Below are 56245 nucleotides of genomic sequence, written 5' to 3'. Positions count from 1 at the left end.
TCAGTGCTCGGTACTGGTGCGCCCGCCGTCGTCACCGACCAGGGCGCGTAACCCCCGGTCCCACTGGGCGTGCCTGCGCCGCTCGAGGCGGAAGCGCACCAGCCCGGTCACCGAGGCGACCACGGTCAGCACCGACAGCCACAGCACGACACCGGCTACGATGCCATCGCTGGCTGCCCGCCGCGGGGGCATCGGCGGACCGGTATAGGCGCCCGCCTCGTCGACCCAGATCGTGAGCTTCTCACCGACACCGGCGGGTCGATCCCAGCCGAACACATCTTCGTGCGCAACGCCGTGGTCGTACCAGCGGGCGTGGACGTCGAAGGACACCTCATAGGGCCGAACCGTCGAGGTGCTGTCGTCGAGTACCGTCGCCGCCACGGTGTGGCGGGTCCGCACCTGCTCCTGGTAGGCCGCGCTGCGACTGGCGTGCACCTCGGTACCGATCGCTCCCGCGAGCGGCAGGGCCAGCAGCACCAGGGCGACGGCCAGGATCGACACCAACGATTCGACTCGGTCGCTGGTGCGCACCAGGGCATTTCGCGTGAACAGCCGCCAGAGCCACCCGTGCGGACCGGTCACGATGGTGTCCATACCGGCGGCACTACCCCGCTTTGCTCACTGCGTCGGCACCGACGATGAAGGCGCCGTCGTTGAGCCAGTCCGCGATGTCGGGAAGCGGGCGCCGCGGGGTGGCCGGCAGCGGGTCGGCGTTGATAGCCGCCCAGCCGAGCCGCAGCAGCATCTGCGGGTGCCCGCTGGTGCCGAATACGTCGGCCCGCACGGCTTCACGGGTCTCGGGGATCTCGAGCGGTTCGGTCACCGGGCAGGTGGCCAGGCCCATCGCGGTTGCCGACAGCAGCACCAGACTGGTGGCCTCCCCGGCCCGGACCCGGGCCAGGTCGTCGTCGGTCTCGGTGCCCAGCGCCAGCATCACGCCGTTGTCCTCGACCGGAGACGCCAGCGCGGGTTGTTTAAGCGCGGGTCCGGCGAAGGCCCGCGCGGGGATGGGGGCGCGAGAATCGACCGGCGGGGCGTTTCGGGCGGGTACCCCGGCCACCGATCCGTGCCGCCCGCTCCACGCGTTGAGCTCGGTGAGGTAGTCGGTGTCGGTGTTGTGCCTGGCGACCGACTCGGCCACGATCGCGTTGAGCTGCGGCAGCAGCTCGATCTGGCGCAGCATCACCCCGGCGCGGGCAGCGCGTGCACCCATCAGGGCGATATCGCCGACGGGCACCGGCCAGGAACCGTAGGTGCGTCGGTCGGTGCGCCGACGGGTGATGGCCGCGGCCAGGGTGACGTCGAGCTCGCCCGGTGCTTGCGGGTGGAGCTCGAGCGAGGCGACGTGGTCGCGATCGGCTGGGTTCGGGAACCGGTGGACCTTGGCCTGCCAGCCCATCGCCGCCAGGGCCACCGTGCAGTGATGCAAGGTGGCACCGCAGCTGATCAGCATGTCGCGGCGGTCCGGGTCGGTTCTGGGCAGATGCCGGCTGGGGTCGGCGTCGAGCTGGATGCTGTGTGGCCCCACTCGCCAGTGCCAGGGCTGGGAGTTGTGCACCGAGGGTGCGCGCGCCGCCAGGCTGAGTGCGGCGCGCACCGTTTGCGGGTCAGGAAAATGCGCGCTCATGGTTCTCGCCGCCTTCTCTGGTCGATCTCTCCTCCCAGAGTCGCCCAGACCGCGCCGACGAGACCAGAGACGTTAGTCCCTTGCTGCGGGGACTTGTGCAGCCGTTCTTCGGCCGAGCGGGCCCATCGTCATCCCCTGTGCAGGAAGCCCCTGCGGCGCTTGGGCTCCGGCGGCCCGGCGGCCTCGATGATGGCGCGAATGGTGTGTTTGCAGCGCCCGCATTCGGTTCCGGCGCCGCACGCTTTGGCCACCTGTTTGGTGGTGGTCGCCCCCGCAGCGACGATGTCAGCGACTGTCTGGCTGGTGACACCTTTGCACAGACAAACGAACATGGCTGCCGCTCAGGCGTTCTCGTCGATACGCAGCATGTGCTTGAGGCGACCGACGAAGATCGGCGGGTAGGCGCCGACACCGGCACCGGCCATCCATTCCGCGACCGAATCCGGGTGGTCGATCCAGCGGCTCGCGTCCTGCTCGGAGTCGATCTCCTGCAGGATCATCACCTCGTGCTCGTCGTCGAACGCCCCGAACACCCGCAGATTGCGGATACCCGCGTCGGCGAATCGGGGAAGCGCACGTCGAATGCGTGAGATCAGCTGCGATACATCCTCGACGCGGGCGATCGTCGACATGATGACCCCGGGGGTGGTGTCCGGGTCGGTCGCGCTGACGGCGATCTTCTCGACGGTGTCACCGGCGAAGATGGCCGGGATGTCCTGCAGACCGACGGAGTCGAACCAGCTCAGGAACAGTCCGGACCGCAGGACCTCGAGGATGGGTTCCCTGCTGCGCAGCGAGATGGTGACCATGACACGGCCGGGGTCACGGGTGGAGGTGTAGACGAGTACGTAGTGCGCACCGAGGTCGGCGAGCGCGGCCTGGCTGCGCTGCAGCACCGGCCACACCTTGTCCGGGTCGGGCACCCGGTAGTCCATGGCGAGTACCAGCGTGTGCTGCTGGTCATCCGCCGCGGCAGTCATGGCGCCCTGGGCTAGTCGCTGGCCGGCAGGGGTTTGGCGGTCTTCTGCTCCAGCGGCGTGGTGCCCACCGACAGGGTGCCCGCGCCGGCCTTGGTGACCAGCACTTCGGCGCCGCTGTCGTCGACGTAGCGCTTTCCCATCACCGCGCCGCCGGCGAAGTCCGGGTCCAGGCTGGCGTCGGCGGCCTTCTCGGCGTCGAGCGGGATCATCGCCACCCCGCCGGCCCGCAGGTCGTCGAGGCTCTCCGACGAGCGCACGACGATCACCTGGGTGTCACAGACCTGGCTTTGCAGCCGGGTACCGGTCTTGATCATGGTTGTCCTCCCTGAGATCTAGGTGGTGGGCGTCTTGAGTTCGTCGGCCAGCTGCCGGCGCAGCACCTTGCCGGTCGGCGTGGTGGGCAGTTCGTGGCGGAACACCACCCGGTCCGGCGTGCGCGAGCCCCGCAGATGCGCACGCACGTGGGCGCGCAATTCCTCGGGATCCGGCGCGATGTCGGTGACGGGCACCACGACGGCGACCATGATCTGGCCCCATTCGGCGTCCTCGACGCCGACGACGGCGACGTCGTGGACATGGGGATGCTCGACGAGGACGTCCTCGATCTCGGCGGGGGCGATGTTCTCCCCGCCGCGGATGATGGTGTCATCGGAGCGCCCACCGATGAAGAGGTATCCCTCGGCGTCGAGGTAGGCGACGTCCTTGGTGGGAAACCAGCCGTGTTCGTCGAGGACGGACCCGATTTCGGCGTACTTGCCCGACACCTGCTCACCGCGCACGAACAGCTCCCCGACTTCCTCGGGGCCCAGCACGGTGCCGTCCTCGGCGCGAATCTGCACTTCGATGCCCGGCACCGGTTGTCCGACCGAGCCCAGCCGCTTCCGGGCGGATTCGTCGGCGGCCGTGTGCGCCGCGCGGTGGTCATCGGGTGTGAGAACCGCGATGGTGGAACTGGTTTCGGTCAGGCCGTAGGCATTGACGAAGCCGACTTCGGGCAGCAGTTCGAGGGCTTTGCGCACCAGCGGAAGGCCCACCTTGGATCCACCGTAGGCCAGCGTCCGCAACGCGGGCAGCGGGGTGGGATCTGATTCCAGCTGACTGATGATCCGGTCCAGCATGGTGGGGACGACGGTCGCGCTGGTGACCGCTTCGGACGAGGCCAGCCGGATCCACTCCGTGGCGTCGAACTTGCGCAGATACACCATCTTTCGGCCGGCGTAGAGATTGGACAGCGCGGCTCCGACCCCGGCGATGTGGTAGGGCGGCACGCAGATCAGGGCGGCGTCGCCGGGCTCCGCCGAGGCGAACTCGACGGTACCCGTCACGTAGCTGGTGAGGTTGTTGTGGGACAGCTCAACGGCTTTGGGCCGCGATGTGGTGCCCGACGTGAAGAGCACGACGGCGACATCGTCGGGGTCAGGGAACTCGGCGACCGGCTCGGCTTGCGCAGCGGCGGCGACGAACTCCTGGGACTCGATCCGGCTGGCCCCCAAACCGGCTACCACGTCGGCGTATTCGGCGTCGAACACCACCAGCGGCTGCGGGAGCCGGTCGATCAGCTCGGCCAGCGCCTCACCGGAGAGGCGATAGTTGAGCGGGGTGAACGGACGTGCGGCGCGCGCCGAGGCGAAAATGAGCAACGGCAGCATCACCCCGCCGGTGCCCACGTAGACGATGCTGTCCGCACCGGATGCCGCGATGACCCCGGCACCGCCGTCGGCTAGCGCGTTCAGCTCGCCGACGGTCAGCCGCTGGTCGTCGGAGACCACACCGATGCGGTCGGCGTCCGAGGCCGCCATCTCCAACAGCAGTGCAACGCTCATCGATTCACTCCTCGTGGCGCCAGATGCCTAGACAGGGTTGAACTCCGAGATCTTCCAGCGGTCCTGGTCCTTGACCAGGGTCACCAGCACGCTGCTGGTGGCCAGCGCGGGGTCGGGCCGGTCCTTGCTGGTGGTCACCTGGTTGACGAACACCAGCACCACCGCCCGGCTCGGCTCCATCTGCGAGACAGCGGCACGCGCGACGGTCGCCTCGGTCTTGACGCCCTTCTGTTTGGCGGCCGGCGCCACGATCTGGTCGGTGAACTGGCTGTAGTACTTCAGGAACTCACCGGTCAGGTGCGACTTGGCGTTGGACAGGTCCTTGTCCAACGTGTCCGGCGCGTAGGACAGCAGGGCGACCGTGCCCTCGCGGGCGGCGTCGGTGACCTGCTGCTGGGCCTTGGCACCGGTCTGCTGATCCGGGCGGTACATCCACCAATAGACCCCTCCGGCCGCACCGGCCGAGGCGACCAGCAGCACGGCGAGCAACGCTGCTACCCACCGCCGCCGAAGCCCACCGGCCGCGCGGCCCAACGCACCGGGAGTGGGCTCCTCGGCGGTGTCGGCTTGGGTGGCTTCAGCCTCGGTGCCCGTGGTATCAGTCTCCTCGACAGACTCTGTCTTGTCGGAGTCCTCCACTGACTCGGTCTTGGTCTCTTCGTCGGCACTGCTCATGGCACGAACTCCACATTCGACATCTTCAGTTTGTCCCCGTCACGTGTCACCGTCACACTCATCCGCCACGCCCGCGGATCCTGTTTAGCCCCATTGGCATTGGTCACCTGCGACGACGCCGCAAGCAGGACCACCCACGAATCACCGGTGTCGCCCTCCAGCGCGGCGGCGTTGATCGAGCCGACCGTCACCGCCTTGGACTGCTCGGCGGTCTTGACGAAATCGTCTGCGCCCTTGGTGAAGTCGTCCTTGAACGAGCCCGTCGACAAGTCGATCACCCGCTGCACGTCGGCCTTGGCGTGGGTGTAGTCGATCGACAGCAACGCGGTCACACCGTCTTTGGCCGCGGTGACGATCGCGGCGCGGTGGGCTCGCTGGGCCTCGACCCGCTGGTGTTGCCAGATCATCAGCCCGGTCAGCGCCAGCAGGGCACAGATACCCAGCACGACCAGGCCCGCCACGATCTTGGACCACGGCAGCCGCGACCACCAGGGCCGGCCAGGCTCGGCATCGTCAGGCTCGACGTCGTGGGTCTCGGCCCCGTCGGTATCGGCCTCGGCGGTGTCGGATGCGCCACGCAGCCGCGCGGCCGTCGCCTTCGCCCGGGCCGCCTCGGCGCGCGCCTGCGCCTCGGCCGCTTCAGCCTCAGCCAGCTGCGCCATGACCTCGGAGACGGCATCGTCTCCGTCTACCGCAGCACCTTTGCTGTTCACGTCAGACGCCATACCACCTACACATGTCCGAACTCCTCCCTGGACCAAGCATCCAGCCAGCGTACGGGCGCTCGCTGAGCGCTGGCCGCCGACCGCCGCTCATTGTCGGCGATCCGCCGCGAGAGCGACGAGGCGGCCGAGACCGGCGCTGGCGCGAGTACCGCACCAAGTGCGAGAATGACATTATCACTGGGCGGAAATCATGCTATACCAGGGTGGTCAGCCACAAGCACCGCGACGTGGGAGAACAGGGCTTTCATGGCCTCAGCGCAGGTGGTCTTTCATAACCTTGCCGGTCGCATTGAGCGGAAGAGCCTCCAGAAACTCAACCGTCCTGGGCACCTTGAACCCGGCCATCCGGTCGCGGCTCCAGGAGATGAGGCCGTCCGCCGACACGTCCGCACCGCGTTTGGGCACGACGAACGCCTTGCCGACCTGCCCCAGACGCTCGTCGGGCACACCGATGACCGCCGCCTGCGCGACCGCCGGGTGTTCCATCAGGAAGCCCTCGATCTCGGCGGGGTAAGCGTTGAAGCCGCCGACGATGAACATGTCCTTCTTGCGGCCGACGATGCGCAGCCGCCCGCTGTCGGTGAAGCACCCCAGATCGCCGGTGTGCAGCCAGCCCTCGCTGTCGATAGCCTCGGCGGTGGCCGCCGGGTCGTCGAAGTAGCCCTGCATCACGCTGTATCCGCGCACCAGCACCTCGGCGTCGTGCGCCAGCCGCACCTCGACGTCGGCGACGGGCAGGCCCGCGGTGGTGGCGATGTCGTCGAACGAGTCACCGGGCCGCGACATCGTCGCCGTTCCGGCCTCGGTCAGACCGTAGCCGGTGGCCAGCGTCTGGAACGGAAGCTCCTCGTGGACTCGGCGGATGAGTTCGACTGGGATGTCGGCCGCACCGGTGACGCCGGCGCGCAGGGTGGCCAGCTTGCTCTTGTCCTCGACCGCGAGCAGGGAGTGGTACAGCGTCGGCGGGCCGGGCAGCATCGTGATGCGTTCGGCGGCAATGAGTTCGACCACCCGGTCGATGTCGAAGACCGCAACCGGGAGCATGGTCGCGCCCCGGATGAACGACGCCAGGCAGCCCGCCTTGTAGCCGAAGGTGTGGAAGAACGGGTTGACGATCAGGTAGCGGTCGCCGCGGCGCAGGTCGGCCAGGTCGCACCATTCGGAGTACATCCGCAGGTTCTGCTGGTGGTTCATCATCACGCCCTTGGGCCGCCCCGTGGTCCCGGAGGTGTAGATGATGTCGGCGATGTCAGTGCCGCGGACGGCCCGCTGCACCGGCGCGCCGTCCTCGAGGAATCCCGAGGTCAGATCAAAGGTGGGTACACCCGGCGGCGCGGTGAATTCCTGCTCCAGGAAACCCTTCTCGACGAGGACGACCTTGGCGCCGCTGCGGGTGATGATGTCGGCGGCCTCGGCGGTCTTGTACCGGGTGCTCACCGGAACCACGACGGCCCCCGCGGTGAGGGCGCCGAACGCGGCGATCATCCAGTGCGCCGAGTTGGGTGCCCAGATCGCGACGCGGTCGCCCTTGTCGACACCGGCGTTGGCGAATGCGCCTGCCGCGCACCGGACCCGGTGGGCGACCTCGGCGAACGTAAGACGCAGCGGACCGTCGACGACAGCTTCACTGTCGCCGAACCGGTCCGCTGCGCTGGCGACCATCTCGGGGATGGTCCGCGGATGCTGATCCGAGAAGGTCACACCGTGATGAGGCGGCTCAGGTTGCCGCCCATGATCTTGGCCTGGTCCTCGGCCTTGAGGTGCGAGAGCGCCTCGACGTAGTAGGTGGGCTCGGCCAGGCCTTCGGGGTGCGGCCAGTCCGAACCGTAGAGCACCTGCTCGACACCGACCAGGTTCACCAGATCGTCGATGCCGTCCTCGAAGAACGGGCTGACGTGGATGCGGCTCTTGACCATCTCGACCGGGTCGCTCGGGAAGGCTTCGGGGGCCTTGCGGAAGACCTCGGCCAGGCCGTCGAGCAGCGGGGTCATCCACTTCGAGCCGGCCTCGACAATCGCGACCTTCAGCTTCGGGTGGCGGTACAGCGCACCGTGGATTACCCAGGAGCCCACCGAGTCCTGGATCGGGCGCCACTCGTTGAGGATGCCCATCGCGTTGGTCTGGAACGGCAGCATCTCGGCGCTGGCACCGTCCCATTCGGAGGTGTAGCGCGAGTAGCCGCTGTCACTGGAGTGCATGCCGACCAGCAGGTCGTACTCCACGACCCGCTCCCAGAACGGATCAAACTCCGGCAGCGCGAAGGACCGCGGGCCGCGGAAGCCGGGCACCGGCGCCGGGCGCACCAGGATGCAGCGGGCGCCACGTTTGACCGCCCACTCCAGCTCCTCGATCGCCTTCTCCACGATGGGCAGGGTGATCACCGGAGTGGTGAAGATGCGGTTCTGGTAGTTGAAGCCCCACACCTCGTCGAGCCACTGGTTGAGCGAGTGGACCAGGACGTGGATGGCGACCGGATCGTCGCGCAGCCGCTCCTCGATCAGGCTGGCCAGGGTCGGGAACATCAGCGTGCGGTCCAGCCCCAGCTCGTTCATCACCTCCAGGCGCGGGCCGGGCTCGAAGAACGCCGGGATCGCACGCATCGGCTCACCGAAGAGCTCCCGCTTGGTCTTGCCGTCGGGGTTGCCGTACTTGAAGTACTCCTCCCAGGCGCCCGGGCGGGCGACGACCTCGAAGGTCGGGTTGGGGATGTAGTTGCTGATCTGGCCGCGCAGCGCGATCTTGGTGCGGCCGTTCACCTGTACGTACTGGACGAAGTCCTTGTACTCCTTGGGCAGGTACTTCGTCAGCGCCTCCGGCGGCTCGTACAGGTGATTGTCCGCGTCGAAAATCGGAAACGGGACGTCGACCCGGTGCGACAGCTGACCCATGAAATCCTCCTTATGCAGTTAGCGAGAATCATATTCTCACAACCGCGCCAAGGCAATACGTTCCCTCTTCCGCTCTCGCACCGTTGCGCATTTTCTTACAAACCAGTAAGTTGGCCGCCATGACAGTCATCAGCCCCGCCGCGATCACAGACCCCAAAGCCGTCGAGGAGTTCTGCCTGCACTGGGCAACCGCATGGAACAACCACGACGGTGACGCGGTCGCCGCGCTGTGCGCCGAAGACCTCGTCTACGACGAACCCGCGCTGGGTGAGACCGTGCACGGCCGGGAGCCGATCAGGGCCTTCGTCAACGAGATGGCACGGTCGTTCCCGGACAACACATTTCGCCTCGAGGGCCTGTTCGCCGACGTCCGCCGCCGGGCAGTGCTGGTGGCGTGGAAGTTCACCGGCACCTTCGCCCGAACGGGGCGGGTGGTCGAATTCCACGGCGACGACCGCCTCGAGTTCGGCGAGGACGGACTGATCACCGCCTACCGGTGCCTCTACGACAACGACCTCGTCAACCGCCAGATCCGCAACACCGATCGGTGACCCAGCGACCGCCGACACCCCGGGTGCACAAACCCGCGGCCATCCGCCGCCAGGAAATCATCGGCGCCGCTGCCGCGGAGTTCGCCGAAAATGGCTTGGCAGGAACACGATTAGAAGCGATCGCTGCCCGGGCAGAGGTCTCCCATCCCCGCGTCGTGCAGATGTTCGGCTCCAAACGCTCGCTGTTTCTCGACGTCGTGGCGTGGGTCTTCGACAGCGTGACCGAGGCCTTCGTCGCCACCCCCGAACCCACGCTGGTGGCGCTCGGCGATGCCTACCGTCGCCTGCTGCAGCGCGACAGAACCGTTGCACTGGTGATGCTGCACGCGTATGCTGCGGCCGGTGACCCGATTGTGCGCGACGATGTGGCCGCACGGTATATGGCGTTGCAGCACAAGGTCACCGAGCTCACCGGCACTGATGCAATGGGCGTACGGACGTTCTTCGCGACCGGGCTGCTGGTGACGGTCTCGACCGCGCTGGCGCTGCCGGGCAAACGCACCGACGCACAGTGGGGCGGCTGGCTGCTGGAGCTCGTCACCCCGGCCGTCAGCGGGCGGCCGTAGAGTCCCCGCGCGCCGGCGCGGTGCCGATCACCCCGTCGGCTTCCAGCGCGGCGATCTCACCGTCGGACAATCCGAGCTCACCAAAGACCTCGTGATTGTGCTGTCCCAGCAGCGGCGCGGGGGCAACGTGGAAGCGTTGGGGGCCGGCCGAGAGCCGGAACGGCAGCGTGGTGTAGTGGGCGGGTCCGTTGACGGGGTGGTCCAGTTCTTCGAAGAACCCGCGGGCGGTGAGCTGGGCGAGTTCGGTCTGGCGGTGTGGCTGCATCACCGGGGCGACCGGAACACCGTTGTCCCATAGGGCGGCGACGATCTCGTCGCCGCTGCGCTGGCGGCACCAGGCGCCCAGGTGTTCGTCGATGGCGTCCTGCTGTGCGCGCCGCCCGGCCACCGTCGAGAGCACCGGGTCGGCCGCCCAGGCGGGGTCACCGAGTGCGGCTCGCAGAGCCCGCCACTGCTCGTCGGTGGCAATGGCGATCGCCACCCAGGAGTCGTCGCGGCCGAACTCGTCGATGTCGTTGGTGCGGTACAGGTTCTGGGGTGCGGCCGCTGGCCCGCGGTTTCCGGCACGTTGCAGCACCGCCCCGTAGGCGGTGTATTCGACGACCTGTTCGGCGGCAATGTTGAGGGCCGCGTCGATCATCGCCGCCTCGACCAGTGAGCCCTCCCCCGTGCGACGCCGGTGCTCGAGTGCCAGCAGCACAGCGTTGAGGGCGTGCAACCCCGCGTTGGGATCGCCCAGCGAGTACGGCTCGTACGGGTTGCGATCGGGGTAGCCGGTGAGCCAGCTGATCCCCGCTGCCGCTTCGATGACATAGGCGAACGCCGGGCTGTCCCGCCAGGGCCCGTCGAGGCCGAACCCGGGCATCCGCAGCATGACGATGTCAGGCTTGATCCGTCGGACGGCGGCGTAATCCAGGCCCAGCTGGTCGAGCACCCGCGGGGTGTAGTTCTCGGCGATGACGTCGGCGGTCGCGATCAGCCGGTTCAGCAGCTCGCGGCCGCGTTCGGTGGCCAGGTCGACGGTGATGTCCTTCTTGTTGGTGTTCAGCGCGGCGAAGATCGGCTGCTTTTCCCACCAGTGGTCCTCGGTCACCGGCACACCGGCGATCATCCGGGTGCCGTCCGGGCGGCGCGCGGACTCGACGTGGATCACGTCGGCACCCAGCAGCGCCATCGGGTGGGTGCACGACGGCCCCGCCCAGAAGGTGGTCAGATCGAGGACGCGAATGCCGTGCAGCGGCAGCGTCTTCGCCTGCGCGCCGGCGGTGCGTGGCGGTCGGGCCGCGGCGCGGTGCGCCTCGGTGTGTTCACCGAGGCGTGGCGCGGGCGCCGGCGGGCGCAGGTCGACGCCGGAGATCCGGTAGGGGTATGCCGGTTGACGGAAACCGGCCGGGTTGTCGACGAACGAGCCGCGCTCGCGGAAGTGGTCGAGGGACTCGATGCTGGCGCCGTTGGCAACCGGGGCATTCGGGATTCGAAACGCCGTCGCCAGCTCACGCACCTCCTCACCGGTGTGCTCGGCCACCCAGGCGTACAGTTCGCCGGCCTTCTCGTTGGCCTGTTCGGTGATCGACAGCGGCGAGTCCTCGTCGATCCAGTCCTCGTGCCCGGTCATCGCGCACAGGTCGAACCACTGCTGAGCGGTGCCGCAGCCGATGTCCACCAAACCATCGCTGGCGCGAGCGATTCCGGGCACGGTGAGCTTTCTGGAATCCCGCCACGGTCGGCCCAGCATCTCGTAGTAGGTCACCGGGTAGTAGGTCAGCCCCATCACGTGGCTCTCCAGCATCGACAGGTCGATCAGTTCACCGGCGACACCACCGTGAACAGCGGTCAGAATGGCGGCGCTGGCGTAGGCCCCGGACAGGTAGTCGCCGACCTGTCCCCCGACGTAGACCGGTGCGCGATCCGGTGCGCCGCGGCCCAGCCCGACGATGCCGCCGGACCACGCCTGCAGCGTGAATTCCGTTGCCGCACGACCACTCCAGGGCCCGTGCAGGCCGAACGGGGTGATCGACGCGACAATCAGGTGCGGGTGGCGCGCCAAAATCGACTCCGGCGCCAACCGGGACAGCTCGACCACCGGCGACCCCGGCGACCACACCACGGCGTCAGCGGAGGCGAGTAGTCGCTCGACGAGGTCCAGGTCGGCCGCAGCCGCGGGGTCGGCGACCACGCTGTGCTTTCCGCCGGCCAGGAAGCTGAACAGGGCACCGTCGCGCCCCGGTGGAATCGAGGCGCCGGAGGCCGACCACCGTCGTAGTGGATCACCCTCGGGCGCTTCGACTTTGACCACGTCGGCGCCGCCGTCGGCGAGCAGCTTGGTGCAGTAGCCGCCGGCGATCCCGGTCGAGAGGTCGACGACCACGAATCCGCTCAGGGGCGGGCCTGCCACAGCGCTACTTCTTCTTCTTCGGCTTGCCGTTCTTGCGGCCCGCCTTCGACAGTCGCCATTCCGGCGGGAACTTGCTGTCGTTGTCCTTGACCGCACCCGAGAGGCCTTCGTCGAGGGCCTCGTGCATGTCCAGATCGCCTTCGTCGTGGGCGATGCTCGCCCCCATCGACTCGAAGTAGCCGCCCAGCAGGCTGCCCATGTACTCGCCCTGGAACTGCTTCATCACTTCGAAGAAGATCTTCTGCTGGAACACCGTGTCGGTCGGGCGGTTGCGAGCGCAGGCCTGCGCGTACTTGTCGACCTCGGCCTCGAGGTCCTCGCGAGGCACCACGCTGTTGAGGAAGTTGCATTCCGCCATCTCGGCGGCGGTGAACGGCCGGCCCGTGTAAACCATCTCCTGGAACTTGCGGATGCCCATCATCTGCGCCCACCACCACATGCGGGGTCCCCACCCGTAGTAGCGGAACGACGGATGGCCGAACAAGGCGTCGTCGGAGGAGATCACCAGGTCGGCGTCGGCCGCCTGGTAGAAGTGCCAGCCGTAGCAGTACCCCTTGACCTCGAGGATCGAGATCTTCTTGAAGTCCTGCAACGTCCTGATTCCCGAATGCGGGCTGGCATACCAGGAACTGATCGTGGCGCCCCGCCGGAAGGAACCCTTGGGCGGGTACTTGACCTCACCGGCGGCGATCCGGAACTCCGACAGCCGCGGACCTTCGTCCTCGGCCTCCTGCATCTCCATGAACTCGGGCAGATCAGCGCCGCTGCCCAGGTCGTCGCCGACGCCGCGGATCACCAGAACCTTCACCTCGTCGTCGACGCCGGCCTGGTACAGCAGATCCGAATACCGCAGCCGCGCGGCGGCGGTCGGCGCGTTGAGATACTCCGGCCGGTCGAAGGTGATCGTGGCGATCCTGGTCTTCGGGTTCTTCTCGTAGCGGATGATCTCCTCGGCCGGCGGCCGTGTGGCCTCAGCCATTCGGGTCGCCCCAGGCCGGGCTCGACGTCAGAACCTCGGCCCCGTCGTCGGTGATCAGTATCGAATCGCGACGGAACACCGCACCGACACCCGGCTCGAACACGTATCCGGTGACGGCCAGGACCATGCCGGGCTCGAGGTGTTCGGCAGCCGCGGTCGCGGCCAGCTGCGGTGAGACCACCGGCGAGTCGAAGCCGACCCCGAGCCCGTGGGCCACCGGAACCACCGGAAGTGGTTCGCCCACAGCCTCGTACGCGGCCAGTAGACCGGCGTTGGGCGCTCCCGGGCGACACGCTCGGAGCAACGCGGTGTTCAGTCGCTGCGATCGTTCGAACAGGTCGCGGGTGGCCGCGGTGGGCTCTCCGATCGGAACCGTGCGGCCGACTTCCCCGATGTAGCCGCGATCGAGCACTCCGGAGGCGAAGGCGACCAGGTCACCGTCGTGCACCAGGCCCTCGCCGGTCACTCTGCGCCACGGATGGTCGGTGGCGGTCACCCACACCGCGTCCTGGTGAGCCGGGCTGCTGACACCTCCGGCGGTCATCGCCTCCAATAGCACCGCGGTCAGGTCCTGCACCGAGGCGCCGTCGCGAACGCTGGTCAGTGCCGCAGCCAGTCCGACCTCGGCGACCCGGACGGCTTCGCGCAGCGCCTCGATCTCCTCGGCGGTCTTGACCTTCCTGGCCGCCTGCATGGCCGCCTCGCCGTCGACCAGCTCGGCGTTGGGAAACGCCAGCGGCAACAGCTGGGCGAAGCCCGGCGACAGCGCGTCCGAGCCCACCCGCCGGGCACTGGCCGCGCCCGGGATCTTCTTCAGGTTCTCGATGGTGTTCACCGGGTTCCACGCGATGCCGTAGAGGTTCTCGTGCGGAATGTCCTCCGGCACACCCTCGTCCCACGTGCTCAGCAGGTGCACCGCACCGTTGCGCAGCAACACACACGACGGCGCGAACGGCCGGGTGCCGGCCACCCAGAGTTGTTGGGCGCCACTGACATAGCGAATGTTGGACTGCCGGCCCAGGACAAGGACGTCCAGGTCGTGGGCTTCCATCTGGGCCAGTGCGCGAGCCCGCCGCCCGGTGCGGAGAACGCGCTCGTCGCCCAGGACTTCAGTCGCCATAGGGCGAGTACGGGTAGTCGGTCAACTTGATCCAGCCTTCCTCGGTGATGACGATGATCTCCTCGCTGCGGTAACCGCCGGTGCCGTCCTCCCACACCACGGGCTCCAGCACCAGCACCATGCCTGCCTGCAGGACGTAGTTCTCGTCGAACTCGTCACCGAGATCGGTTCCGATCATCGGCATTTCAGCGGCATTGACACCGATACCGTGGCCCAGATAGAAGTGCGGCAGCCAAGGTTTGGTTCCGTCGTTGGCCGCGATCGCGGCCCGGCCCAGATCAGCGGCCGTCGCACCGGCGCGGGTGACATCCAGGACCGCCGTCATGATGTCCTTCCACCGGCGGTACTGAGCCTGCTGGCGCGCGGTCGGGTCCACCCCGACGGTCCAGGTCCGGCCGAAGTCCGAGCAGTACCCGCCGTAGGTGATCGACACGTCGGTCCACAACACCTCGCCGGCCTGCAGTGCGCGTTCGGTGGACAGCAGCGGCAGCGCCAGGTCGCCGTGGGTGGTCCACACCCCGTCGGCCTTGGTGTTGGGCATGACCTGCCAGATCGGCTCGAGCATGCTGGCCACCGCGCCGAGTTCGAAGGCGCGGCGCAGGAATTCAGCCGACAGGTCGATCTGCCGGACTCCCGGAGCGAGCGCTCGCTGCACGTCGACCATCGCCGTGTCGGTGATGCGGACCGCCTTGTGGATGCAGCCGATCTCGTCGGCTGTCTTGACGGTCTTGGCGGCACCGACGACCACGGCGGCATCACCGGGGTTGCCGTCGGGGAACAACCGGCTCTGTGCGCGGCGCATCGCACCGGTGAGCTCGTCGACGGCGATGCTGGTCCCCCGCGGCACCAGATCGCCGAGCGTCTTGGCGAAATGCTCAACGCCCTCGTCGAATTCGAGATAGACCGGCCCGTGCAGATGGTCGGCGGGCAGCTCGGTCTCCTCGGCCGCGCCCTCACGGAACGGCAGGAACAGGTGCGGTGCCGGATCGTCGGCGAGCACCAGCGCCACCGGGCGCTCGACATGGGACAGGCCGGCGTCACCGAGCGGCCAGCTGGTGCCGGTGGCATAGGTGACGGCGTTGTTGCCCAACAGAATCAGCGCTCCGACATCGCGCTCGGCCATCGCCGCACGCAGCCGCGCTCCGGTCTCGGCACGCATCCGGGTGCGATCGGGGTGTGTCGGGATATCGGCGAGGGACCGCACCGGTCCCGTCAGTGACGTGGTCATGAGACGCCCAGGAACTTCTTGATGTTGGTGCTGCAAATCTTGACTGCCGCGTCCTGGCCGACGGCGTCGACCACCGATTTGATCGACTTCTGCGAATACCCGAACGTGCTCTCGTTGTGCGGGTAGTCCGACGACCACATGACGTTGTCCACACCGATCTCGTCGAGCAGTCGCAGGCCCAGCGGATCCACCATGAACGAGGCACTCATGTGCTTGTTCCAGTAGTACCGGATGTCGTGCTCGACTCGGCGATTGAACATGTGCTGATAAGAGGCCAGCAGATGCTCGGCGTCCTGCAGCGCGGTGGCGACCCAGGCGATGCCGCCCTCGAACCAGCCGACCCGCAGCGACGGGTGCCGGTCGAGGATGCCCGAGAACAAGTACTTGGAGAAGGTCTCGCGGAAGCCGTCGACGTTGATCATCATGCCGACGACGACGCTGTTGACCTCGCACGGCGTCTTGGGCGGTGTCTCGCCGATGTGGTGGGAGACCGGCAGTCCGGCCGACTCGATCTCGTCCCACACCGGGCTGAACGCGGTGCTGCCGTAGTCGATGATCTCGCCGTCGACGCCCTTGCCCGGGTTCAGCGGCAGCAGGAACGTCTTGAGCCCCAACGACTTCACCTCGGCCAGGGTCCGGCGGGCACCATCGGGATCCCACCAGTTGATCAATCCGACACCGTGGAAATGGCCGTTGCTGCGCTCCTGGACGTCGGCGATGTGCTCGTTGTAGATGCGGAACACCCGCTCGCGCAACTCCATGTTCGGGTAGTGGAACAGCGCCAGAACGGCGTTGGGGAACGCGAGCTCCTTGTCGACGCCGTCGTCGTGCAACTCGGCGATGCGGGCGTCGATGTTGACCGTCGCGGCGCCGGCCAGGTCGTCGTACTGCATCAGGACGCGGCTGAAGTCCAGCGGCAGGAAGGTCTGGCCCTTGGCCTTGCCGACCATGTAGGCGCCGTCCTCGTACCAGATGCGGGGCGCCTTCTCCTTGAGTTCCGGCGGGAACTTCTCGTAGAAGATGTCCTCGGACAACGAGATGTGGTTGTCCGCGGAGAACACCTCGGTGCCTGCGGGCAGCCCGTTGTCGTCGTCGGCGTGGGTGTGTCGGTCCTTGGGTGCGCCGAGACCACCGCTGGGATAGAGCGTGCTAGTGGGTGCTGACATCGGTGATGCTCCAATCGGGCTGTGGATAGCGGTTTTTCACCACGTAACGGGGACTTCGTAGACGCCGTACGCGAGGTGATCCTCCGCGAACGGCACCTCGTCGAAGGGGATCGCCAACGTCATGTTGGGCATGCGGCGCAGCACAGTGGGGAACACGATCTGCATCTCGGCACGGGCCAGTTGCTGGCCGACGCATTGGTGCCGGCCGTAGCCGAATCCCAGCTGCTGGCTGGCGTCCCGGGTCAGATCCAGTTGCTCAGGGTTGGCGTACATGGCGGGATCCCAGTTGGCCGGGGCGAGATCCAGGATCACGCCCTCGCCGGCCTTGATGGTCTCGCCGGCGATCTCGATGTCTTCGAGGGCCACTCGGCGCTGACCGGTCTGGATGATCGACAGGTAACGCATCAACTCCTCGACCGCATTCGCGATGAACTTGGGGTCATCGGAATCACGCAGCAGCGCAGCCTGTTCAGGGTTCTGCAACAACGCCAGCAGACCGAGTCCGATCATGTTGGCGGTGGTCTCGTGCCCCGCGATCAGCAGGCCGGTGCCCAGCTGCGCGGCTTCCTTGACGTCGATCTCGCCGGCGTTGACGCGTTCGGCGAGATCGGAGATCGCGTCCTCGGCGGGCTCTTTGCGCTTCTTCTCGACCAGGTCGATCAGGTACTGGTGCAACGACATCGCGCCCTTTTGCATGGCGTCGGCCGCGGCGTAGCGGGCCAGCCCGGCGTTGGCGTGTTCTTGGAAGAACTCGTGATCCTCGTACGGCACGCCGAGCATGTCACTGATGACGCGCGTGGGCACCGGCAGGGCGATCTTCGCGACCATATCGGCGGGCTGCGGTCCGGCCAGGATCTCGTCGATGCACTCGTCGGTGACCTGTTGGATGACGCCGCGCAGTGTTTCCACCCGGCGGAAGGTGAACGGCTTGGACAGCATCCGCCGGAAGCGGGTGTGCTCCTCGGCGTCGGAGGTGAACACTGAGCGCGGCCGCTTGTTGACGGTGACGAGCATGTGCTCGTTCCAGTGCGGGAATCCCGACTTTCGGTCATCGACGCTGATCCGCGGATCGGCGAAAAGCGAACGGGCCGCTTCATAGCCGGTCACCAGCCACGGAGTGCTGCCGTCCCAGATCCGCACCCGCGACAGCGGTCTGGTCTCGGTCATCTCGAGGAGCTTCGGCGGCGGGGCGAACGGGCAGCTCGCGGCGCGGGCCATCGGATAGTCCGGTACGGCGCCGGCCGCCTCGGTCGGGTCAGTCGTCAATGTGTCGGACATGGCTCACTCCTCGACGTCGATGGCCTGCGCCGGACATGCCACGGCGGCGCGCCGCACGCTGTCGGCCAGGTCTTCAGCGGGGTTGTCGGTCAGCAGGATCACGACGCCGTCCTCGTCGCGCTGGTCGAACACCTCGGCGGCGTTGAGCACGCACTGACCCGAGGACACACACTTGTTCTGGTCTACGGTGACCTTCATCGCTGCTAAACCTGTCGTGTCACGGGGGCCAGCCACAGCCCGACGATGGCGTCGATGAGACCGGAAGCCGCTGCGCGCCAACTGTTTATCGGCAGCGGTGAGCCTTCGGCGAGGGCCCGCTCGTATTCGGCGCAGGTATGCATCAACAGGTTGCGCGCCATCATGTTGCGCTCGATGCGCACCGGGGCGGGCACCTCGGGCAGGCAGCGGTTGATGCCCTCCAGGACGGTGACGAGGGCCGGCAGCGCCAACGCATCGCGGGTGACCGTCTTGTGGTAGGCCGGGTCCGCCATCACCTGTGCGGCGAAGCGGGCGTACCAGGTGGGGTTGCCCAGTGCGGTCAGGTGATCGGTCAGCGGCAACACCAGGCACTCGACCCAGTCGCGCAACTCGGCGGACTCCCCCACCTGGGCGACCCGCTGTTCGCGCAGTCGTTCCACCGGGACGGCGTGCTTGTGCTCGATCGCCCGGACCAGGTCGGTCTTGGTGCCGAAGTGGTATCCGACGGCGGCGTTGTTGCCCTGCCCGGCGGCCTCGCTGACCTGGCGGTTGGAGACCGCGAAGACACCATGCTCGGCGAACAGCCGCTCGGCGGCAGTCAGGATCGCTTCCCGGGTGAGGCTGGCCCGATCGGTGCGGGAGCTCCGGGACGAGGTAGAGGAGGTGGTCACGGTGGTCATCGTCGGCAAGTCAACTCCGCTCTACGGATTAAGTCAAGCGATTGATTTAAGAGCTCGGGTTGGTTTTCCGCTTCGGGTTCGGCTTGCCGGCTGCCGTCCCCCCGTCGACCGGAAGCACCGTTCCGGTGATGTAGGGCGAGCGGTCACCGGCCAGGAACAGCGCCGCCTCGGCGACGTCGGCGGCGGTGCCCTCACGCTCCAATGGGCGGTCGGCGCGCATCTGCGCCCGGATACCGGCCTCGAACTTCGCGACCTTCTCCGGATCCATCCCGGCCGCCGAGGACGCGACGATCGCCGTGCGGATGTGGCCCGGTGCCAGGCAGTTCACCCGGATCTCGTGGTCGGCCAGTTCGATCGCCGCGCACTTGGTGAAGTGGATGACCGCGGCCTTGGAGGCCCGGTAGGTCATCACCCCGCCGCCGGCCTGCATACCGCCGATCGAGGTGACGTTGATGATCGAGCCGCCACCGGTTTCGGCCATGTGCCGGGCGGCATCTCGCGTTCCGGCCATCACCGCCCGGAGGTTGATCGCCATCACGCGATCGAAGTCGGCGAGGTCGTCGACGAGGAAGCTGCGGTGCATCGTGCCCGAGATGCCGGCATTGTTGACCATCACGTCCAGACCGCCGAAGCGGTCGACGGCGGTGTCGACCAGGCGGGTGATCTGCTCGGGTTGCGCGACGTCGGTCGCGACGAACGCCGCCCGCTCACCGAGCCGGCCGGCCAGTGCGGCGCCGCGCTCGGCGTCGACGTCACCGAAGACCACGGCCGCACCCTCGGCCACGAAGCGTTCGACGACCGCCGCGCCGAGCCCTGACGCACCGCCGGTGACGACCGCGACCCTGCCTGCCAATTCGTTTCCCATCCCGGCAGTCAACTCGGTGGCCGCGAATCAAGTCAAGCGGCTGACTTAAATGATGGGATGACGGATCGCTCACCGCCGCGCACCATGCGGCTCACACTCGACGCACACTGGAGCCCGTCACCACCCCGTCGACCCGGGAGGCATCACGAACCCCGATGTCACACTGCGCCAGTTGCGGTACTTCGCCGCGCTGGGCACCGAGCTGAATTATCGGCGGGCCGCCGAGAGCCTCTTCATCACCCAGCCCGCGCTGTCGACCGCCATCAAGCAACTCGAGCATCGATTCGGTGTCGTCCTGTTCACCCGCAACACCCGCGAGGTCGCCCTGACCGACCTCGGCGCAGCCTGGTTGCCGCAGGTTCAGCAGGCGTTGGCCGGTATCGACGCCGTAGTGGCCAACCTGGTGACGCTGTCGGGTACCCAGCAGGGAGTCCTGCGACTGGGCTACCTGATCGGCACCGGAGCGGACCTGCTGTTCCGGATAGTGCGGCACTTCGAAGCCGCGCACCCCGGCGTCATCGTGGAGCCGACCGAATACGACTTCGCCGACCCAACCGCCGGCCTGCGCGACGGAATCACCGAGGTGGCGCTGATCCGGCCCCCGGTCGACCTGCCCGACCACCGCATGCTGATCCTTGACGCCGAGTCCTGGGTCGCCTGCCTGCCGCGCGATCACCCGCTGGCCCAGCGAGCCGACGTCGACATCACCGAATTGCTCGACGAGCCGATCGTCTGCGCTCCCCTGACCGCGGGCAGCTGGCGCGACTACTGGCTGGCGATGGACGTCCGCGGCAACCGTCCACCCTCGATCGCCGGGGTCGCCGCGACCTACGAAGCCGAGACGACCATGATCGCCCGCGGCCTCGGCATCAGTTTCACCACATCCTCGGTGGCGCACTTCTACGACCGCCCTGGCATCGCCTATGTCCCGATCACCGGCAGGCCGCCCAGCTATACCGCGCTGGCGTGGCATCCCGAACGGCTGTCACCGCAGGCCGAGGCCCTGGTGGCGCATGTCGGAGCGCACTGGAATTTCGGCGACGAACCGCACTGATAACCATTGATTATCAGTCCATTGAAAGCTGGAACTTCCGAAAGGGTTCACGGCGGGTTTTCCTAGCTGCAGTTGATCTCTCGATCCGGCCTGACCTGGAGTGACCATGACCGATGCGCTGACACCCTCGACTCATTCACCATCTCCCCTGCCTCCCGCTTCGATACCGGGAGAGAGCGAGGACGCCCGGCTGGCCGAGTTCGGCTACCAGCAGCGGCTCGACCGGTCGGTGGGGAGCGTGGGGTCGTTCGCCATCGGCTTCGCCACGATCAGCGCGACCACGGCGGTATTCACCGGGTTCGGCGCCGGCTACTTCACCGCGGGCGGGCCGTTCGTGTGGACGTTGCTGCTCGCCGCCGTGGTGTTCTCGCTGTGGGCGTTCATCGCCGCCGACCTGACGGCGAAGATCCCGCTGGCCGGCTACGCCTACCAATGGACCAGCCGCATCAACGGCCCCAGCCTTGGCTGGTTCACCGGATTCGTCGCGTTGCTCGGCTGGATCAGCGGCATGACGGGTGTCGGGTTCATCCTGTCGGGCTATCTGGGCGGGCTCTTCGGCTGGAACATGACTCAGAGCGAACAGATCCTCGTCGCGATCGCCGTGGTGTTTCTGTGCGTGCTGATCAATATCTACGGCGTCCGGTTCGCGACCCTGGTCAACAACATCGGGGTCAGCCTGGAACTGGTGGTCACCGTCGGTGCGACGCTGCTGGTGGCCGTCATCGCGTTCTCCGCCCCGGACCACCATCAGCCGATCTCGGCGCTGTTCACCGGCGGGACGGCAGGCGACAAGGATTCCTACGTGCTTGCCTGGCTGGCCGCGGCGCTGGGGCCGTTCTTCGGCCTGATCGGGGTGGAATCCGGTGCCGACGTCGCCGAGGAGACCAAGAACGCCCGCTACGTGGTGCCCCGCACGATGTTCTACGCCCTGGTGACGTCGGTGGTGATCGAGCTATTGATGTACATCGTCTACGTTCTCGCCATCCGGGACGAAGCCGCCGTCGCGGCCAACTCGGCAGCGCCGATCGAGGAGATCATCAACCAGCAGGCCGGCCCCGTGGTCACGAAAATCGTTGTCGCCGTGGCCCTGACGAATATCCTGGCCTGCCTGCTGTCGAACATCCTGGTCGCCACCCGGCTGACCTACTCGATGGCACGGGACAATATGCTGCCTGGCTCGCGGCTCTGGCGCCACGTATCACCCAAGACCAAGGCGCCCACCTACGCGGTGATCGGGCTCGGCTGCCTGTCGACGGTCCTGCTGCTGTCGGCTCTGGTCAACGAGAAGGCGTTCAACTACATCCTCGGCATCGCCTCGCTGCTGTTCTTCTCCGTCTACATCCTGCAGACCGTCGGCCTGCTGATCGGCGTGCGCAAGGGCACCATCCCCCAGGGTGAGCCCCGCACGTTCGACCTGGGCCGCTTCCGGCTCCCGGTCTACATCACCGCGCTGGTGGTCTTCCTCGCGGTCGCCGTCGCCCTGGTCTTCCTGCCCCAGTTCGCCGGCAACGGCTGGGTGTTCCTCGGCATCGTCGCGGTCGCGGCGCTGTGGTGGGGCACCGGCCTGCGCAACCGACTGAATCGCGGCGAAGCCGGATCGGACTTCGCCCGCACCCACCTGAACAACAACTAGTCACCTCGAAAGGGACACTCCCCCATGGCAATCAACACCGATTTCTCCGCCAGCAATCTGGTCAGCGTCGAGCCCGGCGCCATCCGCGAGGCCACCCCGGAAGGCTCGGTGATCCAGTACAGCGACTACGAACTGGACAACTCCAGCCAGTTCGCCGGCGGCGCGGCGTGGATCGAGGGCGAATACCTGCCCGCGTCCGAAGCGCGAATCTCCATCTTCGACACCGGCTTCGGCCACTCGGACCTGACCTACACCGTCGCCCACGTCTGGCATGGCAACATTTTCCGGCTCGGCGATCACCTTGACCGCCTGCTCGACGGAGCCGCGAAGCTGCGCTTGGACGCCGGAATGACCAAGGACCAGCTGGCCGAGATCACCAAACGCTGCGTAGCGCTGTCACAGCTGCGGGAATCGTTCGTCAACCTGACGGTCACCCGCGGCTACGGAAAACGCAAGGGCGAGAAGGACCTGTCCAAGCTCAACCACCAGGTGTACATCTACGCCATCCCCTACCTGTGGGCCTTCCCGCCGGAGGAGCAGATCTTCGGTACCACCGCCGTCGTGCCGCGCCACGTTCGCCGAGCGGGGCGCAACACCGTCGATCCCACCATCAAGAACTACCAGTGGGGAGACCTCACCGCAGCCAGCTTCGAAGCCAAGGACCGCGGCGCGCGCACCGCGATCCTGCTCGACGCCGACAACTGCGTGGCCGAGGGGCCCGGTTTCAACGTGGTGATCGTCAAAGGCGGAAAGTTGTTCTCGCCCTCGCGCAATGCGCTGCCCGGCATCACCCGCAAGACGGTCTTCGAGATCGCTGGCGCAATGGGTATCGAAGCCACCCTGGGTGACGTGACCAGCCGCGATCTCTACGACGCCGACGAGTTGATGGCGGTGACGACGGCGGGCGGCGTGACCCCGATCGTGGCCCTCGACGGCGAGGAACTCGGCGGCGGACGCCCCGGGCCGGTGACGGTGGCGATCCGGGATCGCTTCTGGGCGTTGATGGACGAGCCGTCGCCGCTCATCGAGGCCATCGACTACTGAGGTGGCCGCCGCGGTCGAGGCCGTGGTGGACCTGGGCGCGATCGAGCACAACGTAGCCGCCGTGCGCCGCTGCGCCGGGGCCGGGGTCCTGGCCGTAGTCAAGGCCGACGGCTACGGGCACGGCGCGAACCAGGTCGCCCGGGCCGCGTTACGCGCCGGTGCCGTCGAATTGGGCGTGGCCACGGTCGAGGAGGCGCTGTCCTTACGCCGCGCGGGTATCGGCGCTCCCGTGATCGCCTGGTTGCATACGGCGACAACCGATTTCACCGGAGCCATCGCGGCAGATGTCGAGGTGGTGGTCTCCTCGGTGCGGCAGCTCAGCGACTTGGTCGCTGCCGCAGAGCGGCTCGGCACTACCGCAACGGTCGGGGTCAAGGTCGACACCGGTCTGGGGCGCAGCGGCGCGCCGCCTGCAGCCTGGCCGGAGCTTCGCGATGCGGTGGCCAAGTACGCGGCGCGCGGCGTGATCATCCTGCGGACGGCGATGACCCATCTGGCCCGCGGCGACGAGCCACACCACCGGCTCAACGATCACCAGGCGGCCGGACTTGACGCGTGTGTGTCCGACCTGCGCCGAGTCGGAGTACCGCCGCAGGTCGTGCACATGTCGAACTCTGCGGCCGCACTGACCCGTCCCGATCTGTCGCGCGATCTGGTGCGCGCCGGTATCGCCATTTACGGAGGGGCGCCGACACCGGGGAACTTCGGCTTGATCCCGGCCATGACCCTGACCGCCGAGATCGCGATGGTCAAGAAAATCACTGCCGGGCAGGGCGTTTCGTACAACCACACCTGGGTCGCCCCACACGACACCACGATCGCCGTGATCGCGTGCGGGTACGCCGACGGGGTGCCGCGGGCACTGTCTAACACCGTGAGCGTTGCGATCGGCAGGCGCCGGTTCCGCAATGTCGGACGAATCTGCATGGACCAGTTCGTCATCGACCTAGGCCCGGACGGTGCCGGGGTCACCGAGGGCGACCGAGCGGTGCTGTTCGGCACCGGTGCGGCCGGTGAGCCGACCGCGCAGGACTGGGCGCGTCACGCCGAGACCATCGACTACGAGATCCTCTCGGGCGTCCGTGGACGGACCGTGCGCCGCTACGTGTCCTGACCCAATGTGCGGAGCCGGGCGGCACCGTAGCGCTCGAGCACCGACGGTGTGGGCTCGGCCTCATAGGTGATCGCGGCACCGGTCGACCACACGGGTGGCGCCTCGGCCCCGGACAACACCCAGGCGGCCTGACGGGCGGCGCCTAGGGCGACGTACTCGCCCGGCTCGGGCACCACCACCGGACGGCCGAGCACCGCCGGGGCGATCCGGCGCACCGCCTCCGAGCGCACCCCGCCGCCGACCATCACCACCCGGTCGGCCTCGACGCCTTGGTCGGCGATCTTGCCCAGACAGAATTGCATCGACGCGAGCAAGCCTTCCACAGCTGCGCGGGCCACGTTGGCCGGCAGCAGGTTACGACCGCTGACCCCGTGCAGCGCCCCGGCGGCATCGGGCAGGTTCGGCGAGCGCTCACCGTCGAAGTAGGGCACCCAGACCAGACCCTGCGCTCCGGCCGGGGCACTCAATGCCAGACGGGAGAACTCCTCGAGGTCCACTCCCAGCATGGCGGCCACGGCGGCCAGCACGGGCGCGCCGTTGAGCGTGCACACCAGCGGAAGATACCGGCCCGTGGCGTCGGCGAATCCGGCCACCAGGCCGTCGGCGTCCTGCGGGGCCAACTCACCGACGGCGCTCACCACCCCGGACGTCCCCAGCGAGATCACACAGTCTCCGACGCCCGCACCCAAACCCAGTGCGGCAGCGGCATTGTCACCGGCACCGGGCCCGAAGACCATCCCGCCCGCGGTACCGGCCGTCTCATGCGGCCCGAGCACACAGGGCAGAATGGGACGACGGCCCCTCATCGCCGCGGTCAGCACGTCGTCGCGGTAGTCGCCGGTTGCCGCCGAGAAATACCCGGTGCCGCTCGCGTCGCTCCGGTCGGTGGTCAACTGCGTGATGTCGGAGCTGCCGCGCAGCCGCCACGTCAACCAGTCATGGGGCAGGCACACCGCGGCTGTCGCGTCGGCATGGCCCGGTTCTTGGTCGGACAGCCAGCGAAGCTTGGACACCGTGATCGACGCGACGGGCACGACCCCGATCTCGGCCGCCCAACGGGCCGCGCCGAGTTCGTCGACCAGGTCTGCGGCGGCCGAGCCGGATCGGGTGTCGTTCCACAGCAGCGCCGGGCGCACCACCGCTCCGCCGGAGTCCAGACACACCATCCCGTGCTGTTGGCCCCCGACCGACACCGCCTCGACGTCACCGAGGCCGCCAGCCTGGTCGATGCTGCGCTGCAGAGCCCGCCACCAGTGCTCGGGATCGATCTCGGTGCCGGGCGGGTGCGGGGTGGCCGCCGAGCGCACCACCGCGCCGGTCGCCGCGTCGCAGATCACCACTTTGCACGACTGGGTGGACGAGTCCACGCCTGCAACGAGTGTCATATCCCGGTTACCGCCACTGGACCATTCAACCCTCCCGCCGTCGGCGGGATCAATCGACATACGGTGCTAACCGAGCAGGAAGAGAACCTAATTCTCTCACTTTGCGCACGTCATTGACACCGTTGAGAACCAACTGTCAGAGTTGCCCGCGTGACCGTCAGCGCGGAGAGCGATCTCCACTACGACCCCTACGACGTCGAGCTCAACATCGATCCCTATCCGATGTTCGCCCGGCTGCGCGAGGAAGCGCCGCTGTACTACAACCCGGAGCACGACTTCTACGCCGTCAGCCGCCACGACGACGTCAACAAGGCACTCATCGACCACGAGACGTTCATCTCCGGGCGCGGCGCGCTGCTGGAGATCATCAAATCGGGTATGGAAATCCCGCCCGGCACCTTGATTTTCGAGGATCCGCCGATCCACAACATCCACCGCAACCTGCTCTCCCGGGTGTTCACCCCCCGCAAGGTCGCGGCCCTGGAACCACAGATCCGCGGGTTCACCCGCAGGTGCCTGGACCCGCTGGTGGGCACCGGGCGGTTCGACTTCGTCAACGATCTCGGCGAGCAGATGCCGATGCGGGTGATCGGCATGCTGCTGGGCATTCCGGAGGACCGGCAGCGCCAGATCACCGACCACGGCGAGGCGACCCTGCAGTCGGAGAAGATCGACCTGCTGGCCACCGGCGAGGTGTTCGCAGAATTCGTCGACTACCGGGTCGAGCATCCGTCGGACGACATCATGACCGATCTGCTCAACGCCGAGTTCGAAGACGAGACGGGCACGGTGCGCCGGCTGCACCGCGAAGAGCTGCTGCTGTACCTGACGGTGATCGCCACCGCCGGCGCCGAGACCACCACCCGGCTGATCGGCTGGGCCGGAAAGACGCTGGCCGAGCATCCCGAGCAGCGTCGCGAACTCGCGCAGAACCCGGCGCTGATCCCGCAGGCGATCGAGGAGATCCTGCGCTGGGAGCCACCCGCGCTGCAGATCGCCCGCTACGTCACCCGCGACGTCGAGTACTACGGACAGACGGTGCCTGCCGGCTCGGCGATGCTGATGCTCGTCGGTGCCGCCAACCGCGATCACCGCCGCTTCGCCCCCGACGGCGATGTCTTCGACATTCACCGGGAACAGAAGTCGCACATGACCTTTGGCGCCGGAACTCACTTCTGCATGGGTAACGCGCTGGCGCGGATGGAAGGGCGCATCGCCCTGGAGGAAATCCTCAAGCGCTTCCCCTCCTGGGAGGTCGACTGGCCGAACGCGGTCAAGTCGCCGACCACCGCCGTACGCGGCTGGGAAGCCATGCCGACATTCACTTCCTGATTTCCACTACGACACGAGGATCGACAACATGGCAGGACGGGTAGAGGGCAAGGTCGCATTCGTCACCGGTGCGGCACGTGGGCAGGGCCGCGCTCACGCGGTGCGGCTGGCCCAGGAGGGTGCCGACATCATCGCCGTCGACATCTGCAAGAAGATCGACACCGTCGACCTGATCGCCCCGTCCACACCGGAGGATCTGGCCGAGACCGCCGACCTCGTCAAGGGCCACAACCGCCGCATCGTCACCGCCGAGGTCGACGTCCGCGACTACGACGCGCTGAAGGCGGCCGTGGACAGCGGTGTCGAGCAGCTGGGCCGCCTCGACATCATCGTCGCCAACGCCGGCATCGGCAACGGCGGCCAGACGCTGGACCAGACCAGCGAGACCGACTGGACGGCGATGATCGACATCAACCTCGCCGGCGTGTGGAAGACGGTCAAAGCCGGTGTGCCACACATCCTCGCCGGTGAGCGCGGCGGATCGATCATCCTGACCAGCTCGGTCGGCGGCATCAAGGCCTACCCGCACTGCGGCCACTACGTCGCCGCCAAGCACGGGGTCGTCGGACTGATGAAGACGTTCGCGGTCGAGCTGGGCGCGAAGAACATCCGGGTCAACTCGGTACACCCGACGAACGTGAACACGCCCCTGTTCATGAACGACGGCACCATGAAGCTGTTCCGGCCCGATCTGGAGAACCCGGGCCCGGACGACATCAAGGTCGTCGGCGAGTTCATGCACACGCTGCCGATCGGGTGGGTCGAACCCGAGGACGTCGCCAACGCGGTGCTGTTCCTGGCCTCCGACGAGGCCCGCTACATCACCGGTGTCCAGCTGCCCGTCGACGGTGGCAGCTGCTTGAAGTGAGCCGGCTGCCGCCGTGCGGCAGGGGACCTACGTCCGCCACCACAAGGCCCTAATGCCCTCGCGGTCGTGCGCGCTGGGGAGAAGCATCCCGGCATGACGCAATGCCGCGTGGGAGGGCACCTATGAACGAACCGATCGCGCCGCTCGACCTGTCGTGGCTGCTCTTCGAGACACCAGCCGGGACCACCCACGTCGGTGCCATGCTGCTGTTCAAGAAGCCACGCGGGCACCCGGGCGTGGTGCGCGAGATCGTCGACGCCTACCGGCAGTTCCGGCCGACACCGCCGTTCACCTTCGTGCCTGAGCTGATGGGCCGTGGCACACCGCACTTCCGCGAGGCAGACACCTGGGACCCCTACTACCACGTCGGGCACCTGACCCTGCCGGTCGGCAGTTCGTATCAAGATCTGCTGCGGCTGGTGGCCGACCTGCACGAGCCGATGCTCGACCGCGACCGATTGCTGTTCCGCTGTTGGCTCATCGACGGGATTCCCGGCGGCCGGTTCGCGATCTACACCAAGACCCACCACAGCATCGTCGACGGGGTCTCCGGGCTCAAGATGCTCTATCAGGGCTTGTCCACCGTGGGCGAGCATTCCGTGCCCGAACCCGCCTTCGCCCTGCCCTCGACGCCCCGGACACCTGCGGAGCCAACGCCGTTGCTGCACAGGATCACCGACTCGATCCGCGGTCTGGTGGCTCAGGTGGAGACAGCCAACCAGATCTCCCTCGGGATGGTGCGCAAAGCTCTCACGGCGGCGATCGGGGCCGATCCGAAAGGCAGTCTTCCGTTCCTGGCCCACCATGCGCCCACGAACCGGCCGCTCAAGCAGGGCCGCAGTTTCGCGACCCTGTCGCTGCCGCTGGACGAAATGCACGAGATCGGGCACCGGTTCGGGGGCACGCTCAACGACGTGGCGGCCACGATCGTCGACGCCGGTGTGCACGCCTACCTCGCCGAGCGGGGAGATTCCTTCGCCCATCGGCTCATCGCGATGGTCCCGGTCTCACTGCGCACGGAGGGTGACACGGCGGCGGGGACGCGGGTGTCGGCGTTGTTCGTGCGCCTCGGCGATCCTGAAGCGACTCCGGCGCAACGCATTCAGCAGATCGTCGAATCGGCGGCCAACGCCAAGCAGGAACTGGCGGGCTGGTCCTCGGATGCCGCCATGACCTACGGGGCCGGGCTGCTCGGGCTGGCCATCCTGGGGGCCTCGACCCACGTCGACCAGGTCACGCCGCCGGCGTGCAACCTGGTCATCTCCAATGTGCCCGGCGTCAGCGAAACCCGTTACCTCAACGGTGCACAGCTGCTCGGCATCTATCCGATCTCCGCGCTGGCCGCCTCGATCGGGCTCAATGTCACGCTCAGCTCCTATCACGACCACATGGACTTCGGGTTCGTCGCCAACACCGCTGGGATCGAGGACGTTTCTGCGCTGGCCGATCACACCCTGCTCGCCTACCGCGAGCTCGAAGCCGCCGCTAAGGCGGCCTAGCCGTCAGGCCAGGAACTCCAGCAGCAGCTCGGCGACGGCCTGCGGCTGTTCGATCTGCGGGCAATGCCCGGCGGCCTCGACAACCGCCGAGCGGGCCTCGGCGATCCGACCGGCGATCTGCGCCGCCCACCCGGGTGCGAGCAGCTTGTCCCCCGCGCCCTCGACCAACAGCACCGGCACGGTGATGCGATCGTAGGCGCGGCTGCTCGACGGGGTTGACGGTGGCTCGAGCCCGGGCCGGCGAAAGCGGGCCGCCGCCAACGACTCCCAGGCGCCCGGGGCGATGCTGGATTCGTAGCGCCGCCGCACGTACTCGTCGTCGGCCGGGTAGGCGGGATCGAGGAACAACGCCGCCACGATGGCGCGCATGGCCTCGAGGGTGGCGTCGTAGTCGTAGAGCGCAGTGGTGTGCGCGTTCTTCTGGATGTCTCCCCCGCCGCAGATCGTCACGGCGCTGCGGATCGGCAGCACGGGCGCGGTCGAGGTGAGGTCGACGAGCATGTTGATCGCCCCCATCGAGTTGCCAACGAAGTGGGCCGAGTCGATCCCGAGCAGCGCGCAGAGCCGGGCGATGTGGCGGATCCGCATGCCGCGGCCGTCGGTGAAGTCCACCACCTTGGCCGAGCCGCCGAAGCCCAGCATGTCCGGGGCGATCACCCGGTAGCGTTCGGCCAGTGCCGGAATGACTCTTTCCCAGCCGATCTCAGCGCTGGCGCCGAACTCGCCGCCGTGCAGCAGCACCACGGGATCACCCTCACCCGCCTCGAGGAAGTGCGTGGCCAGTCCGTCGACGACGATGGTCCGGTGTGCACTACTCACTTGATCGCGATGGGGTTGACCGGCGACCCGACGGCCCCGGTGACCGACAGCGGCGGTGCCACGAGCTGGAACTCGTAGCGCCCGTCGGCGGCACAGTCGGCGGCCAGCGCGGTGAGGTTCCAGTACTCGCCGAGCATCAGTCCCATATCCCGCAGGCACAGCATGTGCATCGGCAGGATGGCACCGTCGACACCCGACACCGGGTTCTCCACCATGAGATTGTCGGCGGCGACCGCGGCCACCTGGTGATCGGCCAGCCACGACGCGCAGGTCCAATCCAGCCCGGCTCCCGGCTCCCCGCCGTCACCGGTCTCCAAAAATCTTGCCCACCAACCAGTTCGGACCAGAACGACGTCACCGGGCTCCACCGTCAAACCTTGTGTTCGGGCCGCCGCGTCGAGTTCGGCCGGGGTGATCGGCTCGCCGAGTTCGCAGAAGGTCTGCACACCGCGCAGCTTGACGATGTCTAGCAGCACCCCGCGCGAGGTGATGCCTTTGCTCACCACCTTGTCGATACCGAGGTAGTAGGCGCCCAGGCTGGTCACCGAGTCGGCGGGAAAGTCGTTGTACAGCTTGTCCTCGTAGTAGACGTGCGACAGCGCGTCCCACTGCGTGGCGGCCTGCAGCGGCATGATGATCAGGTCGTCGTTGAACCGCATCGGCCCGGCCTGCGAGTAGCTGCTCAGCTGCACCGCCGACGGGTTCTGCAGCCAGGCGGGACCGTACCGCAGCAGGGTCTCGGCGTCGCCGCCGTCGATCGTCATCACGTGAGTGGGGTTCTGGCGGTATTGGAACGCACCCTGGGGTCCCGACGAGCCGAAGTCGACCCCAAGCGGGAACACCTTTCCGTGCTGAACCGATGCGGCGGCCTGCGCGACCTTGTCGGCGGTAATGAAGTTGAGAGTGCCGAGTTCGTCGGCGTCACCCCATCGGCCCCAGTTGCGCACATCGTCGGCGACCCGCCGGAAATCGCTCATGTCGGCCACAGCGCTCACCCCTTCTCGTAATCGACTGCATGACGCGCCGCGAGAATGCCACCGTCGGCCCAGAGGACCTGCCCGGTGATGTATCCCGCGGCGGGACTGCCCAGGAATGCCAGGACCGCGGCTTGCTCGGCCGGATTCGACACTCGCCCCAGCGGATTGGGGAACGTGTCGAGGTAGTCCTGGCCGTAGGCGGACCGCAGCTGGTCGAGGATGGGCGTTTCGGTGACGCCCGGCGCGCTGCAGTTGATCCGAATTCCTCTGGCTCCCAGCGGTACTGCGCTGCGAATTGCGTAACCGATGATCGCCTCCTTCGACAGCCGGTAGCCGCCGTCGGCCAGCGCCTCGGGATGATCCGCACACCACGCGATGCCGTCGGCCATCGAGGCCGTCGCCAGGAGGCCTGCCGCCTGCGGCAGATGCTCACGGTAGCCGGACGCGGCCAGCGAGGACACGCAAACGACCGAGCCGCCGGAACCCAGTCGGGGCAGTACCGCCTCGGTGAACATCCGGGTGCCGAGGAAGTTGACGGTGACCACCCGCAGCGGGTCGCCGATCCCCGACGACACCCCCGCGACGTTGAACACCGAATCGATCTGCCCGCCGACCGCATCGGCGGCCCGCTCGATCGAGTCCGGCTCGGCGAGGTTCAGCTCGACGAAATCCCGCACCCCGCCGGTATCCCCGGGACTCCGCAGGTCCAGGCCGACGACGTGGGCGCCGAGTTCAGCGAGCTGGTCGCACAGCGCCGCCCCGATGCCGGAGGCACACCCGGTCACGGCGACCCTGCGGCCGTCGTAGCGCTGCAGCTGCGCCAGGCCGGTCAACGACCGGACCGCTCAGCTGGAAGCCTGATGCTCACGCGCGTCCTTCTCGGCCTGGGCCGCCTGCACCCGGCCCTCGTTGATCTCGGCCCACGCCTCAGGAATCTCGCTGGCGGTGAACTTGCCGCCCTGCCCGGTGGGCAGACCACCGAAGGCATAGGTGTCGTCGAACGCCGGCGCCTCCGACGGGCGGCGGCGGGCCTCCACCTTCTCGATGACCGGTTCCAGGCGCTTGGCCTTGGCGGCCACGGCCTTCTCGTCACGTTCGATGAACTCGGGCAGAATCTCTTTGCCCATGATCTCGATCGACTCCATGATGCCCTCGTGGGCCCGCGGATTGAGCAGCAGGATGATTTCGTCGACGCCGCTGGCCTCGTAGTCGCGCAGGAACTGCCGCACGGTCTCCGGTGAGCCGATCGCGCCGCGACCGGGACCGTAGGCCAGGGTCGGATCCTCCTTGACGGCCTCCTGGTAGAGCTCCCACACCTTGGTCCGGCCGGGGGTGTGCATACCGGTCAGGTAGTAGTGCATGATGCCGAACGAGAAGAAGCCGCCGCCCACGCCGAGCCGCTTGACGGCCTCGTCGTCGGTGCGGGCCACCATCATCGACAGGTCGCCACCGATGGCCAGGATGTTGGGGTTGATCGCCGGGGTGACCGGCGAGCCCTTCTCCTCGAAGTCCTTGTAGTAGGTGTCCACCCGGTCCTTGAGCGGGCCGGGGCCGGTGTAGGCGAAACTCAGTGCACCGATGGCTTTTTCGGCCGCCATGTTCACCGAGGACGGCCGGGTGCAGGCCACCCATACCGGCGGGTGCGGCTTCTGCAGCGGGTGCGGGATGACGTTGCGGGCCGGCATCTCGACGTGCTGGCCCTTGAACCCGGTGAACGGATCCTCGGTCATACAGCGGATCGAGACCTCCAGGGCCTCCTCCCACATCGTGCGCTTGTCGGCGGGGTCGATGTTGAACCCACCCAGCTCGGCCACCGAGGAACCCTCGCCGGTGCCGAACTCCACGCGCCCGTTGGACAGGTGGTCCAGGGTCGAGACCCGCTCGGCGATCCGCGCCGGGTGGTTGATCGGCGGCGGCAGGTGCATCACACCGAAGCCCAGCCGGATATTCTTTGTGCGCTGACTGGCCGCGGCCAGGAACATCTCGGGGGCACTGGAGTGGCAGTACTCCTCGAGGAAGTGGTGCTCGGTGAGCCACACCGTCGAGAAGCCGGCCTTGTCGGCGGCCTCCACCTCGGTCAGGCCGTCCTGGAACAGCTGGTGCTCGTCGTCCTGCCCCCACGGCCGCGGCAGCGGGAACTCGTAGAACAGCGAGATCTTCATGAATTACCTCCGATGAGATGCGTTGAATCCTGTTGCTGGTCAGTGGAACTGTGCTGACGGCCGGCGATGTGCTTGGCCGCGATGTAACCGAATGTCATTGCCGGCCCGATGGTGGCGCCGGCACCGGCGTAGCTGCGGCCCATCACCGCGGCCGAGTTGTTGCCCACCGCGTAGAGGCCGTCGATGACGGTGTCGTCGGCTCGCAGCACACGGGCGTGTTCGTCGGTGCGCAGGCCTCCCGAGGTGCCCAGATCGCCGAGGATGATCTGGAAGGCCAGATACGGCGGCGTCGTCAACGGGTACAGGTTCGGGTTGGGCAACGTCGGGTCGCCGTAGTAGTTGTCGTAGGCGCTGTCGCCGCGGTTGAAGTCGTCGTCGTGACCGCTGCGTGCCAGCTCGTTGAAACGCTCTGCGGTACGCCGCAATTCACCGGGTGGCACACCGATCTCGACGGCCAGTTCGTCCAGTGTTCCCGCCGATCGCACGACGCCGGAGTCCAGCCATTCCTGCGGCACCTTGCGACCGGTCGGCACGGGTGCGCCGGGGATCTTGGGCAGCGGCAGGTGCCCCGCCACGACGTAGCGATGGAACGACCGGGTGTCGGTGATCAGCCAGCACGGGATGTGGCTGACACCCGAACGCTGGCCGCCGATCATGGCGTGCGCGAAGTCCATGTAGGGGGCGGCCTCGTTGATGAACCGTTTCCCGGCGCCGTTGACGACGAACTGCGACGGCATCATCCGCTCGTTGAGCATGAATTGCAGCCGCCCGCCGGGCCAGCACATTGCCGGGAACCACCACGCCTCGTCGAGCAGATCGGTGGAGGCACCGACCTTCTCCGCGGCACGGATGCCGTCACCGGTGGCCACCGGGTTGCCGAAGCTCCAGTCGTGTTCCAGTTCGGGAAGATACTCACGGCGCCAGGCCATGTCGTGGTCGAAGCCGCCCGCGGCCAGGATGACTCCGCGTCGGGCGCCGATGCGCCGCGCGCTGCCGTGCTGTTCGATGACCGCGCCCACGACGGTGCCGTCGACGTCGATGATCAGCTCGGTCATCGGCGCGTCCAGCCACAGCGGGATGCCCTGTTCCCTCATGGCCAGCCTCAGCCGGGCCGACAGTGACTGCCCGATGGCGGCGATCCGCTCCCCGAACGCATGTGCGCGGAACTTTCGCCACAACAGCTTGAGCAGGACGACCTTGCCACGCCAGTTCTGGCGCACCTGGTAGAACAGCCGCAGATCCTTGGGGCCCAGCCAGATTCCCTTGGGTGCCAGGGCCAGCGGCTTGAGCAGGTTCTCCTCGTCCTCGCCGAGGGAGCGCAGGTCGATCGGCGGAACGTTGATGGTGCTGCCGAGCTCCGACCCGCCGGACACCTCCGGGTAGTAGTCGGCGTATCCGGGCTTCCACACGAATTCCAGCCAGCTGCTGATGTTTTCCAGGAACTCCATCATCAGCGGCGCATTGTCGACATAGGCGGCGATGCGCTCGTCGCTGACGAGGCCGTCGGTGATCTGGGCGAGGTAGCGCTTGACATCGTCGGGGTCTGGGGCGTAGCCCTCACGTTTCTGCGACGGGGCGCCCGGCACCCAGATGCCGCCACCGGACAGGGCGGTGGAACCGCCGAAGTGGCCGGCCTTTTCGACGACCAGCGTGTCCAGTCCGGCGGCGTGCGCGGTCAGCGCGGCGGTCATGCCGCCACCGCCGGAACCCACCACGAGCACGTCGACCGTGGTGTCGAACACCTCGGGGCTCACCGGAAGGCCCCGGCCGGCAGCGCGGTGCGCATGGCGAACCCGGCGATCAGCTCGGGGGCGGCACGGTAGTAGTGGTGGACCGTCCGATAGGGCCCCTGCGCGGCGAGCGCGGCGAACGCGGCCACCCAGGTCCGTACCTCGTGCGCGGAATTGCCTGCCTCACCGGCGATCCAGGAGTTGGTCCATCCCTCGAGTGCGGCGAACCGGCCGGTGTCCATCAGGTCCAGGAACGAGCGGTCCCAGTCGGGGTTGAGCGGCTGGCACCCGCCCGCACCGGCGGCGAACTCCCGGGCTGCCGCGGCAACCGCGTCCTGGCGGGCCCGGCGCTGTTCGGGTGTCATGGGTGCTCCGTGGACGATGCGTTCCAGCGCGGCCGGCGGCGCGCTCTTCAGCGTCGGTACCGGCGGATCATGGGACAGCCCACCGGATCCCACCACGAGCACCCGCTGGTCCAGTCCGGCCAGGAACGTTCCGACCGCGGCACCCAGGGCCGCGGCCCGGTGCAGCGGGCCCAGCGGGGTGGCGACGGAGTTGATGAAGATCGGGATGACCGGCACCGCGGTGGCATCGCCGAACAGTTTCTCCAGCGGCTGCACGGTGCCGTGATCGACTTCCATACCCGCCGAGATCGCCACGTCGACACCCGCATCCAAGACGTGCTCGGCCAGCTCGGTGGCCAGTGCTGCAGGGACGTCCAGCGGGCCGCTCTGGGTACCGTAGTCGCCGACACCGGTTGCGGCGGTGCCGATGCAGAACGGCGGCATCAACTTGTAGAAGAAGCCGTTGTAGTGGTCCGGCGAGAAGATGACGACCAGTTCGGGGTCGTACTCGCGGGCGAAGTCGCGTGCGATGCTCAGTGCGCTCTCCACATCCTCAAGCAGTTCCGCCGACGGGCCGGGCACGTTCAGCAGTGGGCTGTGCGACATGCAGCAGAGGGCCAGTGCCATCGTTGCCTCCCGGGGTCAGGGTGAGTGTGTCGAGAAGGGCCGCGCTCAGCTCGGGTGCGCGCTGGGCGATGCAGGCACCGGCGATACAGCGATCGGGCCGCAGGAACATGACCGACTCCGGGCGGGCATCGAACCAGGCCTTCAGCGCGCCGGTGCGGTCACCGACCACGACGATGTCGGGATCGTCCTGGTCGGGCCAGGACAGCTGGGTCTGCGGGCGCAGCGCGACGAAGACCGCGCCGAGCGACTTCCAGGCGTCGAAGGCGCTGTCGCCCAGTATCTTTCGCGGATTGTTGTTCCAGCACAGCACGGCGAACCACGGTCCGATCACGTCGTCCAGCAGCACGTCGCGTCGGTCGCGGGTGTCCACCCTGGGCTGGATGAACAACGTGCCCACACCTGGGGACGGCGGATCGTTGTGGACCACCGCCCCTTGGGCGTAGTACGGCATCGGCTTGAACCGCATCTCGAGCACGTACCGTTTGAGGGTCGGCACCAGCGAGGTACCCCGGATCACGACGTCCCGAAGTCCTGCGATCCGGCGATTGGTCGGCGAGATCACCTTGCCCACCGTGGTGGACAGATCGATCATCGCCCGGGCGTGCTTGCGGCGCTCGACGTCGTAGGAGTCCAGCAGCTCTTCTCGCGCTTGGCCCTTGACCACCGCGGCAAGCTTCCAGCCGAGGTTGCCGGCGTCGCGGATGCCGCTGTTGTAGCCCTGGCCCTGCCAGACCGGCATCAGGTGGGCGGCGTCCCCGGCGATCAGCATCCGCCCCTTGCGGAACGAGCCGGCGATGCGGGAGTGATGGGTGTAGACCCGCCTGCGGATGATGTCGGCGCGGTCCGGATACGGGATCAGCGTGCCCAGCATCCGGGCGACGAACTCCGGGTCCTCGGCCAGTTCGTCGGATTCGTCGGCGTGGATCATGAATTCGAAACGCCGGATACCGTGGGCGATCGAGATCGACACGTACGGCCGGGCCGGATCGGCGCCGACCTCGCTGTTGGGATGGCCCAGCGGGTCGTTGGCGACGTCGACCACCAGCCACCGCGTCGAGGATGTCGTGCCGTCGAACGACACACCCATCAGACGCCGTGTCGCGCTGCGCCCGCCGTCGCACCCCACGACGTAGCGGGCCCGGACCCGGCGCACCCCGGTGTTCGGCGCCAGCTCGACGGTGACGGCGTCGGCCGACTCGGTGATGGAGGTCATCGGATGGGCCCACGCCACCTCGACGTTGTCGAACCGGTTGAGACCCTTGAGCAGTTCGGCATCGACAAGCGGCTGCACGAAACCGTTGCGCTTGGGCCAGCCGAACCGCGCATCGGGCGGAGCCATCTCGGCCAGCAGCCGCCGCTTGCCGTCGAAGAACCGCAGGATCTGGTTGGGCACGGTGTGCGGCAGCACCGCATCGACCAGGCCGATCCCCTGGAACGTCCGCAGCGCCTCGTCGTCGAGACCGACTCCGCGCGGGTAGTCGATGAGGGCATCGCGCTCGTCGACGATCAGAGTCCGGACCCCTTGCAATCCAAGCGAATTCGCCAGGGTCAGGCCCACCGGCCCGGCACCGACGATGGCTACATCGACGTCGGTATCGACGTCGTCGCGCGCCGTTGCGCTGCCGTTGACAGATGCGGCCACCGTCACCGCCCCAGCAGGAAGTCGATGTGCAGACGGTCGAAGGTCTTGGGATCCTCGTACTGCGGCCAGTGGCCGCAGCCCTGCATCACCTCGAACCGCGCGCCCGGGATCATCTCCGAGATCCGCCTGCCCTCGGTGACGTCGGCGGTGGGGTCGTCACTGGTCCACAGCACCAGGGTGGGCGCGGTGATCGCACCGTAGTCCTGCGGCCGGATCAGGTTGCGCTGCCGGATCTCGGGATCCTGCAGTGCCATGATGTCGCGCATCGCGCCGACGAAGCCGGGCTGGCGGTAGACGCGCTGGCGGCTGGCGACGATGTCGGCGTAATCCTTGGACTTGTCGGCCATCAGCCACTTGATCCGGGCCTGCACCGTCTCCCAGCTCGGGTTCTCCGCGGCCGCCATCGACAAGGTGATGATTCGTTTCATCACCTCGGGGTCGGCCTGCGACCCGCCCGCGGTGTTGAGCACCAGCCGGTCCACTCGGCCGGGATGGTCGACGGCGAACCGGGAGGCCACCCATCCGCCCAGCGATTCCCCCGAGACGTGTGCGCGCGGCGCACCGATGGCGTCGAGGAAGTCGGCCAGGTGACCGACGTAGTGCGGGATCTCCAGCGGATGACCCGGCTTGTCGGTGTAGCCGTGCCCCAGCATGTCGATCGACCAGGTGGAGAAGTGCTCGGCGTGGGCTTCGAGGTTACGCACGTAGGCCTCGGCGTGCCCGCCGGACCCGTGCAGCAGCACCAGTACAGGTTTGTCGTGGTCACCGGCGTGCAAGTAGCGGGTGCGCACCCCGCCGACGTCCAGATAGCCCTGCGAGAACACGACGCCCTGCAGATCGCTCCAGACGCTCTCGAACTCCGACACTCACTTGCCCCTGTCTTCTGCGATAATGGCATTCTCGCTTTTTGTAAGCGGTGTGTGTAAATACTGAACTATGGTGTGCTATACATAGAGAGCATCACTCTCGCAGTGCCTCCTGTCAAGGAACTGCGGCAGTGTTCGGCTCGTCGTGGCACGTCCGACACGGAGACCGCATGACGCAGATGAAGATCGACCGGCCCGCAGCCGCGGCACCGGGGTCACAGACACTGGCCCGCGGGCTCAATGCTCTGCAGCTGGTCGCGGGCTCACGCGACGGCTTGACCATCCAGCAGGTCGCCGACAGCATCGGCGTGCACCGCACCATCGCCTACCGGCTGCTGAGCACGCTGGCCTCCTATCGGCTGGTCGCCAAGTCCGAGGACGGGCGGTTCCGGGTGGCCGCGGGCCTGGCCGCACTCGGCGCGACGTTCGACAACAACGTCCGTGAACTGAGCCTGCCGATCCTGCGACAGCTCGCCGACGAGCTCGGCAGCACCGTCTCGCTGCTGGTGGCCGAAGGTGACCAACAGGTCGCGATCGCGGTGATCGTGCCGACCCACGTGTCCTACCAGCTCTCCTTTCACGAGGGCAGCCGCTACCCACTCGATCGCGGCGCGGCCGGTATCGCACTGCTCGCGGCCATGCCGCCCCAGCCCGGCGAACGCGGACTGGTGACAAAGACCCGCGCACAGGGCTGGGTGATCACCCACGGCGAGATCGAACCCAACACCTACGGCCTCGCGGTGCCTGTGCACCGGCCGCCGACCTCGCCGCACGCCTGCATCAACCTCATCTCCCACCGTGAGGATGTCGTGCGCCGCGGCAAGGACGCCGTCGTCGTCGCGGCGCAACGGCTGTCGGCGATTCTCAGTTAAGCACCCCGCTGAACTGCGGAGATGCCGTGACTTCGCTTGACAGCCCGAGAATCGCGTCATTAGCGTGTAATGAAAGAACGATGTCGTGCGTTATATGCACACAACGAAAGTTGTTGGGCGGCAGCCGCACTGAAGAATGGAGCCGACCATGACAGACACCGATTCGCCGGGCTGGGACCACGAGGCCGACGTCGTCGTGCTCGGCTCCGGCGGCGCCGGACTGACCGCCGCATTGACGGCCGCAGCAAACGGCGCATCGGTCGCGATATACGAAAAGGCGCACACCGTGGGCGGCACCACCGCCGTCTCCGGGGGCATCGTGTGGACCCCGGCCCACCGCCGCTCCCCCGATGTCGACCTGCCCGTCGAGGACGCACTGGCCTACCTGCGCGCCCAGGCCCTGGGCGCGATGGACGAGGACCTGGTGCAGACCTTCGTGCGCACCGGCGAACCCATGATCGACTTCGTCGAGAGCCACAGCGAGGCCAGGTTCGAAATCGCCCCGGGTTACATGGATTACAAGCCCGAACTGCCGGGCGGCAAGACCGTCGGCGGCCGCTCGCTGAGCCCACTGCCCTACGAGGTGACGCGCCTGGGTGAGTGGGCTGAGCGGATCACCACCTTTCCCGCCGACTGGAGCAACGTCGGGTTCGACGCCGAAACCCGGGCGCGGCTCAACGCCGATGTCGACGACCGCGGCGGCGAGGTGGTCGTGGCCGGCGGTGCGCTGATCGCCGGGTTGTTGAAGGGCCTGCTGGACCGCGGTGTCGTGCCGGTGACCGACGCCAGAGCGCTCGAACTGATCGCCAATGCCGGTTCGGTGATCGGTGTGCGGATCGCATTGGGCGGCAAGGAGATCACCGTGCGGGCGCGCAAGGGCGTGGTCCTGGCCACCGGCGGCTTCGAGTGGGACGAGAGCCTTGTCGGGGCGTTCCTGCGCGGCCCGATGCGCGGCGCGGTATCCCCACCGAACAACACCGGGGACGGGTTGCGGATGGCGATGGCCCACGGCGCAGACCTGGGCAACATGGGCGAGGCCTGGTGGGTGCCGATCGTGCGGATCCCCGGCGACACCATCGAGGGAAAGCCCCGCAGCCGCAGTGTCCGCCTGGAGCGCACCCGGCCGCGCAGCATCATCGTCAACCGTGCCGGCAAGCGCTTCGTCAACGAGGCCTGCGACTACAACTCGATGGCCGGTGCGTTCCACTATCTGGACCCGCGCGGCGGCTACGTCAACGATCCGGCCTGGATGGTGTTCGACTCATTGCACCTCAAGCACTACGGGTTCCTCGGCGTCGAGCCCGACGGCCCCGCCCCCGAGTGGTTCAACCAATCCGCCGATCTCGCCGAACTGGGCGAGAAGACCGGCATCGATCCCGACGGCCTTGAGCAGACACTGGCGCGCTGGAACGACAACGTCACCCGGGAGACCGACCCTGACTTCGGCCGCGGCTCGAGTGCCTACGACGGGTACTGGGGCGATGCCTCGGCAACCACGACAGCGGCAAAGACCCTGGGCCCCATCGACACTGCTCCGTACTACGCGGTGCCGATCTCGGTCGGCTCGATGGGCACCAAGGGCGGCCCGCGTACCGACCGCGACGGCCGGGTGCTGCACGTCAGCGGTAAGCCGATCGCCGGGCTCTATGCGGCGGGCAACGCGATGGCAGGCGTCACCGGCCGGGCCTACGGCGGTGCCGGCGGCACCATCGGACCCGGCATGGTGTTCGGCTACCGGGCGGGTTACTTCGCGGCGACCGGCGAGTCCGTAGAACTTCCGAGTTGACACCGCACTGAGAGCGGCTATACGTCCGGATCTTCGCCCTCAGTGCGGTCTCAACTTGACTTGCACCCCTCGGCAATAGCCTTGCGCACCAAGTACTTCTGCACCTTGCCGCTCGCAGTGCGCGGGTAGTCGTCGACCTGGTAGAGCTCCTCCGGCCATTTCTGGCGCGCGGCACCGGCGTTCTCGAAATGGGCGCGCACCTCTTGCAGGGTGGGCATGGTGTGGCCCTCCCGGATCCGCACCACGGCAGCGGCATGCTCGCCGAGCCGGGGTTCTGGGGCGGCCACCACGACCGCCTCGGCCACCGCGGGCATGGTCAGCAGCACCTCTTCGACCTCCAGGGCGCTGATGTTCTCACCGCCGCGAATGATGAAGTCCGCCTTGCGGTCGGTGATCGTCAGATAGCCGTCGGAGTCCAGGATGCCGATGTCGCCGGTGTGATACCAGCCCTCGTCGTCGAACGCCTTCGCGGTGAGCTCGTCATCGGTATAGCCCAAGCACAGATCCGGCCCGCGAGAGAGGATCTCGCCCTCCTCGGTCAACCGGATCTCCACCCCGGGGCGGACGTTGCCGTCGGTGAGCAGTCGCTTGTCCTCGGGGGCGTCCTGTTCGGATCCGGTGATGGACGGATGCTCGGTGCTGCCGTAGGACCGGAACACATGGATGCCCAGATCGGCGAGCCGGCGGGTGACGGTGACGGGCACCGTGGACCCGCCGAGGCCGACATTGGTGATCCGGCTCAGATGCGCGTCGGTGAAGTCCGGATGGTCGAGCAGGCTGGTGACGAAGTACGGTGGCCCGCCGCCCATCGACATACCCTCGCGTTCCATCAGTTCCAGAACGCGGCCGGGATCGAAGACGTCGCAGAGGTCGACGGGCGCGCCCTCGATCACCGGGATGAGGAAGGCACCGACCATTCCGATGAAGTGGCCCACCGGGGTGGCGGTGATCTGGCGGCCGCGACCGGAGGCGTAGTTGGCCAGCAGCTGGCGCGTCTCGAAGCTCAGCGTCTGATGGCTGTGGATCACCCCCTTGGGATCGCGGGTGGTGCCGGAGGTGAACGCGATGAGTGCCGGCGCGGCGGGATCGGTGTGCAGTTCCCCGATCATCGGTTGCTCGGCCAGCAGGTCGTCGAACCCGGCGCCGACGAGTCCCACGATCGGCACGTCGGCGCACAGGTCGGGCGCAAACTCCATGTGCCGGAAGCGCTCCGCGGTGATGAACACCGTCGGCTTGGCGGTCTCGAGGATGTAGCTCAGCTCCTTGCGGCCGTAGAAGTGCACGATCGGCACGACCACCGCCCCCAGGAACGCCGAGGCCCAGAACGTCGCCGCGGCCTCGACCCAGTTGGGCAGTTGGAAGGCGATCACATCGCCTGGGCCCACCCCGCGCGCCCGCAGGCCCGCGGCCAGCCGCCGGGCCATCCCCTCGACGTCGCCGAAGGTTCCGGTGAACGGGCGGACCTCGGAATGCACGCAGAATCCGGTATCAGGACTGGCCGCCAACCCTCGCGCCAGCGTTTCGCCGAGCGTTTCCTGGGTCCACCAGCCCTGTTCCTCGTAGTGTTTCCTGAGCTCAACCGGGATGTTTCGCATCTGACTCTTCTCTTCGCGCACGCGGCTGGTCGCCAACCCTGCCTGCGCCTCGGGGCCGCTGGCGATGCTATTCTCCGAAGCCGAGAATGCCAATACCGGAATCGGAGAACCCAGAATGGTTGATCTCGACTGGAGCGACGACCTGGCCGTTCTCACGATCGACCGCCCGCATGCCCGCAATGCCATCGCCTTGTCCACCATGGGTGAACTCGAGGAGGCGCTCGACGCCGCGGCGCAGGCCAGAGCGCTGGTGATCACCGGAGGCGGTGACCGCGCGTTCGTCTCGGGGGGTGACCTCAAGGAACTCAGCGCGTTACGCACCCACGACGAGGCCGCCGCGATGGCGCGCCGGATGCGCACGATCTGCGACCGGATCGCCGATTTCCCCGCTCCGGTCATCGCCGCGCTCAACGGGCACGCTCTCGGCGGCGGAGCCGAAGTCGCCGTCGCCGCTGACATCCGGGTGGCCGCCGACGACGTCAATATCGGCTTCAACCAGGTGGCGCTGGGGATCATGCCGGCCTGGGGCGGCGCCGAACGGCTGGCCCAACTGGTCGGCCGGGGGCGGGCACTGATGCTGGCCGGCTCCGGGACCATCCTGCGCGCCACCGAGGCCCACCAGCTCGGGTTGATCGACCGGGTGGTGCCGCGGGCATCGTTCGCCGACGAATGGCGTTCGCTGGCAAAGTCTTTGGCCAATCGGCCGGCCGGCGAGATCAAGAAGGTGATCGCGGGCGCAACACCACAACAGGCCATCGACGCCTTCGCCGGACTGTGGGTGTCCGACGAACACTGGGACGCCGCCGACCGGGTGATGAACCGGGCCAAGTGAGCATGTCCCGATATCCGGGTTCGCCGGTGTGCGAACCGTTTCAGGCCCTACAATCCGGTGACTGGTTTCGGTGAAGGAGGCGGCGTGCGAGGCTGCGCGATGAGGTTCGTCCGGGTCGGCTCAGCGCTCGTCGTGGCCACTGCCGGAGTCGCTGCGACCGCGGCGACCGCCAGCGCCGAAGACCCGGTGATGCATCAGGTCACCTACAGCGTCTTCACCGAGCAACCGTTCCGGGGCGCCGAGATCTACTACCGCGACACCGACCCGCCGAACTGGGCCGACTACAGCCACGACCCTTACCTGTTCAGCCCCAACGTCGAAGCCGACCTCGGGCCGTCGCAGAAGTGGGTGCTGAACGTGTCACTGGCCAACCCCGACGAATGGGCGATGGTGATGGCCACTAGCGGCCGGTCGCCGAATCCGCCCAATTTTCATTGTGTTCTGGCGGTCGACGGGGTCGTCGTCGCCGAGAACTCCGGCGCCAAAGGCGCGCTCTGCTCGCTGCGCCACTGGTGAGCTGAGTCGGCTTCGGGCGCCGTCGGCGCACCCTCCATCAGCGTGAGATAGCGCTCGACGATCTCGATGGTCTCGCGATGCCCGGCGGTCACCCCCAGGGCTTCGCCCATCACCAGCACGGTGGACACCCCGGTCATCAGGATCGACCACACGACCGGGGGCACCTCGTCAGGCAGAACTTCATGGCGCTCGAGTGCGGTGACGAACGCGGTGCTCTGCTGCTCGCGGTACCGCTCGGCATACTGCGAAATCTCAGTGCGCAACGCCTTGCGGTGATTGGCCAGCGCCGCCATCTCCATCGTCAGGCGACTGGCCGCCGGATTCAAACCGTGCCGCCACAGCGCCCACAGCGGCTGCGGCGAGGCCAGCGCCCGTTCGTGGGCCGCCATGCCCAGGTCCGCGTAGCGGCGGAACACCTCGAGGAACAGATCGTCCATCGAGCGGAAGTAGTAGTGCACCAGCTGGGGCTTGAGGCCGGCTTTCTCGGCGACCCGGCGCGAGGTGACCGCGGCATAGCCCTCTTCGAGCAGCAGCTGCTCGGCCGCGTCGATCAATGCCATGCGGTTCTTCGCGTCGGGCGCCCCGATCCGCCGCGCCGATGCCATCGCCCCTCCGACTTCCAGAATCAAACACGCCGATCCTACGTGGGCCTTATCGGCCAGCCTTGACCCCGCACTTTACGCCGTGCTAAGCAAGTGCTCAGCATTTTGCCGCTCGAGGAGGAACTCATGACCGCTTTCGCTGACCTCGATTTCCTCACCGACCAGTCGCTGGTGCCCGACCCGTACCCGTATTACGACTACCTGCGCAGCCAGAACCCGGTGCTGCGGCTGCAGCCGCACGGGTTCGTCGCGGTGACCGGTTACGACGAGGCGCTGACCGTCTACAAGAACGTCGACGACTTCTCGTCGATCGTCGCGCTCGGCGGGCCGTTCCCTCCCCTGCCTTTCACGCCCGACGGTGACGATCTCAACGCCCAGATCGATGCGCACCGGACCCAGTTCCCGATGTACGAGCACATGGTCACCATGGATCCGCCCGACCACACCCGGGCACGCTCGCTGCTGAGCAGGCTGCTGACACCCAAGCGGCTCAAGGAGAACGAGGACTTCATGTGGCGACTGGCCGACCGCCAGCTCGACGAGTTCCTCAGCCAGGGCCAGGCGGAGTTCCTCGCCGAGTATGCCAAGCCGTTCTCGTTGCTGGTGATCGCCGACCTGCTCGGCGTTCCCGAGGAGGACCACCAGGAGTTCCGCGTCGTGCTCGGCGCCGAACGGCCCGGCGCCCGGGTCGGATCGCTCGACCACGAATCTGTGGGCACCAACCCGCTGGAGTTCCTCGACGACAAGTTCAGCGGCTACCTCGAGGACCGGCGCAGCAGGCCCCGCGACGACGTGCTGACCGAGCTGGCCACCGCGAAGTACCCGGACGGTTCCACCCCGGAGATCATCGACGTGGTGCGCACCGCGACGTTCCTGTTCGCCGCCGGCCAGGAGACCACCGCCAAGCTGCTGTCGGGGGCCATCAAGGTGCTCGCCGAACGGCCCGACGTGCAGCAGGCGCTGCGGTCGGATCGCAGCCTCATCCCGACGTTCATCGAGGAGTCGCTGCGCCTGGAAAGCCCGGTCAAGAGTGACTCGCGGCTGGCGCGCCGGTCGACGACGGTCGGCGATCTGGACGTCCCGGCGGGCACCGTCGTCATGGTGTTGCCAGGGGCGGCCAACCGCGACCCCCGCCGGTTCAGCGATCCCCACGAATTCCAGCTGGGCCGCCCCAACGTTCGTGAGCACATCGCCTTCGGCCGCGGTGTGCACTCCTGCCCCGGTGCGCCTCTGGCCCGGGTGGAGGGCAGGGTGTCACTGGAACGGATGCTGGACCGGATGGGTGAGATCACCATCGACTCCGACGTTCACGGCCCGGCCGGCGACCGCCGCTACAGCTACGAACCGACCTACATCCTGCGGGGGCTCACCGACATCCACGTCCGGTTCACCGGATAGCACCACGCGCCGAGATTGAACCTGCGCAGGCCGCTACTCGCACATTCCCTGCGTGAGTTCAATCTCGCGCCGCCGGCGGGCTGATCAGGCGTCGCCGCGCACCCAGATGGACTCGTTGTTCTGGATCGCGCAGGTGAGGAACATTCCGTCGGGCGCCTGCGCCACATCGTTCTCGTAGCCGCTGCAGTTGGTGTTGAACTGCTTGACCCCGACCATCGGCGGGGAGCGGAAGTAACGCGGCTCGTAGCGCCGCGGTGAGCCGCAGAACACCAGGCGGCCCCAGTTGTTGCGGGTGTCGACACCGAAGACGTAGTAGCCGGTGTCGCTGCACGGTGCACCGAGCTCCACCCCGGCGGTGATGCCGGGAGTGCAGAATGCGTCATTGCACTCGTTGGCATTGACGGGTGCCGGGGCCGGGTCCGCCAACGCAGGCGCCGGCATCAGCAAGCCGGCAACCAGGGGCGCGGCCAGAGCTACGACGGTCTTTCGCACCCGATTACTTTCGCACACTCGGTAAGCGAATTCTCCCGCTCGGAGAAGAAATCCCGGTCTGTGGAATGCTAGGCAGCAGTACTAAGGTCGTGGTCCACGCGACCGCGATGGACGAGGAGGTCCGATGCCGACCGGCAAGCGTGAACCCGAGACGCCCGAGGCCGACGACACCCTCGTGACTGCCGATGAGGCCGAGGCTGCGGCTGCCGAGGCCGAGGCACGCGCTGAGGCCGCCCGCGCCCGCGCAGAAGAGCTGCGCCGCAAGCTGGAAGCCGCCAGTGAGTCGGCCGAACCCACTGTGGCCGAGGCCGATGGCGCCGAGGACGAGGGCGCCGCCGGCGAACCCGAGACGCTCGCGGTCAAGAAGCGCCGGCCCGGGGTGCCGTCCTGGCGAACCGTCGCGGCCAGCCTGGTGATCCTGCTCATCGCAGGCCTGCTCGGCGGCACCGGATTCATGCTGTGGCAGCACAAGAAAGCCGCCGACGAACGCCACCGCACTGCCGAGTACGCCGCCGCCGCCCGTCAGGGTGTGGTCAACCTGATGTCGATGGACTACAACAAGGCCAAGGAGAGCGTGCAGCGACTCATCGACGACTCGGTTGGCAAGTTCCAGAACAACTTCCAGGAAACCTCCGACGATCTGATCAAGGCGTTGCAGGACTCCAAGATGGTCACCAAGGTCACCGTCAACGACGCCGCGGTCGAGCAGATGGACGACCAGACGGCCGTGGTGCTGGTCGCCGCGACCTCGCATCGGGAAGGGCCCAACGCGCCCAAGGAGGATCAGCAGCCCCGAGTCTGGCGGGTGGTGGTGAGCCTGCAGCGCGACGGCGGGCAGATCAAGATGTCCGACGTCGAATTCTCTTGACGGCCAAGGCTGTTACTGGACGATGCGCTGCACCCGCACCGGCATCTTGATCACCAGTGGGAGGTTGCGCCCGCAGGCTCCACTGAGACCGTAGGTCTCGTCGTAGCCCCCGAACAAAGAGCCGTCGGACGGATAGCGCTGACCGTTGGCGTCGACCACCCAGAATCGGAACTCCTGCTTACCCGGTGACGCCGTACCGTCGGCACACGGCTCCCAGTTGGGAATGGTCCGCCGGATCACCCAGCGATCCTCGGTGTAGACCATGTCGGCTTCCCAGCCCAGACTGCTGGTCAGGTGGCCGGTGCACGACGTCGGGCTCTCGCATGTCGAGGTGGTGGTCCACACCTGTTGCACCGTCTGCTCGTCGTGGAACACCTCGTTGGTCTTCGACATGCTGCCGACCGAGGTGACCAGGTACTGCCCGTTGAGCTCGATGCCGTAGGGGCCGCTGGCATGGGCCTGGGCCGCGACACCCGTTGCGGCAACCAGGGTTGCCACGCAGGCGCCGATGGTTACATTGACTGCGCGCATCATGGTTTCTCCATTCCGGGCCGGCCGCCTACGTCGGCAGCAGGTCCTTCCACGACTTGGGCGCACCGCCGGCAACCAGGCTGGACTGCTGCCGGTACTGACCGTCCGGGGTCAGGTACCGGCCGTTCTGCGGGTCGTAGTAGGCGACGGCCACCTTCGGTATCCCAGTTCGGTTGGCGCCGTAGGAACTCGGCGCTACCGGCACCGCACCACCGTCGGGTGCCGGGGCCGCCGCGGGCCCCGGCAAGGGCCCAGCCGGATCAGCCGGGGGCGCAACAACATCCGGCGCCGCAGCGGGTGGAGCCCCTGCGGGGACGGGTCCGGGCGGCCGGGGCGTGCCCTCCAACGGACCGTAGATGTTGTCGTTGAACGTCACCCGGTCATCCGGCGGGATGCCCTGGGACACCAGATTGGGGTCGATGGGATACGGGCCGGTCACGTGCTGGCGCATCGCCAGCGGCTCGTAGGGCTTGTCGCTCTGGCAGATCTCCACCGTGGGTGCGCGCTTGCCCGGCTTGTCCATGCAGGGATAGTTGCGGGCACCGCGCACCGAAATCGGGGAATCCTGAGGCAGTTTGCAGTACAGCCCGTCGGGGGTGTCGATATCGGAGAGGTCGGCCGGTGAGCGCCACTGTGACGGCGGCAGGAACCCGACGGTGCACGGCGGCGGGTCGCCGAACATCGCCGAGAACTCGCCCAGCGGCAGACCGGTGGGGTTGTTCTTCGGCAGACCGAACGACTGCTGCGCGGCGATGTAGGCCGGCAGGATCACCAGGAGCTGTTCGATACCCGGGTTGTAGGTGACCAGCACCTGCCCCACCGTGTTCAGGTTGGCCAGCAGCACCGGCAGCGTCGGCTTGATCTGGTTGAGCAGCGCCGAGGCCTCCGATACCGCACCCGGCGCGGTCTGCAGGATGTTGCGGATCTGGGGGTCGTTCTTCTGCAGGGTGCCGCTGATGCCGGCGAAGCTGCGCGACCAGATCTTGATCGAGTCGGTGGTCTGCGCCTGGCCGTCCAGCAGCGGTCCGGTGTCGTCAACCAGCGCGCGGGTCTGGTCGGAGATCCCGTTGATGTCGCCGGAGAGCTTCGACGCCGAGTCCAGCAGCGACTGGATGTCGAACCCGGCACCGTTGAAGGCCTTGAACGACTCGTCGAGAAGTTGGGCGATCTTGTTCTGCGGGATGGTGTCGAGCAGCTTGCTGACCTGGTCGAGCATCGGCCCGACCGGTTGCGGGATCGAGGCTTCCTTCACCGGGATCACCGAGCCATCCTCGAGATAGGGCCCGGACTTGGTGCGCGGCACCAGATCCACGAACTGCTCACCCACCGCCGAGATACTGCGGACGTTGGCATCCAGATCGGCCGGAATCTTCGGCGCGGTGTCCAGCGACATCGTGGCCAGCGCTCCGGTGTCGGTCAGCTCCACCGACGTCACCTTGCCGATCTGGACGCCGCGATAGGTGACGTTGGAGAACTGGTAGAGCCCGCCGCTGGCAGGCAGCTCCAGTTTGACGTTGATCTTGCCGACCCCGAGCAGGGTGGGTACCTGCATGTAGGCGAAGAGCATCACCGCCATGCCGACAACCGACGCGATCGTGAAAATGATCAGCTGGTTCCGGACGAAACGCGTCAGCATCAGTGACCTCCGCTGTAGGGGCCGGCGAAGATCTGATCGACCGCCTCCTGGCTGGGCACCGCGAACAGCCCGCCGAAAGCCGGTGGTACGACCGGCAGGACCGGCCCGTCCACCGGTGGCATCGGCGCTGACGCCGCACTCAGCGGTGCGCCGTCCTCACCCTGCGGCGGCGCCGAGACACCCGTCGACAGCGGCTCGTAGGTGTAGTTCAGGTACCACGGATCACCGGGCGCCGGAACGAGTTTCGCGTGCTCTTCGCCCCACCGGGTACCCAGGAACAGGCCGCGTTTGAGCCGCGGCACGGTGAAGTCGAGCACCGCGTACAGGTTCATGTAGTCACCGCGCACGGCGCGGTCGATCAAACCCTGGCTGTACGGGAACGTCGTCGCGTAGGCGAGCGCCTTGCCGATGTCGGGTCCGATGTCGGCCAGTCCCTTGAGCGCCGGTTCCAGATTCTTCAGGTTCTGCACCAGGTCGGCCTGTACATCGTTGACCACCCCGCTGGCGGTGTCGCTAAAGGTTCCGAGCTTGCTCAGCGCCGTGGTCAGCGCGGGGCGTTCCTTGATGAGAACGTCCAGGGCGGGCGGCAATTCGGTGAGCACCCGGTCGATGGCGTCGCTCTGGCCGGCGAAGGTTCCGGACAACCGATTCAGCGACTTGATAGAGGCGACGATGCTGTCGCGCTGCTCGTCGAGCACGCCGACGAAGTTGTCCAGCCGGGTCAGCAGATCCCGGACGTCGCCCTCCCGGCCGGACAGCGCGGCGCTGAAGTTGTGGATGATCTCGCTGATCTGGCCCAGCCCACCACCGTTGACCACGGCGGCCACGGCCGAGAGGGTCTGTTCGGTGGACGGGTACTTCGAGGTCTGGCTCAGCGGGATGGTCGCGCCGGGAACCAGCCGCCCACTGGGCTTTTCACCCAGCGGTGCGCTCAGCGCGACATGCATCGAGCCCAGCAGGCTGGTCTGCCCCACGCTCGCGACGGCGTTGGCGGGGATGTCGATATCAGGTTTGACCGAGATCTCGACGTCGGCATGCCAGCCCCGCAGCGACATCTTGCCGACACTGCCGACCACGACGTCGTTCATCAGAACCGGCGAATTGGACTCCAGCGTGCCGACGTTGTCGACCTCGACGTGATAGATGTTCGCACCGGGGCCGCGGCCGACGGCGCCGGGCAGTGGCAGCGAGTTGAGGCCCTGGAAGGCGCAGCCGGAGGTGAGCATCACCGCGCCCACCGCCACGAGCGCTCCCCGGATCGTCGTTCTACGCATCACGGTGTCCCTTCGGCCGGAAGCGGCGGGCCGGGCGGTGCGGCCGTCGCGGGTGCCGCCGGCGGCGGCACATACGACGGGTCGGGAATCGGTCCTCTCGTTCCCGGCATCAACATCCCCGGCAGGTTCGACACCGTCGGAACCGACTGGCCCGGCAACAGCGCCGGTGACGGATACACCGGAGCGTGCGGGACGTCAGGCGCGGTCGGCCCCGGTGCGATCGCCGGCGGCTGGCCGTAATTCGGGGGCGCACCCTCGTCGTTGTTCAACCCGGTGTACGCCGAGACGGCCGGTGGATCCTCCGGACCGCGCGCCGGGCCGGGTCCACCCGGGGCCAGCGACGGGTCGGTGTAGACGATGTTGTCCGGATTGGCCGACTTCATCAGGTACGGGTTGGTCGGGATCGGAATGTAGTTGAAGTTCAGCAGTCGCAGCGCCGGGCCGAGGTACTGCGCGCACAGCTTGGCCGTCTCCGGCGCGGTGGTGTTCTCCAGCGCACCGATCGAGCCACAGATGAACCCGACCGGACTGGAGAAGTTCGGCAGCGTGAAGCCGCCGCCGAAGTCACCAGTGTCAGGATTGTAGATGTTGTACCCGTTGGCGAATGCCGTCGGCGAGATATGCAGCACGTTCTCCAGTGCGGTCTTGTTGTCGACCAGGATCTGGGTGACGTTGCCCAGGCGCTGAATCTGTTCGGAGGTCGGGTCACGGGTCTCGGCGATGAAACGCTGTACCTCCCCGATAGCCACCGACAGGTTGCTGATCGCCCCGTCGAGGTCTGAACTGCTGTCGTTGATCACACTGGTCAGCGTCGCCAACCGGTTCTGGAACGCGACGATCTGGACATTGCTATCCCGCAGGGTGGTCACGACCGCCTGCAGGTTCTTGATCACGTCGACGATGTTGCCGCTGCCTTCGGCGAGAACACGGCTGACACTGGAGAATTGGGCGATCGTCTGGCGCAGCTTCTCGCCGTTGCCGTCCAGTGCGTTGGCGGCGCTGTCGATGAACTTGCTGACCGAGGTCGTCGAGACATTGCCCTTGGGCCCCAGATCGGTGGCCAGCCGGGTGATCTGGTTCTTGACCTCATCCCACTCCACCGGGACCGCGGTGCGTTCCACCGGAATCACCGCACCGCTGGCCATCTTCGCGCCGCTGTTCTTGCGGTAGGCCGGGGTGAGCTGGAGATAGCGCGCGGCCACCAGGTTCTGCGCCACGATGACAGCCTTGGCGTCAGCGGGGATCGGCACGCCGTGGTCGACGTTCATCATGATCTTGGCCTGGGTGCCGTCCGGTTCGATCGAGGTGATCTTGCCGACCTTCACACCCGAGATCCGCACCTCGTCACCGGCGTAGATACCGGTGGCGCTCGGGAAGTAGGCGGTGATCTTGGTGGGCGCGAAGTACATCTGCCGCACCAGGAAAGTCGCTCCTGCGAGCAGGAGCACGGCCAGCAGTGCCGCTGCCGCTACGACGAATCGTTTGCGCCTCATGGCTGTCCCCACCGTTCGTTGGGCTGCGGTATGCCGTTGTACGGGAACGGAATCTCGGCTCGCGGTCCGGCATTGTCCGGCGGCTGGCCGGCGTCGGTGCCACGACGGAAGCCGAAGGCGTAGTCGAAGAACGGCTGCAGCAACTGCGCCGGCTGCACGTTGGGCACGAAGGCGTTGTAGTAGAAGCCGCTGGAAACCGTCTCGCCCTGCGTCAGCTCGAACTTCGCCAGACCGGGCAGCGCCTTGGACAGGTTGTCGCGCTGGTTCTCCAGCATCGCGAGCACGGAGTTCAGCCGCTGCAGTGTCGGCGCGAGCTTCTTCTCGTTGTCGTTGACCAGACCGGTGAGCTGCTGGGCCACGGCCGAGGTGTTGGACAGCAGGCTGGAGATCGCCAGCCGACGGTCGTTGAGTACCCCGAGGAGGTCATTGCCGTTGAGCAGCAACGTGTTCAGTTTCTGGCTGCGCTTGCCGAGCACCACGCTGACGTCGGCGGCGTTCTTGAGCAGGGCGGCCAGCGAGTCGTTGCGGGCGTTGAGCGACTTGGACAGCCGGGTCACCCCGTCGAACGTGGGGCCGAGTTGGGGCGCCAGCTGGTCGAGGGTGTCCGACAAGGTGTCCAGCGATTGGTTCAACGCCGCGGTGTCGGTGCCCGCGGTGTTGGCGGTCAGGTCGCTGACCGCTTCGGTCAGCGAGTAGGGCGAGGACGTCCTGGTGATCGGAATGACGGTGCGCGGCGGCATCGCGGCGTTGCCTGCCGACTCGAGGGTCAGCACCCGCTCGCCGAGAAGGGTGCCGGTGCGGATGTGGGCGGTGGTGTCCGAGCCCAGCGGAACCGCACCTTTGACCTGGAAGGTGACCAGCGCATCGCCGTCTTCGAGTGCAACGTCTTGTACGGTACCGACTTTCATGCCGGAGACCGTGACGTCGTTGCCGGGCATGAGTCCGCCGGCTTCGCTGAACAAAGCCTGGTAGCGGACGTCGGTCGCCGAGGACAGCAGCTTCTCGGGCTGCAGGCCCACCAGGATCACCAGGATGATCAGGGTCGCGCCCAGAAAGCCCGCCCTGGCCAGATTCGCTCCGCGGTACTTAAGCATCGGGTTCCGTGCACCTTCCGGTCTCTTGCTTGATCCACGGGAAGACCACTGTCCGGCCCTGCAGGTCGGAGGCCCGCACCGACAGGCCGCAGATGTAGTACTGGATGAAGCTGCCGTAGGCACCCAGTCGCACGAGCTTGCGGTAGTTGCCGGGCATCCGCTTGATCCCGGCCTCCAGGCCGTCCTTGCTGTCGTAGAGAAGCGGCGCAAGGCGATTCATCTGTTCGACGGCGTTGGCCAGCGGTGTGCGGGCCTGGCCGAGCAGGCCGGCCAGTGAGGCGGTGCCGTTGTCCAGCGAGGTGATGGCGGTGCCGATCGGGTCGCGGTCGCCGGACAGCCCCGAGATCAGCTGCTCCAGCTTGTCGATCGACGCGTCGAACTGTCCGCCGTCCTTGGCCAGCACCCCGACGACCGTGTTGAGGTTGTCGATCAACTGCTGGATGGTCTGGTCGTTGTCGGCCAGCGCATTGGAGAACGACGAGGTCTTGGAGAACAGCGACTGCAATGTGCCGCCCTGACCCTGGAACGCCTGGATCAGAGATGTCGTCAGGGCATTGACATCTTGTGGATTGAGGCCCTGGATAACGGGTTTGAGCCCGCCGAGCAGCAGGTCGAGATCCAGCGCACCGGCCGTGCGGTCGGCCGGGATCAGCGAGCCCGCGGGCATCACCTTGGTCGACCCGGGACCGTCCACGAGTTCCAGATAGCGATCGCCGACGAGGTTCAGATACCGCACCGCAGCCTTGGTTCCGGTCGTCAGCACCACGTCGTGGTCGGTGTCGAAGCTGACCAGCACCGACTTGTCGGGCCGCAACTCGAGGTCGTTGACGGTGCCGACCCGGATGCCGGCAATGCGGACCGTGTCGCCGGCCTTCAACCGCGACGCGTCGGCGAACACCGCCGAATAGCCGTTGGTGGAACCGGTTCGGTACTGACCGAAGATGAAGAACAGCGAGGCGGTCAGGATCGACATGATGATGCCGAAGATGACGAACTTGATGAGTGTCCGGCGGTCGCGCGTCATCCCGACATCCCCATCTGGGTGCTGTTGCGGGGCGGGCCGTCGATGGGCCCGAACAGGGCCTGCTTGAGCCCGTCGGAGTTCAGCAGGATGCCCTGGTTGCCGTAGCGCCAGGGGTTGGCGCCCACGTCGGCGACGAGCATCGGCGGCACGTACTCATACGGCACGTTGGGCAATCCCATCTCTTTGCAGATCGGCCGGTCGAGCTTGGCGTTGACCTTCGGGAGGTCCTGCGGCCAGCGGTAGCGCTCGATGCCGAGCAGGAAGCTCACCGATACCAGCACGCCGGGCACCGGCAGCGGCGGCGAGGTCGCGAACGGGACGATGCCGCCCAGGCCACACGAGATGTTGTCGTGGTAGCGGGCCAGCAGGTCGGTTGTCGGCAGCAGCACATGGATCGCGTCGCTGAGCCCTTGGCGGTTGTCGCCCAGCACTTCGCTGCCCAGATCGGCGAATCCGGCGGCGCTCATCAGTACTGCGTCGAGATTGTGCTGCTCGTCGACGATCGACCGGCTCAGCTGTGCGGCGTTGTTGGCGGTGCGCACCAGATCGTCGGAGGCATCTGCGTAGGCGTCAGCCACCGCGGGGAACACCTCGATGTCGTGCTTGAGGTTGGGCAGGCTGGGGTCGAGTTTCGCCAACAGCCGGTCGAAGTCGGTCAGGGTCTGGCCGATCTTCTCACCGCGGCCGCTGAACGCGGTGGACAGCGCACCGAGTGTCTCGTTGAGCTTGGCGGGGTCGAGTTTGTTGAGTACCGAAACCAGTTGCTGGAAGACGGTATTGATCTCGACGGTCACATGACCGGCATTGACCACCTGCCCGGGCTGCATCCGCTGCGACGTCGGGTCGGCCGGCGGAACGAGTTCGACGAACTTCGAGCCGAACACCGTGGTCGACGCGATGTCGACGAACACATTCTCGGGAATGTGGCGCAGCTGGTCGGGATCCATGGCCAGGTGCAGCGCTGCCGTCCCGTCCGGGCGCGCTTCGATCGAGGCGACCTTGCCGACCTGGACGCCGCGCATCTTGACGCGGGCGTCGGGATTCATCACCAGGCCGGCGCGATCGGAAATCACCGTCACCGGAACGGTTTTGGTGAAGGAGCCACGGAACAGACCAACCGAAACCGCGAAGATTGCGACGATGGCCAGCACGGTGGCCAGACCTGCGAGCGGACGCGCCGAGCTGCGCGAGCCGAAGCTCTGCCCCGGCCGCGCCGCGATAGGCGCTGCCGAGGTTTCGGTTTCGGATCGGTCGACCGGTCCGGGACCCAGATTTCTCGTCACGTCTTCTCCCTATCCGGACAGGTTGAAGTTGCCGTTGGAGCCGTAGATGGCCAGCGAGACCAGCAGCGTCACCGAGACGACGACGATCAGTGAGGTCCGCACCGCGTTG

General features: G+C 67.3%; 53 protein-coding genes and 1 pseudogene. 15 read left to right on the top strand and 39 right to left on the bottom strand.

The window, feature by feature from the left end; all coding sequences use genetic code 11:
• The 10 genes from HBE64_RS07340 to HBE64_RS07295 all read right to left on the bottom strand — a co-directional run bounded on the left by HBE64_RS07340 (window position 1) and on the right by HBE64_RS07295 (window position 8718).
• The gene (locus HBE64_RS07340) at window positions 1-594 is read right to left on the bottom strand and encodes a hypothetical protein (RefSeq protein WP_167099729.1); all 594 of its coding nucleotides are present in this window, start codon (window positions 592-594) and stop codon (window positions 1-3) included.
• Between the two features lie 10 nt (window positions 595-604).
• Window positions 605-1627, bottom strand: coding sequence for a nitroreductase family protein (locus HBE64_RS07335; RefSeq protein ID WP_167099726.1), 1023 nt, complete (start codon window positions 1625-1627; stop codon window positions 605-607).
• Between the two features lie 128 nt (window positions 1628-1755).
• Complete coding sequence (locus HBE64_RS07330) at window positions 1756-1959, bottom strand: bacterioferritin-associated ferredoxin (protein WP_167099723.1); 204 nt, start codon at window positions 1957-1959, stop codon at window positions 1756-1758.
• Window positions 1960-1968: 9 nt separating this feature from the next.
• Window positions 1969-2607, bottom strand: a complete 639-nt coding sequence (locus HBE64_RS07325) for a fatty-acid--CoA ligase (protein WP_167099720.1) — start codon at window positions 2605-2607, stop codon at window positions 1969-1971.
• 11 nt (window positions 2608-2618) lie between these two features.
• Window positions 2619-2921, bottom strand: a complete 303-nt coding sequence (locus HBE64_RS07320) for a hypothetical protein (RefSeq protein WP_167099717.1) — start codon at window positions 2919-2921, stop codon at window positions 2619-2621.
• 18 nt (window positions 2922-2939) lie between these two features.
• Window positions 2940-4430: a class I adenylate-forming enzyme family protein gene (locus HBE64_RS07315; RefSeq protein WP_167099714.1), complete on the bottom strand. Its 1491-nt coding sequence runs from the start codon at window positions 4428-4430 to the stop codon at window positions 2940-2942.
• A gap of 27 nt (window positions 4431-4457) precedes the next feature.
• A complete protein-coding gene (locus tag HBE64_RS07310) occupies window positions 4458-5105 on the bottom strand; it encodes a twin-arginine translocation pathway signal (protein WP_167099711.1) in 648 nt (215 codons plus the stop codon).
• Window positions 5102-5830: a hypothetical protein gene (locus tag HBE64_RS07305; RefSeq protein WP_167099708.1), complete on the bottom strand. Its 729-nt coding sequence runs from the start codon at window positions 5828-5830 to the stop codon at window positions 5102-5104. The genes HBE64_RS07310 and HBE64_RS07305 overlap by 4 nt, the downstream gene beginning before the upstream one ends.
• Window positions 5831-6082: 252 nt before the next feature.
• Window positions 6083-7492: a FadD3 family acyl-CoA ligase gene (locus HBE64_RS07300; RefSeq protein WP_208300662.1), complete on the bottom strand. Its 1410-nt coding sequence runs from the start codon at window positions 7490-7492 to the stop codon at window positions 6083-6085.
• A gap of 35 nt (window positions 7493-7527) precedes the next feature.
• Entirely contained in the window at window positions 7528-8718 is a 1191-nt protein-coding gene (locus tag HBE64_RS07295; RefSeq protein ID WP_167099702.1) for an amidohydrolase family protein, read from the bottom strand.
• Window positions 8719-8837: 119 nt separating this feature from the next.
• Between HBE64_RS07295 and HBE64_RS07290 the strand changes: the two genes are divergently transcribed.
• Window positions 8838-9269, top strand: coding sequence for a nuclear transport factor 2 family protein (locus HBE64_RS07290; RefSeq protein ID WP_208300580.1), 432 nt, complete (start codon window positions 8838-8840; stop codon window positions 9267-9269).
• Window positions 9266-9835, top strand: coding sequence for a TetR/AcrR family transcriptional regulator (locus tag HBE64_RS07285; protein ID WP_243841524.1), 570 nt, complete (start codon window positions 9266-9268; stop codon window positions 9833-9835). Before HBE64_RS07290 ends, HBE64_RS07285 begins: the two co-directional genes overlap by 4 nt.
• Here the strand turns inward: HBE64_RS07285 and HBE64_RS07280 are convergent.
• From HBE64_RS07280 to HBE64_RS07240, 9 genes are read right to left on the bottom strand one after another with little or no spacing between them, the layout of a single operon-like run.
• Entirely contained in the window at window positions 9819-12230 is a 2412-nt protein-coding gene (locus HBE64_RS07280) for a CaiB/BaiF CoA-transferase family protein (protein ID WP_167099699.1), read from the bottom strand. The two genes, HBE64_RS07285 and HBE64_RS07280, sit on opposite strands and share 17 nt — an antisense overlap.
• A 4-nt stretch (window positions 12231-12234) precedes the next feature.
• Window positions 12235-13209, bottom strand: a complete 975-nt coding sequence (locus tag HBE64_RS07275) for an enoyl-CoA hydratase/isomerase family protein (protein ID WP_167099696.1) — start codon at window positions 13207-13209, stop codon at window positions 12235-12237.
• Window positions 13202-14329 (bottom strand): Xaa-Pro peptidase family protein, encoded by a 1128-nt coding sequence (locus HBE64_RS07270; protein WP_167099693.1) that lies wholly within the window; start codon window positions 14327-14329, stop codon window positions 13202-13204. Before HBE64_RS07270 ends, HBE64_RS07275 begins: the two co-directional genes overlap by 8 nt.
• Complete coding sequence (locus HBE64_RS07265) at window positions 14319-15557, bottom strand: Xaa-Pro peptidase family protein (RefSeq protein ID WP_167099690.1); 1239 nt, start codon at window positions 15555-15557, stop codon at window positions 14319-14321. The genes HBE64_RS07270 and HBE64_RS07265 overlap by 11 nt, the downstream gene beginning before the upstream one ends.
• On the bottom strand, window positions 15554-16723 hold the full coding sequence (locus HBE64_RS07260) for an amidohydrolase family protein (RefSeq protein ID WP_167099687.1): 1170 nt from the start codon (window positions 16721-16723) through the stop codon (window positions 15554-15556). Before HBE64_RS07260 ends, HBE64_RS07265 begins: the two co-directional genes overlap by 4 nt.
• Window positions 16724-16759: 36 nt before the next feature.
• Window positions 16760-18001 (bottom strand): cytochrome P450, encoded by a 1242-nt coding sequence (locus HBE64_RS07255; protein WP_167099684.1) that lies wholly within the window; start codon window positions 17999-18001, stop codon window positions 16760-16762.
• A 3-nt stretch (window positions 18002-18004) separates the two neighbouring features.
• Window positions 18005-18199, bottom strand: a complete 195-nt coding sequence (locus HBE64_RS07250) for a ferredoxin (RefSeq protein WP_167099682.1) — start codon at window positions 18197-18199, stop codon at window positions 18005-18007.
• A 5-nt stretch (window positions 18200-18204) separates the two neighbouring features.
• Window positions 18205-18879 carry a TetR/AcrR family transcriptional regulator gene (locus HBE64_RS07245; RefSeq protein ID WP_167099680.1) on the bottom strand — a complete coding sequence of 225 codons (675 nt, stop codon included), beginning with the start codon at window positions 18877-18879 and terminating at the stop codon, window positions 18205-18207.
• A 46-nt stretch (window positions 18880-18925) separates the two neighbouring features.
• On the bottom strand, window positions 18926-19744 hold the full coding sequence (locus HBE64_RS07240; protein WP_167099678.1) for an SDR family NAD(P)-dependent oxidoreductase: 819 nt from the start codon (window positions 19742-19744) through the stop codon (window positions 18926-18928).
• 172 nt (window positions 19745-19916) lie between these two features.
• Here HBE64_RS07240 and HBE64_RS07235 point away from each other — a divergent pair, with 172 nt between their 5' ends.
• The 4 genes from HBE64_RS07235 to alr all read left to right on the top strand — a co-directional run bounded on the left by HBE64_RS07235 (window position 19917) and on the right by alr (window position 24589).
• Window positions 19917-20798: a LysR family transcriptional regulator gene (locus HBE64_RS07235; protein WP_167099676.1), complete on the top strand. Its 882-nt coding sequence runs from the start codon at window positions 19917-19919 to the stop codon at window positions 20796-20798.
• A 106-nt stretch (window positions 20799-20904) separates the two neighbouring features.
• Window positions 20905-22431 carry an APC family permease gene (locus HBE64_RS07230; RefSeq protein ID WP_167099674.1) on the top strand — a complete coding sequence of 509 codons (1527 nt, stop codon included), beginning with the start codon at window positions 20905-20907 and terminating at the stop codon, window positions 22429-22431.
• Window positions 22432-22455: 24 nt separating this feature from the next.
• Window positions 22456-23475 (top strand): aminotransferase class IV, encoded by a 1020-nt coding sequence (locus tag HBE64_RS07225; RefSeq protein WP_167099672.1) that lies wholly within the window; start codon window positions 22456-22458, stop codon window positions 23473-23475.
• Window position 23476: 1 nt separating this feature from the next.
• A complete protein-coding gene (alr, locus tag HBE64_RS07220) occupies window positions 23477-24589 on the top strand; it encodes an alanine racemase (protein WP_167099670.1) in 1113 nt (370 codons plus the stop codon).
• Here the strand turns inward: alr and HBE64_RS07215 are convergent.
• Window positions 24577-25974 (bottom strand): xylulokinase, encoded by a 1398-nt coding sequence (locus tag HBE64_RS07215; protein WP_167099667.1) that lies wholly within the window; start codon window positions 25972-25974, stop codon window positions 24577-24579. The genes alr and HBE64_RS07215 overlap by 13 nt on opposite strands.
• Window positions 25975-26124: 150 nt before the next feature.
• Between HBE64_RS07215 and HBE64_RS07210 the strand changes: the two genes are divergently transcribed.
• The 3 genes from HBE64_RS07210 (at window position 26125) to HBE64_RS07200 (ending at window position 29673) form a co-directional block, all read left to right on the top strand.
• A complete protein-coding gene (locus HBE64_RS07210) occupies window positions 26125-27306 on the top strand; it encodes a cytochrome P450 (RefSeq protein ID WP_167099664.1) in 1182 nt (393 codons plus the stop codon).
• 28 nt (window positions 27307-27334) lie between these two features.
• Complete coding sequence (locus HBE64_RS07205) at window positions 27335-28174, top strand: mycofactocin-coupled SDR family oxidoreductase (protein ID WP_167099661.1); 840 nt, start codon at window positions 27335-27337, stop codon at window positions 28172-28174.
• 122 nt (window positions 28175-28296) lie between these two features.
• Window positions 28297-29673 carry a wax ester/triacylglycerol synthase family O-acyltransferase gene (locus tag HBE64_RS07200; protein ID WP_167099660.1) on the top strand — a complete coding sequence of 459 codons (1377 nt, stop codon included), beginning with the start codon at window positions 28297-28299 and terminating at the stop codon, window positions 29671-29673.
• A 3-nt stretch (window positions 29674-29676) separates the two neighbouring features.
• Here HBE64_RS07200 and HBE64_RS07195 read toward each other — a convergent pair whose 3' ends face one another.
• From HBE64_RS07195 to HBE64_RS07160, 8 genes are read right to left on the bottom strand one after another with little or no spacing between them, the layout of a single operon-like run.
• Window positions 29677-30492, bottom strand: coding sequence for an alpha/beta fold hydrolase (locus tag HBE64_RS07195; RefSeq protein ID WP_167099657.1), 816 nt, complete (start codon window positions 30490-30492; stop codon window positions 29677-29679).
• The gene (locus HBE64_RS07190; RefSeq protein ID WP_371744172.1) at window positions 30489-31469 is read right to left on the bottom strand and encodes a cyclase family protein; all 981 of its coding nucleotides are present in this window, start codon (window positions 31467-31469) and stop codon (window positions 30489-30491) included. Before HBE64_RS07190 ends, HBE64_RS07195 begins: the two co-directional genes overlap by 4 nt.
• Window positions 31470-31483: 14 nt before the next feature.
• Window positions 31484-32302 (bottom strand): coniferyl-alcohol dehydrogenase, encoded by an 819-nt coding sequence (locus HBE64_RS07185; protein ID WP_167099653.1) that lies wholly within the window; start codon window positions 32300-32302, stop codon window positions 31484-31486.
• A gap of 12 nt (window positions 32303-32314) precedes the next feature.
• On the bottom strand, window positions 32315-33631 hold the full coding sequence (locus tag HBE64_RS07180; protein ID WP_167099650.1) for an LLM class flavin-dependent oxidoreductase: 1317 nt from the start codon (window positions 33629-33631) through the stop codon (window positions 32315-32317).
• The gene (locus HBE64_RS07175) at window positions 33628-35322 is read right to left on the bottom strand and encodes an FAD-binding protein (RefSeq protein WP_243841619.1); all 1695 of its coding nucleotides are present in this window, start codon (window positions 35320-35322) and stop codon (window positions 33628-33630) included. Before HBE64_RS07175 ends, HBE64_RS07180 begins: the two co-directional genes overlap by 4 nt.
• 59 nt (window positions 35323-35381) lie before the next feature.
• Window positions 35382-36311 carry a 3-carboxyethylcatechol 2,3-dioxygenase gene (locus tag HBE64_RS07170; protein ID WP_371744171.1) on the bottom strand — a complete coding sequence of 310 codons (930 nt, stop codon included), beginning with the start codon at window positions 36309-36311 and terminating at the stop codon, window positions 35382-35384.
• Entirely contained in the window at window positions 36259-37974 is a 1716-nt protein-coding gene (locus tag HBE64_RS07165) for a bifunctional 3-(3-hydroxy-phenyl)propionate/3-hydroxycinnamic acid hydroxylase (protein WP_167099641.1), read from the bottom strand. Before HBE64_RS07165 ends, HBE64_RS07170 begins: the two co-directional genes overlap by 53 nt.
• A gap of 2 nt (window positions 37975-37976) precedes the next feature.
• Window positions 37977-38840: an alpha/beta fold hydrolase gene (locus HBE64_RS07160; protein ID WP_167099638.1), complete on the bottom strand. Its 864-nt coding sequence runs from the start codon at window positions 38838-38840 to the stop codon at window positions 37977-37979.
• A 170-nt stretch (window positions 38841-39010) separates the two neighbouring features.
• Here HBE64_RS07160 and HBE64_RS07155 point away from each other — a divergent pair, with 170 nt between their 5' ends.
• Window positions 39011-39712: an IclR family transcriptional regulator gene (locus HBE64_RS07155; protein ID WP_167099635.1), complete on the top strand. Its 702-nt coding sequence runs from the start codon at window positions 39011-39013 to the stop codon at window positions 39710-39712.
• 148 nt (window positions 39713-39860) lie between these two features.
• On the top strand, window positions 39861-41498 hold the full coding sequence (locus HBE64_RS07150; RefSeq protein WP_167099632.1) for an FAD-dependent oxidoreductase: 1638 nt from the start codon (window positions 39861-39863) through the stop codon (window positions 41496-41498).
• Between the two features lie 50 nt (window positions 41499-41548).
• Here the strand turns inward: HBE64_RS07150 and HBE64_RS07145 are convergent, their stop codons facing one another.
• Entirely contained in the window at window positions 41549-43093 is a 1545-nt protein-coding gene (locus tag HBE64_RS07145) for an AMP-binding protein (protein WP_167099629.1), read from the bottom strand.
• A 115-nt stretch (window positions 43094-43208) separates the two neighbouring features.
• On the opposite strand from HBE64_RS07145, the gene HBE64_RS07140 reads away from it, so the two are divergent.
• On the top strand, window positions 43209-43925 hold the full coding sequence (locus HBE64_RS07140; RefSeq protein ID WP_167099626.1) for an enoyl-CoA hydratase/isomerase family protein: 717 nt from the start codon (window positions 43209-43211) through the stop codon (window positions 43923-43925).
• Between the two features lie 99 nt (window positions 43926-44024).
• Entirely contained in the window at window positions 44025-44441 is a 417-nt protein-coding gene (locus tag HBE64_RS07135; protein ID WP_167099623.1) for a hypothetical protein, read from the top strand.
• Here HBE64_RS07135 and HBE64_RS07130 read toward each other — a convergent pair.
• Window positions 44357-45046, bottom strand: a complete 690-nt coding sequence (locus HBE64_RS07130; protein ID WP_167099620.1) for a TetR/AcrR family transcriptional regulator — start codon at window positions 45044-45046, stop codon at window positions 44357-44359. The two genes, HBE64_RS07135 and HBE64_RS07130, sit on opposite strands and share 85 nt — an antisense overlap.
• Before the next feature lie 123 nt (window positions 45047-45169).
• On the opposite strand from HBE64_RS07130, the gene HBE64_RS07125 reads away from it, so the two are divergent.
• Window positions 45170-46441, top strand: coding sequence for a cytochrome P450 (locus HBE64_RS07125; protein WP_167099617.1), 1272 nt, complete (start codon window positions 45170-45172; stop codon window positions 46439-46441).
• Between the two features lie 84 nt (window positions 46442-46525).
• Here the strand turns inward: HBE64_RS07125 and HBE64_RS07120 are convergent, their stop codons facing one another.
• Window positions 46526-46933 (bottom strand): hypothetical protein, encoded by a 408-nt coding sequence (locus HBE64_RS07120; protein WP_167099614.1) that lies wholly within the window; start codon window positions 46931-46933, stop codon window positions 46526-46528.
• Window positions 46934-47057: 124 nt separating this feature from the next.
• On the opposite strand from HBE64_RS07120, the gene HBE64_RS07115 reads away from it, so the two are divergent.
• A complete protein-coding gene (locus HBE64_RS07115; protein WP_167099611.1) occupies window positions 47058-47801 on the top strand; it encodes a hypothetical protein in 744 nt (247 codons plus the stop codon).
• Window positions 47802-47813: 12 nt separating this feature from the next.
• Here the strand turns inward: HBE64_RS07115 and HBE64_RS07110 are convergent, their stop codons facing one another.
• From HBE64_RS07110 to HBE64_RS07075, 8 genes and pseudogenes are all read right to left on the bottom strand, one after another.
• Window positions 47814-48335 (bottom strand): hypothetical protein, encoded by a 522-nt coding sequence (locus tag HBE64_RS07110; RefSeq protein WP_243841523.1) that lies wholly within the window; start codon window positions 48333-48335, stop codon window positions 47814-47816.
• Between the two features lie 25 nt (window positions 48336-48360).
• Complete coding sequence (locus tag HBE64_RS07105; protein WP_167099608.1) at window positions 48361-49968, bottom strand: MCE family protein; 1608 nt, start codon at window positions 49966-49968, stop codon at window positions 48361-48363.
• Window positions 49968-51242: an MCE family protein gene (locus HBE64_RS07100; RefSeq protein ID WP_167099606.1), complete on the bottom strand. Its 1275-nt coding sequence runs from the start codon at window positions 51240-51242 to the stop codon at window positions 49968-49970. Before HBE64_RS07100 ends, HBE64_RS07105 begins: the two co-directional genes overlap by 1 nt.
• Window positions 51242-52735, bottom strand: coding sequence for an MCE family protein (locus HBE64_RS07095; RefSeq protein WP_167099603.1), 1494 nt, complete (start codon window positions 52733-52735; stop codon window positions 51242-51244). Before HBE64_RS07095 ends, HBE64_RS07100 begins: the two co-directional genes overlap by 1 nt.
• Window positions 52732-53829, bottom strand: a complete 1098-nt coding sequence (locus HBE64_RS07090) for an MCE family protein (protein ID WP_167099601.1) — start codon at window positions 53827-53829, stop codon at window positions 52732-52734. The genes HBE64_RS07095 and HBE64_RS07090 overlap by 4 nt, the downstream gene beginning before the upstream one ends.
• Window positions 53822-54853, bottom strand: a complete 1032-nt coding sequence (locus tag HBE64_RS07085) for an MCE family protein (protein WP_167099599.1) — start codon at window positions 54851-54853, stop codon at window positions 53822-53824. The genes HBE64_RS07090 and HBE64_RS07085 overlap by 8 nt, the downstream gene beginning before the upstream one ends.
• Complete coding sequence (locus HBE64_RS07080; protein WP_167099597.1) at window positions 54850-56136, bottom strand: MCE family protein; 1287 nt, start codon at window positions 56134-56136, stop codon at window positions 54850-54852. Before HBE64_RS07080 ends, HBE64_RS07085 begins: the two co-directional genes overlap by 4 nt.
• A gap of 9 nt (window positions 56137-56145) precedes the next feature.
• Window positions 56146-56245, bottom strand: a pseudogene (locus HBE64_RS07075) (ABC transporter permease); the annotation flags it as partial.

Origin of the sequence: Mycobacterium sp. DL592 (genome assembly GCF_011694515.1) — a bacterium.
Lineage (GTDB): Bacteria > Actinomycetota > Actinomycetes > Mycobacteriales > Mycobacteriaceae > Mycobacterium.
The sequence above is the reverse complement of the archived record's forward strand: the minus strand, read 5'-3'. Positions and strand labels throughout refer to the sequence as shown.

What these genes read in the sequence shown, in the direction of transcription:
- HBE64_RS07270 (WP_167099693.1), bottom strand. Translation starts at nt 14,329, where the DNA reads ATGGCGACTGAAGTCCTGGGCGACGAGCGCGTTCTCCGCACCGGGCGG.
- HBE64_RS07245 (WP_167099680.1), bottom strand. Translation starts at nt 18,879, where the DNA reads ATGACCACCGTGACCACCTCCTCTACCTCGTCCCGGAGCTCCCGCACC.
- HBE64_RS07250 (WP_167099682.1), bottom strand. Translation starts at nt 18,199, where the DNA reads ATGAAGGTCACCGTAGACCAGAACAAGTGTGTGTCCTCGGGTCAGTGC.
- HBE64_RS07340 (WP_167099729.1), bottom strand. Translation starts at nt 594, where the DNA reads ATGGACACCATCGTGACCGGTCCGCACGGGTGGCTCTGGCGGCTGTTC.
- HBE64_RS07130 (WP_167099620.1), bottom strand. Translation starts at nt 45,046, where the DNA reads ATGGCATCGGCGCGGCGGATCGGGGCGCCCGACGCGAAGAACCGCATG.
- HBE64_RS07125 (WP_167099617.1), top strand. Translation starts at nt 45,170, where the DNA reads ATGACCGCTTTCGCTGACCTCGATTTCCTCACCGACCAGTCGCTGGTG.
- HBE64_RS07305 (WP_167099708.1), bottom strand. Translation starts at nt 5,830, where the DNA reads ATGGCGTCTGACGTGAACAGCAAAGGTGCTGCGGTAGACGGAGACGAT.
- HBE64_RS07225 (WP_167099672.1), top strand. Translation starts at nt 22,456, where the DNA reads ATGGCAATCAACACCGATTTCTCCGCCAGCAATCTGGTCAGCGTCGAG.
- HBE64_RS07335 (WP_167099726.1), bottom strand. Translation starts at nt 1,627, where the DNA reads ATGAGCGCGCATTTTCCTGACCCGCAAACGGTGCGCGCCGCACTCAGC.
- HBE64_RS07190 (WP_371744172.1), bottom strand. Translation starts at nt 31,469, where the DNA reads ATGAGCGATTTCCGGCGGGTCGCCGACGATGTGCGCAACTGGGGCCGA.
- HBE64_RS07145 (WP_167099629.1), bottom strand. Translation starts at nt 43,093, where the DNA reads ATGCGAAACATCCCGGTTGAGCTCAGGAAACACTACGAGGAACAGGGC.
- HBE64_RS07090 (WP_167099601.1), bottom strand. Translation starts at nt 53,829, where the DNA reads ATGCTTAAGTACCGCGGAGCGAATCTGGCCAGGGCGGGCTTTCTGGGC.
- HBE64_RS07140 (WP_167099626.1), top strand. Translation starts at nt 43,209, where the DNA reads ATGGTTGATCTCGACTGGAGCGACGACCTGGCCGTTCTCACGATCGAC.
- HBE64_RS07330 (WP_167099723.1), bottom strand. Translation starts at nt 1,959, where the DNA reads ATGTTCGTTTGTCTGTGCAAAGGTGTCACCAGCCAGACAGTCGCTGAC.
- HBE64_RS07095 (WP_167099603.1), bottom strand. Translation starts at nt 52,735, where the DNA reads ATGAGGCGCAAACGATTCGTCGTAGCGGCAGCGGCACTGCTGGCCGTG.
- HBE64_RS07155 (WP_167099635.1), top strand. Translation starts at nt 39,011, where the DNA reads ATGACGCAGATGAAGATCGACCGGCCCGCAGCCGCGGCACCGGGGTCA.
- HBE64_RS07170 (WP_371744171.1), bottom strand. Translation starts at nt 36,311, where the DNA reads ATGTCGCACAGCCCACTGCTGAACGTGCCCGGCCCGTCGGCGGAACTG.
- HBE64_RS07325 (WP_167099720.1), bottom strand. Translation starts at nt 2,607, where the DNA reads ATGACTGCCGCGGCGGATGACCAGCAGCACACGCTGGTACTCGCCATG.
- HBE64_RS07100 (WP_167099606.1), bottom strand. Translation starts at nt 51,242, where the DNA reads ATGCGTAGAACGACGATCCGGGGAGCGCTCGTGGCGGTGGGCGCGGTG.
- HBE64_RS07205 (WP_167099661.1), top strand. Translation starts at nt 27,335, where the DNA reads ATGGCAGGACGGGTAGAGGGCAAGGTCGCATTCGTCACCGGTGCGGCA.
- HBE64_RS07105 (WP_167099608.1), bottom strand. Translation starts at nt 49,968, where the DNA reads ATGCTGACGCGTTTCGTCCGGAACCAGCTGATCATTTTCACGATCGCG.
- HBE64_RS07310 (WP_167099711.1), bottom strand. Translation starts at nt 5,105, where the DNA reads ATGAGCAGTGCCGACGAAGAGACCAAGACCGAGTCAGTGGAGGACTCC.
- HBE64_RS07215 (WP_167099667.1), bottom strand. Translation starts at nt 25,974, where the DNA reads ATGACACTCGTTGCAGGCGTGGACTCGTCCACCCAGTCGTGCAAAGTG.
- HBE64_RS07115 (WP_167099611.1), top strand. Translation starts at nt 47,058, where the DNA reads ATGCCGACCGGCAAGCGTGAACCCGAGACGCCCGAGGCCGACGACACC.
- HBE64_RS07175 (WP_243841619.1), bottom strand. Translation starts at nt 35,322, where the DNA reads ATGACCGCCGCGCTGACCGCGCACGCCGCCGGACTGGACACGCTGGTC.
- HBE64_RS07085 (WP_167099599.1), bottom strand. Translation starts at nt 54,853, where the DNA reads ATGACGCGCGACCGCCGGACACTCATCAAGTTCGTCATCTTCGGCATC.
- HBE64_RS07110 (WP_243841523.1), bottom strand. Translation starts at nt 48,335, where the DNA reads ATGATGCGCGCAGTCAATGTAACCATCGGCGCCTGCGTGGCAACCCTG.
- HBE64_RS07135 (WP_167099623.1), top strand. Translation starts at nt 44,025, where the DNA reads ATGAGGTTCGTCCGGGTCGGCTCAGCGCTCGTCGTGGCCACTGCCGGA.
- HBE64_RS07320 (WP_167099717.1), bottom strand. Translation starts at nt 2,921, where the DNA reads ATGATCAAGACCGGTACCCGGCTGCAAAGCCAGGTCTGTGACACCCAG.
- HBE64_RS07295 (WP_167099702.1), bottom strand. Translation starts at nt 8,718, where the DNA reads ATGGGTCAGCTGTCGCACCGGGTCGACGTCCCGTTTCCGATTTTCGAC.
- HBE64_RS07290 (WP_208300580.1), top strand. Translation starts at nt 8,838, where the DNA reads ATGACAGTCATCAGCCCCGCCGCGATCACAGACCCCAAAGCCGTCGAG.
- HBE64_RS07300 (WP_208300662.1), bottom strand. Translation starts at nt 7,492, where the DNA reads ATGGTCGCCAGCGCAGCGGACCGGTTCGGCGACAGTGAAGCTGTCGTC.
- HBE64_RS07230 (WP_167099674.1), top strand. Translation starts at nt 20,905, where the DNA reads ATGACCGATGCGCTGACACCCTCGACTCATTCACCATCTCCCCTGCCT.
- HBE64_RS07275 (WP_167099696.1), bottom strand. Translation starts at nt 13,209, where the DNA reads ATGGCTGAGGCCACACGGCCGCCGGCCGAGGAGATCATCCGCTACGAG.
- HBE64_RS07150 (WP_167099632.1), top strand. Translation starts at nt 39,861, where the DNA reads ATGACAGACACCGATTCGCCGGGCTGGGACCACGAGGCCGACGTCGTC.
- HBE64_RS07240 (WP_167099678.1), bottom strand. Translation starts at nt 19,744, where the DNA reads ATGGGAAACGAATTGGCAGGCAGGGTCGCGGTCGTCACCGGCGGTGCG.
- HBE64_RS07315 (WP_167099714.1), bottom strand. Translation starts at nt 4,430, where the DNA reads ATGAGCGTTGCACTGCTGTTGGAGATGGCGGCCTCGGACGCCGACCGC.
- HBE64_RS07255 (WP_167099684.1), bottom strand. Translation starts at nt 18,001, where the DNA reads ATGTCCGACACATTGACGACTGACCCGACCGAGGCGGCCGGCGCCGTA.
- HBE64_RS07180 (WP_167099650.1), bottom strand. Translation starts at nt 33,631, where the DNA reads ATGAAGATCTCGCTGTTCTACGAGTTCCCGCTGCCGCGGCCGTGGGGG.
- HBE64_RS07260 (WP_167099687.1), bottom strand. Translation starts at nt 16,723, where the DNA reads ATGTCAGCACCCACTAGCACGCTCTATCCCAGCGGTGGTCTCGGCGCA.
- HBE64_RS07265 (WP_167099690.1), bottom strand. Translation starts at nt 15,557, where the DNA reads ATGACCACGTCACTGACGGGACCGGTGCGGTCCCTCGCCGATATCCCG.
- HBE64_RS07200 (WP_167099660.1), top strand. Translation starts at nt 28,297, where the DNA reads ATGAACGAACCGATCGCGCCGCTCGACCTGTCGTGGCTGCTCTTCGAG.